At 42.8% G+C, this 42,639-nt stretch carries 30 protein-coding genes; 27 read left to right on the forward strand and 3 right to left on the reverse strand.

Annotated elements, in window-relative coordinates; translation table 11 throughout:
* Nucleotides 1–392 precede the first annotated feature (392 nt).
* The 6 genes from pyrE to AC58QT_RS34540 all read left to right on the forward strand — a co-directional run bounded on the left by pyrE (nucleotide 393) and on the right by AC58QT_RS34540 (nucleotide 8,278).
* The gene (pyrE, locus tag AC58QT_RS34515; RefSeq protein ID WP_497412885.1) at nucleotides 393–1,064 is read left to right on the forward strand and encodes an orotate phosphoribosyltransferase; all 672 of its coding nucleotides are present in this window, start codon (nucleotides 393–395) and stop codon (nucleotides 1,062–1,064) included.
* A 189-nt stretch (nucleotides 1,065–1,253) separates the two neighbouring features.
* Nucleotides 1,254–1,526 carry an HIT family protein gene (locus AC58QT_RS34520; protein WP_497412886.1) on the forward strand — a complete coding sequence of 91 codons (273 nt, stop codon included), beginning with the start codon at nucleotides 1,254–1,256 and terminating at the stop codon, nucleotides 1,524–1,526.
* A 558-nt stretch (nucleotides 1,527–2,084) separates the two neighbouring features.
* Entirely contained in the window at nucleotides 2,085–5,420 is a 3,336-nt protein-coding gene (locus AC58QT_RS34525) for an ATP-binding protein (RefSeq protein ID WP_497412887.1), read from the forward strand.
* A 121-nt stretch (nucleotides 5,421–5,541) separates the two neighbouring features.
* Entirely contained in the window at nucleotides 5,542–5,994 is a 453-nt protein-coding gene (locus AC58QT_RS34530) for an anthrone oxygenase family protein (RefSeq protein ID WP_497412888.1), read from the forward strand.
* A 35-nt stretch (nucleotides 5,995–6,029) separates the two neighbouring features.
* A complete protein-coding gene (locus AC58QT_RS34535) occupies nucleotides 6,030–6,599 on the forward strand; it encodes a hypothetical protein (protein ID WP_173120223.1) in 570 nt (189 codons plus the stop codon).
* Nucleotides 6,600–6,622: 23 nt separating this feature from the next.
* Entirely contained in the window at nucleotides 6,623–8,278 is a 1,656-nt protein-coding gene (locus tag AC58QT_RS34540) for an S-layer homology domain-containing protein (protein WP_497412889.1), read from the forward strand.
* A 455-nt stretch (nucleotides 8,279–8,733) separates the two neighbouring features.
* Here the strand turns inward: AC58QT_RS34540 and AC58QT_RS34545 are convergent, their stop codons facing one another.
* Nucleotides 8,734–9,597 (reverse strand): AraC family transcriptional regulator, encoded by an 864-nt coding sequence (locus AC58QT_RS34545; RefSeq protein WP_497412890.1) that lies wholly within the window; start codon nucleotides 9,595–9,597, stop codon nucleotides 8,734–8,736.
* A 190-nt stretch (nucleotides 9,598–9,787) separates the two neighbouring features.
* Here AC58QT_RS34545 and AC58QT_RS34550 point away from each other — a divergent pair, with 190 nt between their 5' ends.
* The 9 genes from AC58QT_RS34550 (at nucleotide 9,788) to AC58QT_RS34590 (ending at nucleotide 23,325) form a co-directional block, all read left to right on the forward strand.
* Entirely contained in the window at nucleotides 9,788–10,645 is an 858-nt protein-coding gene (locus AC58QT_RS34550; protein WP_497412891.1) for a sugar phosphate isomerase/epimerase family protein, read from the forward strand.
* Nucleotides 10,645–11,646 carry a hydroxyacid dehydrogenase gene (locus AC58QT_RS34555; RefSeq protein ID WP_497412892.1) on the forward strand — a complete coding sequence of 334 codons (1,002 nt, stop codon included), beginning with the start codon at nucleotides 10,645–10,647 and terminating at the stop codon, nucleotides 11,644–11,646. The genes AC58QT_RS34550 and AC58QT_RS34555 overlap by 1 nt, the downstream gene beginning before the upstream one ends.
* Before the next feature lie 22 nt (nucleotides 11,647–11,668).
* Nucleotides 11,669–12,799 carry a glycoside hydrolase family 88 protein gene (locus AC58QT_RS34560; protein ID WP_497412893.1) on the forward strand — a complete coding sequence of 377 codons (1,131 nt, stop codon included), beginning with the start codon at nucleotides 11,669–11,671 and terminating at the stop codon, nucleotides 12,797–12,799.
* Between the two features lie 292 nt (nucleotides 12,800–13,091).
* Nucleotides 13,092–16,133, forward strand: a complete 3,042-nt coding sequence (locus AC58QT_RS34565) for a fibronectin type III domain-containing protein (RefSeq protein ID WP_497412894.1) — start codon at nucleotides 13,092–13,094, stop codon at nucleotides 16,131–16,133.
* Nucleotides 16,134–16,230: 97 nt separating this feature from the next.
* Nucleotides 16,231–17,187, forward strand: coding sequence for an ABC transporter permease (locus AC58QT_RS34570; RefSeq protein ID WP_173120208.1), 957 nt, complete (start codon nucleotides 16,231–16,233; stop codon nucleotides 17,185–17,187).
* An 11-nt stretch (nucleotides 17,188–17,198) separates the two neighbouring features.
* Entirely contained in the window at nucleotides 17,199–18,089 is an 891-nt protein-coding gene (locus tag AC58QT_RS34575) for a carbohydrate ABC transporter permease (RefSeq protein WP_497412895.1), read from the forward strand.
* Nucleotides 18,090–18,115: 26 nt separating this feature from the next.
* Nucleotides 18,116–19,705, forward strand: a complete 1,590-nt coding sequence (locus AC58QT_RS34580; protein ID WP_497412896.1) for a type 2 periplasmic-binding domain-containing protein — start codon at nucleotides 18,116–18,118, stop codon at nucleotides 19,703–19,705.
* Nucleotides 19,706–19,868: 163 nt separating this feature from the next.
* Nucleotides 19,869–21,698, forward strand: a complete 1,830-nt coding sequence (locus AC58QT_RS34585; protein WP_497412897.1) for a cache domain-containing sensor histidine kinase — start codon at nucleotides 19,869–19,871, stop codon at nucleotides 21,696–21,698.
* Nucleotides 21,688–23,325 (forward strand): response regulator, encoded by a 1,638-nt coding sequence (locus tag AC58QT_RS34590; protein WP_497412898.1) that lies wholly within the window; start codon nucleotides 21,688–21,690, stop codon nucleotides 23,323–23,325. Before AC58QT_RS34585 ends, AC58QT_RS34590 begins: the two co-directional genes overlap by 11 nt.
* A gap of 70 nt (nucleotides 23,326–23,395) precedes the next feature.
* On the opposite strand, the gene AC58QT_RS34595 is transcribed toward AC58QT_RS34590, so the two are convergent.
* Nucleotides 23,396–24,232: a helix-turn-helix transcriptional regulator gene (locus AC58QT_RS34595; protein WP_497412899.1), complete on the reverse strand. Its 837-nt coding sequence runs from the start codon at nucleotides 24,230–24,232 to the stop codon at nucleotides 23,396–23,398.
* 133 nt (nucleotides 24,233–24,365) lie between these two features.
* Between AC58QT_RS34595 and AC58QT_RS34600 the strand changes: the two genes are divergently transcribed.
* On the forward strand, nucleotides 24,366–25,637 hold the full coding sequence (locus AC58QT_RS34600; protein WP_497412900.1) for an alpha-L-fucosidase: 1,272 nt from the start codon (nucleotides 24,366–24,368) through the stop codon (nucleotides 25,635–25,637).
* Nucleotides 25,638–25,650: 13 nt separating this feature from the next.
* Entirely contained in the window at nucleotides 25,651–26,670 is a 1,020-nt protein-coding gene (locus tag AC58QT_RS34605) for an SGNH/GDSL hydrolase family protein (RefSeq protein WP_497412901.1), read from the forward strand.
* Nucleotides 26,671–26,774: 104 nt separating this feature from the next.
* Here AC58QT_RS34605 and AC58QT_RS34610 read toward each other — a convergent pair whose 3' ends face one another.
* Complete coding sequence (locus AC58QT_RS34610) at nucleotides 26,775–28,040, reverse strand: TolB family protein (protein ID WP_497412902.1); 1,266 nt, start codon at nucleotides 28,038–28,040, stop codon at nucleotides 26,775–26,777.
* 151 nt (nucleotides 28,041–28,191) lie between these two features.
* Between AC58QT_RS34610 and AC58QT_RS34615 the strand changes: the two genes are divergently transcribed.
* The 10 genes from AC58QT_RS34615 (at nucleotide 28,192) to AC58QT_RS34660 (ending at nucleotide 42,012) form a co-directional block, all read left to right on the forward strand.
* Nucleotides 28,192–29,058 (forward strand): helix-turn-helix transcriptional regulator, encoded by an 867-nt coding sequence (locus AC58QT_RS34615; RefSeq protein WP_497412903.1) that lies wholly within the window; start codon nucleotides 28,192–28,194, stop codon nucleotides 29,056–29,058.
* A 776-nt stretch (nucleotides 29,059–29,834) separates the two neighbouring features.
* A complete protein-coding gene (locus AC58QT_RS34620) occupies nucleotides 29,835–30,215 on the forward strand; it encodes a MerR family transcriptional regulator (RefSeq protein WP_497412904.1) in 381 nt (126 codons plus the stop codon).
* Between the two features lie 2 nt (nucleotides 30,216–30,217).
* Nucleotides 30,218–31,189, forward strand: a complete 972-nt coding sequence (locus tag AC58QT_RS34625) for an oxidoreductase (protein WP_497412905.1) — start codon at nucleotides 30,218–30,220, stop codon at nucleotides 31,187–31,189.
* Nucleotides 31,190–32,230: 1,041 nt separating this feature from the next.
* Nucleotides 32,231–33,961: a sensor histidine kinase gene (locus AC58QT_RS34630; protein ID WP_497412906.1), complete on the forward strand. Its 1,731-nt coding sequence runs from the start codon at nucleotides 32,231–32,233 to the stop codon at nucleotides 33,959–33,961.
* A gap of 4 nt (nucleotides 33,962–33,965) precedes the next feature.
* Nucleotides 33,966–35,318 (forward strand): response regulator, encoded by a 1,353-nt coding sequence (locus AC58QT_RS34635; RefSeq protein WP_497412907.1) that lies wholly within the window; start codon nucleotides 33,966–33,968, stop codon nucleotides 35,316–35,318.
* A 163-nt stretch (nucleotides 35,319–35,481) separates the two neighbouring features.
* Nucleotides 35,482–37,155: an extracellular solute-binding protein gene (locus AC58QT_RS34640; RefSeq protein WP_497412908.1), complete on the forward strand. Its 1,674-nt coding sequence runs from the start codon at nucleotides 35,482–35,484 to the stop codon at nucleotides 37,153–37,155.
* A 65-nt stretch (nucleotides 37,156–37,220) separates the two neighbouring features.
* Nucleotides 37,221–38,111 (forward strand): ABC transporter permease, encoded by an 891-nt coding sequence (locus tag AC58QT_RS34645; protein WP_497412909.1) that lies wholly within the window; start codon nucleotides 37,221–37,223, stop codon nucleotides 38,109–38,111.
* An 18-nt stretch (nucleotides 38,112–38,129) separates the two neighbouring features.
* The gene (locus tag AC58QT_RS34650) at nucleotides 38,130–39,014 is read left to right on the forward strand and encodes a carbohydrate ABC transporter permease (RefSeq protein ID WP_497412912.1); all 885 of its coding nucleotides are present in this window, start codon (nucleotides 38,130–38,132) and stop codon (nucleotides 39,012–39,014) included.
* A gap of 659 nt (nucleotides 39,015–39,673) precedes the next feature.
* Nucleotides 39,674–40,297, forward strand: coding sequence for a hypothetical protein (locus tag AC58QT_RS34655; RefSeq protein WP_497412910.1), 624 nt, complete (start codon nucleotides 39,674–39,676; stop codon nucleotides 40,295–40,297).
* 1,154 nt (nucleotides 40,298–41,451) lie between these two features.
* Nucleotides 41,452–42,012, forward strand: a complete 561-nt coding sequence (locus tag AC58QT_RS34660) for a dihydrofolate reductase family protein (RefSeq protein WP_497412911.1) — start codon at nucleotides 41,452–41,454, stop codon at nucleotides 42,010–42,012.
* Nucleotides 42,013–42,639 lie beyond the last annotated feature (627 nt).

Consider the following 42,639-nt stretch of genomic DNA (forward strand, 5'->3'; position numbering starts at 1 on the left):
ATGAGCGCGAAGCAACTCCGGGCTATGGTTGCCAAACATCTGAAGCAGGACCCGAACTATCTGACCGACTATTAATATTCTTTGCAATATATCTAAATTTACTTGCTACAGACAATCGTGCATCTGCAACAGCGTTTGTAAAGGAGCTAATCCAAGATAAGATCGCACATTAAACTCTCAAACAAAAAACCATCATTCATAAATCGAATTATGCTGCGACTCTAATTAAAACATAAGACTATTGCGCTAACGGGTAACTATAATTCAATCGAACATTTTAAGAGAAGGCTGCCGATGATTTTTGTTCGGCAGCCTTCTCAACTATCGGGCAGATTACTTCCAATATGTGTTAACATAAAGAGGACTATTTAAATTTAGGGGGCTGCATTTTAATGAGTTTCAAAGGGGATTTTATTGAATTTCTATTCAAATCAAATGTTCTTATGTTTGGTGAATTTGTAGCTAAAAGCGGTAGAATGACACCTTACATGATAAATACAGGGAACTTTCGAACTGCCAAACAGCTTGCTATTCTAGGCGAATACTATGCTGATTGTATACAGACTCAAGTGGATAAATCAGTAAACGTTTTGTTCGGTCCAGCTTATAAGGGAATTCCACTAGCAGTGGCTGCATCGACTGCTCTATATAATAAATACAATAGAGACATATCGGTCACCTTTAACCGAAAGGAGAAGAAAGATCATGGTGAGGGAGGACAAATCATCGGTTATATTCCTCAAAGTAATGATCGCATATCAATTATCGAAGATGTAATTACGGCTGGTACTGCTGTAAGGGAAAGTTTGAATTTACTTGGTAGTATTTCGGAAGCTAAGATAACGAACTTAATTGTTTCTGTCGATCGTCTAGAAAGAGGACAGAGAAATAAAACTACAATTGAAGAGTTAAGCGATGATTACGGTATTCAAACCAGTGCTATCGTAACTATAGAAGATATTCTCACATTTCTACATAATCGTGAAATCGATGGGAAGATTGCAATTGATGGGCTAATGAAAAATAAAATAGAAGATTATCTCACTCTTCATGGAGTTAGTTGAACAAGACTATTGAACTACAGGATAAAAATAGTTAAATGAAGAAGAAGCACCCCGTCACAATCGATAGCTTATATTGAGGTAAAGAATAAAGAATAAAGAATAAAGAATAAAGAATAAAGGATCAAGATCAGCCTTTAATCTGTGAGGTGTGGAGTTTGCTTAATTGTCCATATTGCAATATTTTCAATAATGAGCAATGAAAGATGCATTTATACTTTACTTAAAGAACAAGAGATTAAAGGGGCTGGTATTATTGTCCCGAAAGAACATAGGGAAACTGTTTTTGACTTAACACAAGATGAATGGAATGAAACATTTCAGTTACTACAAGAAGTTAAGCTGTATTTGGATCATAATTACAAGCCAGATGGCTACAATGTTGAATGGAATTGTGGTCATGTGGGAGGACAGCATGTTTTTCATTCACATTACATGTTATTCCTCGATATTCTGACGAATTAATGGCGGGAAAAGGGATTCGGTATTTATTTAAAAAGAATCAGAAAATCGACTAAGCTAACGAAGAACGTTTATTCAATACACAGCAACAGGAGGCTGCCGGCTACATCGGCAGCCTTTCGCTCACCTAACGGGCAGAATAATCAAATTACAGCTTTACAAAAGTTTAATTACTTAGTAATAATTTCTATATAAAGCAATGAAGAGGGCAGTAGATAATGAAATGCTTTCATAGAGAACTCCGGTTGGTGAGAAGGAGTAAAGCGTTCTTTATTGAAAAAAGCCTCAGAGCTTCACATTCAACCTAGAGGCAACTAATAAATAAAAGTGTTGGTCATTGCGCTAATGCAGATAGATAGTTGAGGGCCAGTTCATCTAAATGACTTGTTTGACCATGTGATCGTCAATAATTCGGCGGCCATTTTGTGATCCGTAGATGAGGCTATGCGTTGCTACTCTGTAATGGTGATGGCTCGAAATAAGTCGATTTTTGACACGAGGGATTTGTGTACAAAAATAGAATAAATTGTATAGTGAAGTTTTGCGAAGGAGGGGGACGGTTTGGCAGGCTGCAGCATTCAACTATTAGGCGGTTTTAAAATCACCTTTGACAATGAAGATTTTACGACGACTACATCCGGTGCAAAGGCCCGGCTGCTGGCATACGTGGTTCTAGCTTTTGACATGCCGCAAACCAGGAAACAAATTGCCTTTGATTTCTGGCCGGACTCCACAGAGAAACAAGCCCTATCCAATTTACGGAAACTCCTTCACGATCTGCGGGAATGTCTTCCACAAACTGATCGTTATCTCAAAATTACTCCAGCATACATACAGTGGAATCTTGAATTACCCGTTTATTTGGATGTGCGTGAGTTTGAACAGGGGGCAGAAGGAAGTACCCTTTACGAGCTTCGCAAGGCGGAAGAATTGTACAGAGGAGATCTTCTACCCGGGCTTCAAGAGGAATGGCTTGGTGCGAAGCGGGAGCAGTTGGCGCAAACGTATTCGTCTGTACTCGACAAGCTCATTTCTATTATGGAAAATCAACGGGAGTACACGTCGGCCCTACTTTTCGCGAATAAGATGCTTGTACTGAATCAATTAAGGGAGGAAACTTACCGTACGCTGATGCGGCTTCATGCTTTGAATAATGACATGGCAGGCGTAGTTCTAATTTATCAGCAATTGCACAACATACTGCAAGACGAGCTAGGGATAGGTCCAGCGGAGGAAACCTTACAGCTTGTAGAAAGGCTCACGAAAATTGGCAACGAACAATTGATCTCTGAACAAAGCAAAACTCCGCTGGTCGGCAGAATCGGCGAATGGGAAAACATGGTTAGCAACTGGAAGCAGGCAACAATTGGGGGAAATTCCCTCCTGCTATTGAAGGGTGAGGCGGGAATCGGCAAAACTAGATTGACCTTGGAATTTAAAGCATGGGTAGAGAGACAAGGGTATCAAACGGCCTTTGCCGGATGCTACCCGTCAGTAAGATCGTTGTCCTACACACCGATCACATCATGGCTCAGGAGTGTTCCTTTACCGCAGGTCGGTCCAGTCTGGCTGTCGGAATTGACTCGTTTACTGCCAGAGTTATTTGAAAGATACCCGGAATTGCCGAAGCCGGATCCCATTCAGGACAACTGGCAATTGAACCAATGGTATGAAGCGATAGAGCGGATGCTTCTGGGTCAGCAACCGCTATTCCTCCTCCTTGATGATATTCAATGGAGCGATGAAGAGACACTGCAATTCCTCTCTTATCTACTACGCAAAGATTCCAAGTCAAAGCTGTTAGTTGTCGCGACAATGAGAACAGAGGAGTCTCCAGGCGATGCCGTCGGGCATTTTGTCTCCGTGCTTCGAAACGAACGGAAGTTGACGGAAATCGAGCTAGCACCGTTCGGTGAGGACGAAACGAAACGGCTAATGGCCGCTACTGTTGGCGATGAGTTGGCGGACTGCCATTCGTCCAGTTTATACGCGGAAATCGGCGGGAATCCATTGTATATAGTAGAAACGTTGAAAGAATGGCAAACGGGTAGCGACAAAATGGAATTCCGATTTTCGCCTTTGGTGAAATCCATCATTTTAAATCGATTAAAGAAGCTTTCGCCGGATAATCGACATCTTGTATCCATCTTCGCTGCTGTCGGCAGACCTGTATCATTATCGCTTATGGCGATGTTGACAGGCTCGTGTGAGGAAGAGATGCTTGAAAAAATGGAGCACTTAGTACAATCGAAAGTCATGCAAGAGACAGAGGACGAGAAGTACGACTTTACTCATGATATCCTAAGGGAATCTGCGTATACACTGAAAAATGAGAGCTTGCGCCGCCAATACCATCGAAAAATCGCAATTGGATTGATTGCTTTTCATCAAGAGCGGCTTGAAGCCGTTGCTGCGGAAATCGCTTTTCATTACGAACTTGCGGTTATGAAAAAAGAGGCTATTCTCTATTACGAAATGGCTGCATCTGCTGCCGAGAAAATATATGCCAATGAAACCAGGATAAAGTGTTATCGGAAGCTCATTTTCTTGCTGCCTCCCGAACAGATACTGCCAATACTAATGAAACTCGGCGATGCTTTGATCATTACGGGAAATTGGAACGAAGCGGAGAAGACTTACAGACAATGGCTTGAACAAGAAGGGAATTCAACTGAGCTGCAGGAACGATCTTTCTGCGACGTTGCGCTGGGCAATTGCCTGCGATTGCAGGGAAAATATGAGGAAGCAAGCTTTCATTTGGAACGGGCTCGACGCCATTTTGAGCTGATTGACGACCATTCCGGTCTTGGCTTTGCCTATGGAACGCTTGGTATGTTGCATTACTACAGGGGAAATAACGACAAGGCACTTCACTATTTGACAGTAAGAATGGAATTGCCTCCTTCAGGAGATCGAACGAGGGAGGATTGCCGTTTCTACGGCGTTATGGGGGGGCTGTTCTATCATCAATGTGAATTCGACCAAGCGATTCATGCATACAAGATGCAGCTCAAGCTAGCAACGGAAAATCGTGATAAGAACGCTGTTGCGAAAGCCTTGGGCGGATTGGCGCTTGTCTATCTCGACACCGATCAAATGGATCTGGCTTTCGACTGTATCGTTGATAAGATTGAAATCAGCCAAGTGATCGGTGACCGGATGGGTCTGACTATTGCAATGGGGATGCTCGGCAAATATTATGGATTTCTGGGATCACACACGATAGCGGCTGGGTGCATTGCCTTTTGTCTCGAAGAAGCAATAGCTGTCAAGGATTGGCGCTTTACTGCCAACTTGCTCGGATGGGAAGCCCATAACTTATTGTTGCAGTTTCGAGTTGAGGAAGCGAATCCGTTCATTGATCGCTCGCTTCGACTGAGCCGACAGCTGCGCTCTCCTTTTTTTGAATGTAATGCGCTCTATCTCATGAGTGTGAAGAGTTATCACCAGAATCAATACGATTATGCAGTGGAAATTGCGGAAGAAGCACTGAAGATCGCTAATAAGCTTAATCGTCGAGATATGCAACTCAAGCTTTTATTGCATTTAAATGCGGGGTTAAGACGAACAAACCCGATTGAGGCCTTGGAGCAACTTCATAAATTGCTGAAGCAGTATGTCGATCAGCAGGAACAGGCAGCCATTTACTATGCGATGTGGAAGTTGAATTCCGAATCCTCAGAATATCGGATCAATGCGCTATCTTTAAATGAAGAGCTTTACCGAAAGTCAGGTAAAGAAGAATATCGTGTACGTTGCAGCGAAATGAACGGTTTATGCGATGTCGCCGCTGTGGTGCGTCCAATGCCGCAGTTTGCTGCCGAAGTCACACAACACAAAAGCATCACCGAAACCATTTTGAAGGAAATAGATTGTTATTTGAAGTTAAAATCATAATCGCGAAAGTTAACCAAGAAGCGCTTTTGAAGCGCTTCTTTCTTTATGATGTAACTAGGATATCTTCTATCCCATCTGCCTTGGCAAATGCCGAGAGTCTATTTATTATGCAGGAGGAAAAATGATAAAAACAGTTATCTATACCGTTAATTTATTACTAGTGGCACTTGTGGTCGGGACTATGTTCGGGGTTTGGTTTGGTATAAATCCTAAGCAAATGCCATATCCCGCTTATCTGGAACATCATCAGAAGTTAATTCGATCTTTAAATGTTAAATTGCCGTTATTGGCAGCAGTGGGTATTGTACTCACTGTCATTTCAGCTGTTCTTTCCCGAGATGATCGTTATAGGATGTTGATGATGATTGCTTCGGCGATTTTTCTAATCATTGCCGGCATCATTACACGTTTCCTGAATCAACCCATTAATGCAAAGATAATGTCTTGGTTACTTGATAATCCTCCCGCAGATTGGATGAGATTGCGTGATGACTGGTGGAAGTGGCATATTGTACGGTTGATTGCTGGACTGATCGGGCTAAGCCTACTTATTATTGCACTGTTAATTCATTGATCTTTCAAATATTCCCTATAAAAAGAGGTGCAATTGTGAAACGGCAAACAGTTGCTTTAGGACTAATCATAATGACTTTAGGAACCCTGATCACAGGCTGTGGAGGCAATGATATCCAATCTGTATCGGAAGCTGTGGCGAGCCAAGTGCCAAAAACCGCAAACATTAGTTCATCTCATTCAAGTGAGGCCGGTAGATTAGACGACGCGGTACTTGGCGCGAAATTGAGCTATTTCGATTCCAAGTTTGGCACCGTTGTCAAAAAAGAGAACGAATCGACCATCGGTTATATGGATGGCAAGCTTCGGGTTCTTGAGAATTTTGGAATCGCTTATACGATTTACAATGCATACGTGGATCGCAAAGAAAAGGTGAGCGTAGAAGATGCGCTCACCTTTATCAAGCAATTCCTGCCCAAAGATGCCAAATTCATCAAAGACGAAGAAGACGCTACTACAAAGATGCATAAATACACCTATAAAAGCGAAGCTCTGAAAGCCCAAACGCAGTTGTCCGGACAATTAATAATCAACATCATTAAGGATCCGAATGACGAAGCCAACTGCAAGCAAGCGCAGATCAGCATTGATATTACGGCTATGTGAAATCGGTTGAGGGAGGAGAAACAATGGGTTCAGTAAAAAAGTCTCTTGCACTGGCCTTAGTCTATATGTTGTCTATGTGCACGATAGGACCGATTCCGCATACGTTTGCAACAGCGAATATTTACCAGCTTACTATCAATAACTCGAGCTCCTATTTAATCGCAGGCCAACCGCATTATGTTTCCTTCACTACCGATAGAGCTATTTCGACAGACATGGACGTTCAAACAGACTATTCCACCGATAACGGTTTTACATGGCATTTCCTAAAAAGCAGTAATTATAATTTATATGAAATTACTTTTCCAATCGATCCACAGTTGACTTCGGCCATTTTCCGCGTTGGTGCTTCCTTCTCGCCGGTTATCGGTTCCGACAGCTATTCTGAGGTGAAGATCGGCCCATATCAAATTTTGCAGCCTGGTTCAATCACGGATTTAACTTCAATGGCGAATACGGATGGTACAATCTTACTGGATTGGACCGATAATACGAATATGGAATCATATTACCAGATTACAAGGGATGGGCCTGATGGTTCAAAAATATTTTACGTAAAAGATACGATGGATCATAGGGGGCCTCTCAGATTTGTCGACAAAGATACAAGTAAGTATACAAGTACAATCTACGTTTACTCAGTGCTACCGGTCATTGATCAATTCAATATACTGGACAGCAATAGACCGGGAGTTGTCAGTGTGCTAGCAAAAACGATTGCGCAAAAAAAGCCTCTGGATACAATCGACGCCATAACCAATTTCCCTAGAATTACTGAACCTGACAATAATAAAGTGAAAATTGAGCTTGATTTTACGAAAAAATGGCGTATGTATATTTTGGATATTGATAAAGTGGCCGTCAGTAGCATCACGTTAAATAAAAAAGCAATCCATCTGAAGCAGGGGGAGAGTGAAGCGCTAATCGCGGCTATTATACCTTCGAATGCAGCCAATAAGAAGATGACGTGGAGCAGCGAAAATGAGGGAGTCGCTACTGTCGATAATGCTGGTAAAGTGACGGGCATATCACCCGGTTCGGCAAAAATTACAGTGAAGGCAGAAAGTGGGGAATTTACTGCTGTTTGCATCGTAACTGTAGCGGATATTCAGAAACCGACCACGGCTACACCTACGATCCAATTTAATGACATTGATAAACATTGGGCGAGTTCGGATATCATGATCGCAGTGAAGCTAGGAGCCGTGAGTGGTTATCCGGACGGTACTTTCCGGCCGGATGCGAGTGTGACACGTGCGGAGTTCACGAGTATGCTAATGAGAGGGCTAAAGCCAATGGGAGAAGGTACACGAATTTCCTTCAAGGATAATATTGATATTGAAGCTTGGGCGGTTCCATCGGTGGAACTAGCAGTGAAACTCGGAATCATCAGCGGTTATGCGGACGGTACATTCCAACCGAACGCGAATATTACCCATGCCGAAATGATCTCGATGGTCGTTCGCGCCTCAGGTCTCCCCACTGATAATGCACAGATAACCGGCTACGCTGACGATGCCATTATCCCGGAGTGGGCAAAAGCCTCCGTTTCCACGGCCGAGAAGAACGGCATCATTATCGTGAGTGGTATTACAGGCAATAAATTTGCGCCGCAAGTACTGTCCAACCGCGGGGAAGCCGCTTCGGCGATCGTTCGTATGCTAAAAGTTAAGAAGTAGAAGCGGTTGAGGAGTATGATCTTAAATTGATAACATGTAGAGGACGTAACCCAGCGTAGGCGAAGGAGCGTCCTCTTTTTTGAACGAATGGGCAGGATACAACCTTTCAAGTTGTGGAAGCGTAAAATAGATAAGGGGAAAATTGAGCTAATGGTTGGTTGAGGAGAGATATTATGAGTGGATACCCTGATAACCTGGCTTCTTTGGATTTATAAAAGAAATGCCTCTATTCTCCGATACATCCCCGAATTCCCTCCCTCCGCGCTGGGTGCCGCTTTCCGTAAACGGTCCATCATCGGTGGCTTCAGCATGAAACAGAAAAAGTTTCGTTTCATAATTATATGTTGAACAAAGAGAGACAATTAATCTGATGAATATGAATCAGTTTTATTGTGTCTCTTTTATTTTTTGAGGTAATTTTGTAAATATTTATTTTGAACAGCTTTTATTTTTGTTTAAGAAGGATGCTTTCGGAAATCACGTGGTGTTACACCCGTAAGCTTTTTGAACATGCGATTGAAATGGCTGATATGATTGTAGCCCACTCGTGAAGCAATCTCGGTTACATTCAGATTAGAGTCTCTTAAGAGTTCCATAGCTACTTGCATACGGATAGCAGATAAGAGCTCAATATAGGACTTCCCCTTTACAAGCCGCAACATGCTGCTGAAATATGAGGGAGACATATAGGCGATATTTGCAACATCTTCAAGATTAAGGTCCTCATGATATTGCGATTCCATATAGGCAATTGCCTTATGAAAAGCCTCACGATGAAACAAAACCTCTCTCTGTTCTTGTTGACCCTGAGTTTCTGAATAACGAGCATATTGTCTTCCAGTAATCACAAGTAGCTTTAAAAGTTCAGCTTTGATGGCCAGTTGGTATCCGTCTTCCATTTCATCCCACTCGTTCCTCATTACTTGGAGAACATTCTCAATCGATGATTGAATGTTCGGGGGAAGAGCCATTTTTGGAATAAGATCTTCCTGTGAGATTAGCGGTCTGATATAGGCGAAATCTACGAAGGTTTGCATACGGGTGAGATCTCGCAGACCTTCATTAATAGCATGGGGCATAAAATCAATCTGAAATAAGACAAAATCCATCGATTCGCGTAGTTCCAGACGATGTTCCTGATAAGGAGGTATGGAAAATATATCGCCTTTAGTTAAAACGTAGGACCGGCCATTCGTGACGTGTAAACAGCTGCCCGACATCATATAGCAAAGCTGCAAATGTTCATGAGCATGCTTGGTTTTATTCATATAAGCAGGTGTTCGTACTTCAACTTTGAACGGAAACTCTTCATCCAGCATTTCTTTGTACGCATAGACGGGGAAGTCTGACATTATATGCACCACACATTCATATTTCATCCTACTTGTCATGTTACATGGGGTCGTGGAAATGTGCAATAAATCCGTGGAAAAGGGAAAGTTTCTTCGCTATTGTGGGGCTACAATGGAAGTAATCAAAGTTGAAGGACACGTACAGGAGGAATGAAGCTTGAGAAACCTAGCCTATAGTACTCTGCCTTGTGAAGGTTGGAGCTTGGCAAAAATGATTGCGTTTGCAAAGGAATGCGGATTTTCAGCGATGGAATTACGGGAGGGTAAAGCGTGGATGGTATCCACCGAGATGACCTCAAATGAGCGCTTAGAGGCACTTCATTTATTTGAAGAAGCTGACATAAAGGTCACGGATGTTGGTTCGAATGTTTGCTTCAATGGAACGGATTGTGATCAGGCTATGTCGGAACATTTTGAAAAGGTTGCACAACTGGCACATGACTTGAAAGCACAAGGTATTCGAGTTTTCTTAGGATACTTCAACGGTCGCAGAGACAAGGAAGTACCTGTTATCCCATATGAAAATGTTGTCGCTCGTGTGAGGCAAGCCTGTGATTATGCCGCATCCTTGCAAGTGCAGGTATGGCTCGAAACGCATAATGAATTTGCGACGGGTAAAGTGCTTCGTAAGCTGCTGGATGATGTTGATCGGACGAATTGTGCGGTAATCTATGATATTATTCATCCGCTTGAAGAAGGTGAGTCTCCAGCTGATACCATTGCACTTTTGGGAGCACAATGCGCTCATGTTCATATGAAAGACGGTTTGCCCTTTGAAGATGAAATGGAAATAAATTGGAAGTATACGAAGCTTGGTGAAGGTATCATTCCTATTACCGAGATTGTCAGCTTGCTGAAACAAGCAGGTTACCAGGGTTACTACTCCTTAGAATGGGAAACGAAATGGCGCAAGGAGCTGCAGGTACCTGGTATGGAACCGGAACTGATTTTCCCCGCTTATGTAAGCTATATGAATCATTTGACTCAAACCATTAACGAAATGAGGACAATCTAGTGAAAACATTAGTTTCGATGAAGAATCCTGAACTTCGAGAGCTACTTTGGCAGGAAGCGACACTTCACAAGCTAAAGAGCTTTAGCGATGTTGATTTTATTGCGTTAAATGAGAAATTCACAAGTGAGGATTTGGTTGAAAGAATCAGTGAGTATGATGCATGCATCACATCATGGGGATCCCCAGTGTTTACCCCAGAGGTGCTGGCTCGAGCGACTAAATTGAAGTTTATCGGTCACGGTGCTGGAAGTGTAGCGGCTATTGTGAATGAAGATGTGTTTGAAACGAATATTGCCGTTGTTACCGCAAATAAAGTGCTGGCGCACTCGACTGCCGAATGTGCGTTCTCTATGATTTTCGCGGGTGCCTGGAATTTCTCCTCACTTAGTGCTGGCCTAAAACAAGGTAAATGGAGCAACAACAACCGTGATACAGTTCTCGGCGTAACCAGAAGAGTCATTGGCTTGGTGGGATATGGAGAAATATCCAAGCAAGTGATACGGATGCTGAAACCATTTCATGTAAAAATCTTGTTGTGTTCCAGTTATTGCTCGCAAGAGGAAGCGAACGCTCAAGGCGTCCAGCTTTGTGAACTGAACGACCTTTTCGAACAGAGCGATATTGTATCGGTTCACAATACACTGACGGACCAGACGCGTGGAATGATTGGGAGCGAACAGCTGAAAAGATTACGTGATGGAGCATTATTTGTGAATACGGCACGAGGACCTATCGTACAGGAGCAAGCGCTGCTTGAAGAGTTACGTACCGATCGTATAAAAGTAATGCTGGATGTATACGATTATGAGCCGCTTCCCATTGACCATGAACTCCTGAAACTGCCAAACGTCGTCTGTCTGCCGCATATTGGCGGATTCCACGGAATTCTTAAGCGGGAGCTTTGCGATTTTATTGTCGATGAATTAAAGCGTTTCTCTGAAGGAGAAGCTCTTCAAGGAAAAGTAACGATTGATCAATACCGCAGATTAACCCGTAAATAAACATGATTAAAGGGAGTACAACATGAACAATTTATCAACTATCGTTTCATTTATTACTGACAAAACGAGACGTAACGCTGCGAAATACGGAGATCTTCTACCTGCGCATACGAAAGATGGGGTATATGAGTTTTCTGAAAATGGGTTTTGGACAGGTGGCTTTTGGACAGGGTTGAATTGGTTGTCTTATGAATTGACTGGGGATGAAAGTTTTATTCGCACGGCTCGCGACTCGTATCCGCGTCTCTTGAAACGCTTATATGACACACCAGAAACATTGGATCACGATATTGGTTTTCTTTATTCGCTGTCTTTCGTGGCAGATTACAAAATTACAGGAAATCCTGAAGCGCTCAAGGTGGCATTGGATGCAGCAGATCGTTTGGCTGAACGATTTAATGAAAAAGGTCAATTCATCCAAGCATGGAATGTGTGGAAACAAGGTGATCCCTTTAGCGAAGAAAACAGAGGCCGTATTATTATTGATTGCATGTATAATTTACCGCTCCTATTCTGGGCTTCAGAGATAACAGGAAACCAAACATATCGTCAAATTGCAGAGGCGCATGCGAATACGTGCATGAATACGATTATTAGATCAGATTTTACTGCGTACCATACATTTGTAATTGATCCTGTTACAGGTGAGCCAAGGTTCGGTCAAACGCACCAAGGATATGCGGATGAATCCGTCTGGTCTCGTGGACAAACGTGGGCAATCGGTGGCTATACGCACGCTTATCGCTACACAGGCAATGAAGAGTATCTTAATGTTGCTCGTAATTGCGCGAAAGTATTTCTCGACTCTGTTGAAGCTGATCTGATTCCGATATGGGACTTCTCTGTTCCTGACCCAGAGACGGCTAAGCGTGATAGCTCTGCAGCTGCCATTGCTGCTGCAAGCTTATTGGAACTCGCTAAGTTTGTGGATGGCTCGGAACGAGCTGCTTACGAAACGTATGCCAATCAGGTTGTCCAGAATCTCTTTGAGATGTATTCGACAAATCATGATGAAACACATGAGGGGTTGCTTATTCATGGCTGTGGGCATCATCCCGCAGGCAAGAACATAGATTGCTCACTCATTTACGGAGATTATTACTTTGTGGAAGCTGTAGCCAGGTTACTTGGCAAGACGAAAGTATACTGGTAAGCATTAATAGGATAACTCAACAAATAGAACCTGGCCGTCGGCTGGGTTCTATTTTTTTGATATCAGACAACTCGCATCTAAAAGTAAAGAATTTTACACAATTTTGAAGATTATCGAGCTAGTATCATCTATCCTTGTCAACTACAATTCAAGTAAACAAGAAAAGGAGGGCAGTTATGATCTATAATTTATTTATTGAAAGCGCTTAAATAATTTTTAATTCTTTGCATAACACATTTGACGTGTATGTTTGTTAGAAAAATCTCCACCCATCTAAGGAGGATTGATTATTTTGAAGAAAGCTGGGTTTTTAGGTTTATTATTCCTATTTATTGCATGTTTGGCCGGACAGGGTAGAGCTGAAGCTGTCGTAACCACTGTTTCGTCAATTAGCGCATTACAGACGGCAGTGACGAATGCCTCGGCTGGCGAAGAGATCGTTCTGGCTAACGGAATCTATGATAATGATGGAAGCAACGCCATGATCATACTAAGCAATAACCAAGGAACTTCCACCCAACCTATCATTATTCGGGCAGCTACGCCGGGACAAAGTGTATTTACCGGCACAACTGCCATTAGATTGTCAGGTGCCTGGATGGAATTTAGAGATTTTAAATTTGATGTACAGTATGTGGCAGGCAATAGCAATCGGAATGTTATTTCGCTGATTGGAGCGAAAAATATGAAGGTGAAAAACAATTATTTTCTTAACAGTGGTGATACAACCGCTCCAGCCACCCATATTATTAAATTGTTAAACAGCTCCCACGACAATGTGATTGAGTCAAATACATTCGATGGCAACCGCTCAAGTGGTGTCGGTATCCAAATTGGAACGTCCACGCAAACGAATCACGATAATATAATCAGCACGAATTACTTCAGGAATATTCGTTATGTCGGGGATTTGTTTCCTGGCCAAACCAATGGTATGGAGCCTATCCAAATCGGGCAAGCCACCAATAATGATATAACTGGAACGATCGTTGAGCATAACCTGATGGAAAACGTGACTGCTGATGGAGGCGAGATCATCAGTGTCAAATCGAGCGGGAATACCGTCCGCTACAACACATTTCGCGATTCGCCATCTGGGGTCACCCTTCGGTTTGGCAACAGCAATACAGTGAATGGCAACTTTTTTATCCGCACCAAAGAAGGCATACGTGTTTATGGAAGCTCGCATTCCATATTCAATAATTACTTTAAAGATATTACCAATAACGCAATCAATCTGGATGGCGGCGATAATATAGCGAACGGGCATTATGCAGCCGACCAGGTGACAGTGAGTAACAATACGGTCGTTAATGCAGGAACTGGAATCAATATTAACAATAGCATGTATCCGATCACGCCAACGGGGATTACCATCCAGAACAATCTGATTCAAACGGATAGAGGCAAAGCTTTTAATGAATATGGTTCTAAGTTAAATAATCTTGCTATTCCGACGTATGCAAAAAATCTTTTTTTCTTAAGCGGGAGCGCTCTCCAAGGTGTTGGAAGAACAGGCATTAACGCTGCTAATCCGAGCCTTACTGGCACGGGTGAAGTGCGCCGGCCGCAATCCTATAGTGTTATAAGCAACTATGGGAATACAGTTACCGGACTGAGCACGGACATGGACGGGCAAACACGCAGCGGTAACCCGGATACAGGAGCAGATGAAATTTCGGGGAGCTCGGTTATATATGGGCCAAGAACCGCAGCAAATACGGGGGCATTATGGGCTAATGGGACGGATCTTCAGGCACCTACGGCTCCAGTAAATGTTACTGCGTCCAGTGTGACTGACACTAGTGCAGTCTTATCATGGACTGCTTCAACAGATAATACGAGTGTAACCGGCTATGATATCTACGTGAGTTCTGTACTCAAGGCAACATCAACAAGCCCCACATACACGATGACTGGTCTTGTAGCCAACAAAACCTACCAAATTACTGTGAAAGCTAAGGATGCTGCAGGCAACCGTTCCCCTGCATCCAATGTAGCGACGGTTGTCACTGCCGCATCGTCCATTGTGGACACGGTTGCTCCAAGTGCGCCTACCAATTTTAAAGCCTTTATGAGAGAGCCTGCCTATATCAGCTTTACATGGTCATCCTCGACTGACAATGTAGGGGTGAGCAGCTATGAAATGTACGATAACGGGGTGTTCGTCTCTTCAAGTGGCTCCTCCGCTAGTTCTATGCAATTAAGAAATGTTGATCCCGATACACACTACTATTCGATTAAAGCCAAGGATGCGGCAGGCAATTTGTCTGCAGAGAGCAACGTAGTATGGGTAACTTCATCCGGGCGTACCATCGCTCTGAATGGAAGCGCCGATCGCTATTTAGAGTCAGAATGGAATAGCTTTAAGACAGGTAACATTTCATTAGTCAGCGATTCCGCTACTTCCAGCGGGAGCTACATGAAGATCAATAACGGAAACGGGGATGAGAATACAAACGTTCGGATGGAATATAGCCTCAATGTCAGCAATGGGGGCACTTTTTATTTATGGCTGTTGGGCAAAGGTGTCGACGCTAGCAGCAATAAGGTTTATGTCCAGGTTGATGGAGATACGAGAATTGAACATACACTAACGACCGCAGCATGGGGATGGACAAAGTCAGCCTCACCAATTACATTACCGGATGGTTGGCACTCGTTGAAAATCATTAATAAATTGGACGGCACTCAGATTGATAAGCTGATGCTGACCAAAAGCAGTGTGACTGTACCTAGCGGAATAGCGGATACGCCACTGGCTGTCGTTAATGATGGCGTCGCACCAACGGCACCTGCCAGCTTGGCTGCCACCTCAATTACAAGCAACTCGGCCCAGCTGAATTGGACCAGCTCTACAGACAATGTAGCCGTAAAACGTTATCTTGTCTCTAACAATGGAACCGAACTCATAGCCTCTACGACAGTAAATTCCTTGGCTTTGACCGGGTTGACTGCTAATACAACTTACAGTCTGACTGTATTGGCAAATGATGCCGCAGGCTTCATCTCACCCAATAGCAATACCTTGACGTTTACTACGGCTGCAGATTCAACAGCACCAACCGTTCCAACCAATCTGGTGTCGGATTCCCAAACCTCTACGAGTGTACACATTCATTGGACGTCATCCATCGATGATACCGGAGTCAAAGAATACGACATATACCGTAACGGAGTTAAGGTGAGCACGACCTCAACACCATTGGTTTACAGTTCTACGTTCTCTGGACTGACACCGAACACCAGCTATACCTTCAAGGTAGTCGCCAGAGATTTTGCCGGGAACGTGTCCGCTGCTAGCACGACCATGACTGTTTCAACGTTGCCTTGATCTAAGATTATTACACATTTTTGAAGAATGCATGGCTAGTTCCTCCTGTAGTCCCATCTTATAATTGAGATAGAAGATGACAAACAGGAGGGACGAAATGCTTAGTGAACGCACAAGTACGATGAAAATATCGAGTGTCACCAAAATAAAAAGAACCTACTCTCGAAGCTTTATACAGAACAAATGGCTATACCTGATGATGGTTCCTGGTGTTGCGTTTTACATTATCTACAAGTACATCCCGATGATGGGATTATTGATTGCCTTCCAGGATTACAACATTATGAAGGGCATTATGGGCAGCCCTTGGGTAGGCTTTAAGCATTTTGAAACGATTTTTAACAGCCCGGATTTCTATGTTCTGCTTCGCAATACCATGGTGATCAGTCTTTATAAAATTGTGTTTGGCATGCTGCCGGATATTGCTATGGCACTTGCCTTGAACGAGATTCGCTCCCCTTGGTTCAAAAGAACGATTCAGACCATCACTTATGCACCGCATTTCTTATCCTGGGTAATTATATACGGCTTGGTGATGGCGTTCCTAGCTACAGATTCTGGTTTGGTCAATCAATGGATTCGCGGTTCTGGTGGGGAGTCCATCAATTTCTTGACCTCCAACAGCTGGTTCCGCCCCTTGCTGGTTTTAACGGAAATATGGAAGGATACTGGCTTTGGGGCTATCATCTATCTGGCTGCCTTGACGGGCATCGACCCGCAATTGTATGAAGCAGCGATTGTAGATGGAGCTGGGCGCTGGAAACAAATCTGGCATATTACGCTGCCGGGCATTCGCAATGTGATTGTCTTGCTGCTGCTGTTGAAAATCGGGCATATCCTCGATGCCGGCTTCGGCCAAATCTATATTTTCTTAAACACTCGAGTCTATGAGACAGGAGATATTATCGACACCTGGGTATTCCGCCGGGGACTGGAAAGTATGGAATTCAGCTTTGCCTCTGCAGTCGGTTTTTTCAAATCCTTCGTTGGTTTGGTGCTTGTACTTGGGGCTAATAAGCTAGCCAAAAAATATAGCGATTCGGGAATCTGGTAGGAGGAGTACGTATGTCATTAGTTGTCATTAAAACAAAAACGGATCGTGCTCTGGACATCCTGCTGTATACTGTCCTTACTTTAGCTGGTCTGGTAACGCTGTTTCCCTTTTATTATGTCATCATTATGTCCGTGACCCCGATTATTGAAGTGTTAAAAAATGGTGGTTTCGTGCTAATGCCTACAACGTTTACGCTGGTTGCTTACAAGGCCATATTTCAAAGTGCACTGGTTCCGCGAGCTTTACAAATAACGGCTATCATCACCATAGTCGGTACGGCCTGCAATTTGCTGGTGACCACACTGCTTGCGTATCCCTTGTCAAAGAAGTGGCTGCCAGGAAGAAATATCGTGCTAATGATGATTGTATTTACCCTAATATTCACCGGTGGCATGATTCCTACTTATCTGGTAGTCAAGCAGACGGGCTTGCTCAACAGCATATGGGCCTTAATCATTCCATCGGTTGTTTCTACCTTCAACCTGTTGATTATGAAATCTTTCTTCGAAAGTTTATCGGAAGAAATTCAGGATGCAGCCAAAATTGATGGCTGTAACGATATGCAAGCGCTCTATCACATCGTGCTGCCACTGTGCAAGCCGATCATGGCGACCTTGATGTTGTTCTATGGAGTAACACACTGGAATGAATTTTTTAATGGCATCATGTACATGAGTGATCCGAAGAATTATCCGCTTCAGGTGGTGCTGCGCAATATGCTGCAGCAGCCGCAGGTCAGTCAGGAATTGCTTGCCTTAAATCCGGAGGCGCGGGTGGAATTGCCACCGGAGACACTAAGAATGGCTTTGGTGGTCGTCTCGACATTGCCTATGCTGGTGATCTACCCCTTTATTCAAAAGCATTTTACCAAAGGTATGATGCTGGGTGCGATTAAAGGGTGACAAAATATATTGATGGGGGTTTTTAGATGAATCGAAAGTGGAAAACAGGTATGATTTCATTACTGATGCCGCTAGTTGTGATTGCAGGCTGCTCGACGAAGGAAGGAACAACAGAACCCGCAGCTACAGGGACCGGACCGACAGCAAAAGCCTCGAAAAAATATACGATTGAGGTGTTTCAGCAGAATGCCGGCTCGGTAACCCTTCCCCCTGCCGATCAGGATTTTGTCAAAAAAGCGATCGATGAGAAGCTGAACATTGATTTGAAAATAACATTTATGCCTGCTGGCCCCGACTATACGAACAAACTGAATGTGCGTTTCGCTTCTGGTGACGTACCGGATCTATTCACCATCGGAGGCCGGGAAATACAGACTTATGCCAACAATGGGTCTTTGACTCACTTATCAAGTTATTTAAATGATAAATATTTGCCGAATTATTTGAAATGGGCGGATGCCCCCTTACTGAAGGCGGAGCGGGACAAGAACAACCCAATGGGCTTTTGGGCCATGAGGCCGTATGCGAAGACCGAATATTCAACCTGGTATATCCGTAAGGATTGGCTAGACAAGCTTGGATTGAAGGTACCCAGCAACAATGATGAGCTGCTGAATGTCATGCGGGCCTTTACGTTTAAAGATCCAGATGGAAACGGCAAGCAGGATACTTATGGATTCACGGCTACTGGTAATGGTGAACAGGTCGGGCAGGAATGGCCGATGTGGGCCAAATACGGAATGATGGGTACGTTTACGAACGATGGCAAGCATGTGAAGGATAATCTGGTTGCACCTGAAACTGGAAAAGTATTAGCCGAGATTAAGGCTGTTATCGATGAGAAAATCGTGGATCCTGATTGGTTCCTGAACAAAGGCGAAGCTGTGTTTGAGAAATTTGCTCAAGGCAAGGTAGGGATTGTAAACTCGCGGGGCATTAACAATTTTCTAGAGGGCAATCCGAACAGCTTCTTAAACAAAGGTAGAAAAATTAACCCCAAATTTGATATCGTGGCTTTTAATCCATACCCCGACCAAGCGACATGGGTAGAAGCGACTGGCAATACAGGATGGGCGATTCCCAAGGCGGTTGCTGACAAGGATCCAGAGAAGGTACTGCGTATTCTTCAGCTAGTTGATTATTTGTGCAGTGAAGAAGGCTATCTGCTAACGCATTATGGCAAGCAGGATGTGCATTACAAGCGCGATGGCAACAAAATTTTACCTAATATGGTGGAGCTTGATAAAATAGCGAAAGAACAAGGCGATTTCTTGAAAATTTACGGAGCATTTTCCCCTACAGAGAGCGAAGCCAGACAAATTGGGCTTGACATTGTTAATCCCAATTTGACCGATCGTGACCGAGAACTTTATAAGCAGCTGGCCACTTATAAAAGGGCTCCGTATTCCAATGGTATTCAAGTGACGCCACCAGACGGCATCAATATTGCGGATTTCCGTAAGCAGCAGAATGTGTTTCACACCAAAATTGTGTTTGGCGAAATCCCGATCGAGAAATGGCCGCAATTGAGCGATGAGCTGATGAACAAATATCGTGGCAAAGAAATTTTTGCTAACTACGAGAAGCAAATGCGTGAGGCAGGCGTTTTAGAATAAATTTCCATAACAATATGGGGAGAGGGCTATTCATGCCTCTCCTTTTTCGAATAGGAAGATACCACAAACCAATTAGAAATGCATAGGTCATGCCCGATTTTTATGATACAATGTAAGGGTTTACATAGTAGGATACGGATGGCACGCTACAGGAGGTACAAGGATGCCCACAAGAGCAAATCGGCTTCATTTTTTATTTACGAGCATCGGAACGAAGCTCTTTTTGATAACCTTCTTTTCGTTTTTGCTGGGGCTTTTATTGGTAGGTGGCATCGCATTTTATAATAATTCGGCTATTATTAAGCAAAATCAGGAAGAGTCGTTACAGCTATTGATGGGGCAGGTAGAGGGGTATCTGCAAATACATATGACGGCGATCCAGGAAAATTTATTATTTTTGACAGATAAAGAAATTTTCGATTCGCTCAAGTTAACTGATTACCAGGTACTGATGGAAAATATGGTTAAGCTGCACCCGGATACGATCAAGAGCATTTATTTAATTGTTGACGGCCAATACAATATTAGTGCCCCACAGTCAATGAAATATTTCGTGAACAAGGAGCAAATGGCAGAGGTATATAATCAAGCGAGGTTATGGGGCTTCTGGTGGAGCCAGCCTTATATATCGTCCTTTTCCAAAAAAACGATTACTGCCGCAAAAACAATTGAGTCTGCGAAAGTTAAGGGAGTGATCGCCATTGACCTGAACGTAGACAATCTGGCCAGCTCTTTAACCGTGCCCACGCTCAAGAAAAAAATGGATTTGTACCTGCTGTCACGAACTGGAGAACTGATCTCCACCAATACGCCGATGACCTTTGAGGAGAAAACAAACGGAGACCATCCGATGGTTCATATGATCAAGGATAAGGTCAGAAACAATGATTTGGAATTCGACCATGTGGACCTGCCTGACGGGCGGTATAAGATATTAAAAAGCAACCGTAACCGGTGGGATTGGGTTGTATTTGCCGCCATTAATGAGATGGAGGTTTATGAGATTCTACAGGTAGTCAAGAAGCAATATGTGTTGATGCTGTCGCTCTGGATTTTGCTTTCCTTGGCTATTTCCTATTGGCTTGGCCGGTACTTCCGCGCCCCGATCAAAGAAATTTCCAGGCAAATGAACTATGGAGCTTTAGGGAATTTGGAGCACCGCATCGATATGAAACGGATGGATGAATTCAGTTATGTAGTCGGCGGCTACAATAAGTTGATGGATCGGATCGGTACCTTATTTAAAGATCTACAGCTCATGGAGGATCAAAAAAGGTACCATGAGTTAAAAGTGCTGCAATCACAGATTAATCCTCACTTTTTATATAATGCGCTGAATACGATATATTGCTTGGTTGAAACTGAAAGAGTCAAGGAAATCGGTTCTGTTATTCAATCATTGGTCAGCATTTTGCGTTTCTCTATTGATAAGATCGATGAGGTAGTACTTCTGAAATTTGAAGTGGAATGTGTATGGAAATACGTGGACCTGATGAAGCTGCGGTTCGGAGATATTTTTGATATGGACATCATTATTCCAGAGCCGTTCGAGCAGGCGTATATTCCGAAGCTTACGCTGCTTACTTTAATTGAAAATTCGATATTCTATGGCTTGAACAAGCCGGATGAACGCAATCATATTATTATAATGGCTTACCAGGAGCAGCCTGGAATCATTTGCTTTGAGGTGTCGGATACGGGCCCTGGCATTGAGGACGAAATGATTCGAAGATTGATTGTTAAGGAAGCTTCCAATGAATTCTTAAAGGATTCCTCACTGCTGGATCGTCCGGACAAGGAACGAAAGGGTTTAAATAATTTAGGCATACGCAACATCCATGAAAGGATTCAGCTGCATTTTGGCAAGCAGTTTGGCTTGGATATTGAAAGCAGCTTGGGTGAAGGGACGCGAGTGATGGTGCGTCTGCCCTTCAGATCCGCAGAGCGGAACAGCAGGCAAATAGAAATGGGGCAGAGACGGGATGCCAATTAAAGTACTCATTGTGGACGACGAACTACCAGTTCGTGAACGTTTCACCCAGCATATTCCTTGGGAGGAACATGGCTTTGCATGCATCGGTGCAGCCGGGCATGGACAAGAAGCGTTAACGATGATGGAAAAGGAGCTTCCGCATCTGTTATTGGTCGATATCACCATGCCTATCATGGATGGATTGGAGCTTGCGGAGCTAGTACGAAAACGTTGGCCGGAGATATCGATTATTTTTTTGACGGCTCATTCCGAGTTTCACTACGCACGCCAGGCACTGCTTCTGGGAGCCAAAAACTATCTGCTGAAAATCGCCTTATCGAAAGAACAAATTATTGCGGCCTGTCAGGCAGCTGTTGAAGATTTAAAGTTCATATTGAAGGACAAGGCAGGCAAGACGGTGACCATGGATAGGGAGGATGATTCGGAAAAGTCCGTATATCATTCATGGAAGAGACGTGAATCGCTAGTTGATCATTGGTTGGAGAGCAATGCGCATCAGAGAAAAGGTATTTGGAGTGAGATCAGTAAAGAGCTATCCACGGAGCTAAAGCGCCATGTGGCTGTGCTATGGGTAGGTATAGATGCATTCGAGGAGCTTTGGAATCAATCAACTTGCCCTCTTGGCGAGACTACCCATAAACAGCAAGAGCTGGCTGCGGGGATCGAGGCTCTAGCTACAGCTGACCAGCAAATGACTGCATTTCCAGTCGGAAAGACGAAGCTGCTTTGTGTTATAACCAGCGATGCTGATGCAAGCTCGAACAACTTTGAAGCTGCCCTCTACCAAACAGCACAGGTACTGTTGGCCAGGGAAGGCCACGTTAAGCTATATATATGGAATAGCGGCAGCTTGGTAGGTGAGACTGCCGAGATGCATGCACAAATTTCGGAGGGGCTAGAGAAGCTAAGCCGTTACTTTTATGAAAGGCAAGAATATACCTCCATGCATTCCCAGCTACTTCATGTGAATTTCCAAGAAATCAGTGTGATGGAGCAGGTGGAGTTACTGTCGAAGGCGACAAAGGCTTTTTATGGTGGTGGTGCGGTTATGTTACAAGAGGTTGTCCAACAGCTAACTACGCTTCCACTGGGGGCATCGCCGTATTCACCTGCCCAGCTTATTCGACTATCTGGGGATATCATGCTGAAATGCCCGTGGCTGGAACAGGATGCGAGCCTCATTCAATTTCACCAAATGCTACTGTTTATCGAGTGCTGGGACGACTTTATCCGTTGGTGGAACCGTGTGTTTGATTTGTTGACGAACCCAAAGCTTCATCCCGAAATGAATGTGACACGTTGGGAGGTCCAGCAGGTTTGCCAGTACATCCATGAAAATTATATGAAGGAGATTAGGCTGCCTGATTTATCTGAACGGGTTGGCCTCAACACCATTTATTTGGGACAATTGTTCAAACAGATTACAGGCGAATACTTTAATGACTACCTGCACCGCACCAGGATGCAGAAAGCCCAGCAGTTGCTGCGGCAAACTGGCATGAAGGTATATGAGGTTGCAGCAGAGGTTGGCGTTTCGGACTACCGTTATTTTTGCAAGCTGTTTAAAAAACATATAGGGATTTCCCCCTCTGAATTTAAACATAAATATGTTGGCAACATGCGATAGCTGGAATATGCATCAGTTAGCTTAAAGCATAAAAAAAGGGATAACGGTCTACGTTATCCCTTTTTTTTCTTTACTTCTTGGTGTGGTCATGCGCGAGCATTCGGCGAAACTCCCTAGGCGAAAAGCCGGTAGCGTTTTTGAACATTGTTGAAAAATTATGATGTTCAATGCCGACGGCTTGGGCAATGCTGCCGATGGTTTGGTCAGACGCCAGCATGGCACGTGCCTTTTCCATTCGCAAGCGATTAATATATTGAATGGGTGAGCAGCCAAGTACGGAATGAAAGCTGCGAATAAAGTAATTGGGGTGGTAATGAACCAGGTCGGCAAGCTGTTCGACACTAATCCTATCTTGCAGGTGCCCTTCAATATATTCAAGAACACGTCCCATTTTCTGGGTGGAGGCTGAAGGGGAGGCTGTCTCCTCAAAGCTTTGATCGACAACCATCCCCAAAAGATGCAGTAAAGAGGCTTTTATATCGAGAATCGTACCTAGTCCCGAACTGCTTATACCACGTACTATTCGCTCGAACCAAACTTCGACCTCAGATGATGAGGGGACGTCTATACAAACCGGGAACCGATACATCTCGAATAGATCACGATTTCCAACACGAGCTGTAAAGTGGCACCAATATTTATTAAAGGTATTGTCGTTAACCGTGGAATAGGACTGTAAAGTATGACAAGGCATTAGTACAAGTTGACCTGGCTTAGGATGATAGACAGCGCCATCAACTTCAATACGTCCTTCGCCACTCCGAATATAATATAAGCGGTTAAAACTGTGAACAAAATTGCGGCGCTGCCAGTCAGGGCCGACAGTTTGCAGATTGGCGATGGTGACGTCCACCTGGATGTTGGTTAACACATTACGAAGTGAATGGTAGGTTGGCAGATCTGACAAGTTCAGCACTCATTTCTTGATAATGAAGTTAGAATTCACTACAAATAGGTTAACAAATCGGAAGATTGCTGTAAATAGAAAAGGTACGATAGAAGGGAAGTCAGCAGTTATAACAACTAATAGGGGGATAAACATGTTGCCAAGATTTCATGATGCGCGAGACCGTTTTTTCGAACTAAGATTAGGCATGTTTGTCCATTGGGGCTTGTATGCTATCCCTGCATGGCACGAACAACTTCCATGGAGGGGCAATATTAGCAGACGCAAATATGAACAATTCATTCATGAATTCAATCCGCAGGATTTCGAACCGAACGCGTGGATTGATCTAGCCGAAGAGGCTGGCATGCAGTATTTATGCTTTACAACGAAGCATCATGACGGCTTCTGTATGTGGGACACTGCACATTCGGAATACAAGGTGTCGAATACACCCTACGGCAAAGATGTGTTAGCGATGCTAGCGGAGGCATGCCAGAAGCGGAACTTCCCACTAAGTCTTTATTACTCCTGTCCAGATTGGCATCATCCTAATTATCCTAACCTTGGTCGACATCATGAAATGTTCGGGCCCCGTCCTGGAGATGAACCGGATATTGAACGATATTACGAGTATGTGAAGAAACAGTTGCAGGAACTTCTCACACAATATGGTCCGATCTATCAGTTCTTCTGGGATGTCAATGTAGCTGAATACCACAATCCAGCGCTCAATGAATTTGTACGGTCGTTACAGCCGGACATTCTTATCAATAACCGTGGACCAGATAAAGGTGATTACAGCACACCCGAGAGGCATGTGCCTGATGGCGGATATTTCCGGACGCCGACAGAAGCTTGTCAATCTTTAGGACGAGAAAGCTGGGGGTACCGCAAGGATGAAGATTACTATTCCTCCAAGTTCCTTATGCAGAGTATGGATAAAATCATGGCTATGGGCGGCAATTATTTGCTGAATGTGGGTCCTACCGCGAATGGTGAGATCGTGCAGGATAATGTGGATACACTGAGACGTATTGGTCGTTGGTATAAGAAGGTGAAGGAAGCGTTAGTTGATGTAACTCCTGCTTCTTACTTAGGCGGGAAAGACGAGTTCATCGACGGGAATGAAGTAGCTAATCGTGTTCTCCGTGAAGAGGTGCTGCTGACTCGCAGAGGTAACACCATCTATGCTCACGCCTATCGTGATTTGCAAAGCTCAACCATCATCTTGAAGCCACTGAATATGCTACCCAAGCGTGCTGTCTTGCTAAATGATGGACGGGAGTTGGAGACAGCCGTAGAGCAACTGCCTTGGTATTGGCGGGAGAGGCCTTACCTAAGGATTCGCAATCTGCCAGTTAATGAGATCACGGATGAGGTGCTTGTGGTAAAGCTGGAGTTCGATGACGATGTAGCTGAATAGGAGGAGGATCACGATGCAGTTTGAATCTATTGAACTTCATAATGTTGCAGAGGCGGAGGAAAACAAGCTTATACATGGCTTGACACTACAACGTTATCCGAAGGCAGTTCGTGAAGCGATGAGCGAACGTGGAGGCTTCGTTTCACAACAGGCCAGCGGATGCGAAATGAGGTTTGTTACGGATTCCCAGAATGTTCGTATATCTTTAACAGCTGTTGAAGGTGATGGAGAGGTTATAGTCTACCAGGGTGACTTTTACCATTCTCTTCATACGCTGAGAAGCGGTGTACAGCACACCTTGCATCTCGTACAGCGGCTAGACACTAGCAAAGTAAATCTTGATGCCATCACAAAGAAGCGCTTTGCACCACAAGTATGGCGCGTCATCACGGGACGCTATGCAGTGAGGTTTCACGGAATTGAGGTATTCAACGATTCCGTTCGTCCGCCGTTGTCAGATGAGGTGCCCGCTGTTCGCTGGATCGCTTATGGTTCTTCGATAACTCACGGAAGTTCCGCCGTGCATAATTACAATGCTTATGTGCATAAGGCTGCACAACGATTAGGCATTGATGTTTTGAACATGGGGCTAAGTGGTGCCTGCATGTGCGAGCAGCAGGTAGCCGACTACTTAGCTTCGCGAACCGACTGGGATATTGCTACGCTGGAGATTGGTGTGAATATGAGGAACTCTTATTCGCCAGAGCAATTTCGGGAACGTGCGGAATATTTGATTCAAGCCATGTGTTCGAAGCATCCGAATAAGCCTGTTGTGGTCATAACTGTATTCCTAAACGCGTCTACATATGACACCAAAGGAACTACAGTTGGCCAGAATCAGGCAGCATTCAACGCCATTCTTCGTGAGATTGTCGCTAGTAGCAAGTACCCCAAACTTTATCTGCTGGAAGGCAATGAAATTTTGACCGACTTCGCGGGACTCACTTGTGATCTCATTCATCCCTCGGATTATGGGCATGAACTTATGGGGGGAAATCTAAGTAGAATGCTTGGTCCTATATTAGAAAAATAAAGATTACGACTTACAACATGAAGCATAATAATATGTCAAAATAGCTTGCCGATGAATCGGCAAGCTATTTCCTTTGTGCAGACTAGTGTTAGCGAGTACTTTAGTTACATCACATCGCCTAAATCAGCAATAAATACTCGCCGTGCTCCGTTAACATATCCATTAAACACAATATGGCGATGATCAGGAGCCCAAGCGGGATGAGCATCTACGCGAAGTGAGCCGTTGAGGTTCGAAGCGGGATGAGCGACATTTATCCTTACTAGCGTCTGCTCGGAGTGTGTCTGAAGATCAATCCAGCGCAGCGGTATGGTGCCGTCTCCAAATGAAGTTGACTCTCCGGCATACGTATCTGTTAGTATGTGACGGCCGTTCGGATGAACGGTCGGATGACCGGAACCAGGTATTTCATCGATGATCGTACACAAATTTGTTCCATCGTATCGGACACGGACAAGCTTCATCTGTTTGTCTCCATAAATGGCCAAGTTCATGGAGAGGTGCTCGCCATCTGGAAACCAGTTAATATGATGGCCGCCTTTTTCCCATTGCTCAGGGCCTACCGCAACACATACATCGGTTCCATCCGGCTTCATTGTCAGCACCCAAAAGTCAAGATGCTGCTTGATCTGATTCCAGGGCTGAGTTTCCTGGGAATGGTACCAGCGCATTGTAAAGATCAGCCGGTTCCCCTGAGGATTAAACTTACAATGGAACCCATAACATTCGCCATGCTCGTATTTTTCTTTGTCTATGTGGGGAACAGCACGTTCAAAAATCTCCCGGATTGAGATGACTAGCGTTCGCTTACCTGTCTTTGTATCGGTCATAAACAAACCGTCGTCAGCACGGAATCCGAAATTTCGCGCGACTCGTTCGTCAGGAATGACGACCCCGTATCCGTTCTGAGTCCGTCGCATGGTAACTGTATTGGCACAAATGATTTGATTTCCGTCTGGAGATATGCGGTAAATAGAGCCCTCCAATTTTCTTGTCACACCAGTAAGTGGGTCAATACAAACAATATAGGGTTCCCAGTTCGATATGTCTACGTTGTTAAAATAGAGGGAATGATCATCTGCGCCCCAATTAATATTGGCCCCTAATTGATACTCCCAACCGAAAGTCTGTGCAATAACCTTCTCTTCAGCGGTATGCAAATCAACAAGAACAACATCGGCGGCTTCGCCGGGCATATTGACACGGTCATTATCGGGCATACGGAGTACGGCTAGATACTGGCCAGATGGACTGACCGGAGAGGTGTCAAAGAAACGATGCAATCCGCCTCCGTCTCCAGGTGTTACGCACCAGACAGGCACGCTTGGATTGTACTCGGTGTATCGTGGGAATTTCTCGCTAATCCGCATATGGCTTGTTCTCCTTTTCGTAAATACGAAGTCAACTTTCCTTCCTAAAGTATATAAAATACGGCAGTGTTCTTCTTTGTCTGAGATTATGACATTTTTACCTCAGATTACGATATAATACCGATTACAGAGACATAAGGAGGGGGAAGGCATGAGTAACTTTGGGATTCATCTATTGTGGACGGCGCGTTATGATTACGAAAAAGGCGAAAATAGGAATCTGCATCAGCATGCCTTTCATCAAATTTTTTGGATTGCTAGCGGCAGCGGAGTATTTCAATGTGAAGACGTCATATTCGAGCTGGAGCCTGACACTATTTTCTTTATAAAACCGAATCAATTGCATGGATTGACAGCCATTGATCATGTGAAAACCTTGGACATCAAATTTCAGATTGTATCGGAAGAACTTGAAAGCGCTACAGGGCAAATACCTGCGCAGATGCGCATTCGCAATAAAGAGGTAGCGCGGCTTCTTGAACTTGTACGCAGCGAGGGGCTGCAAAGACAAAGTTATTTTCGAGAGTTGGCAGCTCTTCATCTGGCTGAGCTACTCTATGTATTGACACGGGCTGCTGAGCACTTGGAAAATGAAGCACAATCAAACGTTTTGGAGGCTCGTTCCTTGGCACCTCGAGTTTCCAATGCCAATGCCACAGCAGCGGAAAAAGCAGAGCAATGGATCTTGGAGCATTCGGATCAGGATTGGACGATTACGGAAATGTCCAAGAAGCTTGGATATAGCCCAAGTTATATGTGCCAGCTTTTCAAAGATTACAAAGGTCTTACAATCGCAGCTTTTCTGAAGGAAGTCCGGATTCAGCGGGCCAAGGAATGGATGGCATATTCAGACTGCAGTATTAAGCATATTGCGCAAACGGTAGGGTTCAAAACGGTGCATCATTTCACACGCGTATTTAAGGAAGTAGAAGGAATTACACCCGGGCAGTGGATTGCTCGGGAGATTTCAGGCATTCGGAATGGGATTTTTTTTGACGATACTAATAATTGTCTTTAAGTGACTTCTAAAGGCAGGTTATATCTGAATTAAATGTTGTAGTTTCATCATACAAGTTTCTGAATATTGACACTGATTTGTATGCTTGACAAACGTTGCCGCGAGAAATTGTTGCTAAAAGGATCCGACTATTTTTATTTAGACAAATGATGGGAAATCGATTGAAGCGGGGGTTACGGATTAAGTTTAATTTGTTATTCGTATTTTAAAACTAATTTGTAATTCAGACAATTTGCTCCAAAATCCATTTCAAAACTTTATTTGTCATAATAATTTTACGGAAAATCCAGCAAATCCGTGTGTTTGCTGGATTACTTCATCTCAAAACCAATTTGTCAGCCAACAAGAGAGTAGATAGGCTTATCTTATTGCCAAATAAGGATAGATATCAGGTAACAAATAAGTTTTGAAGTAACAAATAAAGTTCTAAAGTAACAAATAAGGTTTAGAAGTAGTGAATAAAAATTTGGTTAGTTCTTCTTAGCGTTCACTCACTTGGGTGGACGCTTTTTTTAAAATGAGATGACGAATACGAAGGGCAGAATAACTCAACTTCAGTCGGATAAACTATCCAGTAATAATGAGCTTTCCTTCTATTGTAATGATATTTGATATTTCATATTTCATTGTGATCTCCTGACGCATAACCGTTTTATCATCGTCGAGAAAAACGCTCTCATCCGAAAAATATGTTGACATGGAGTAAACTCCATATCTTAAGATACCGATACGGTTGAAAAAGAACAGCTTAAGGGGGATTAGAGAGGAGGCAGAAGTTGGAGCTTACATTTTCAATCGCAGAGATTTCGGAAAAGTCAGGACTCAGTTACGACACGATACGGTATTATGTAAAGATTGGCCTACTACCGCCGACGAAGCGAAAGGAAAACGGACAGAGGGAATATGGCACAATTCATCTCGAACGTCTAGTTTTTATTTCACATCTCAAACGAACCAGCATGCCGTTAAGCGAAATTAAACATTACATGTCCTTGGCAACTGTTCAAAATTATGAGAAATGCTATGACGTACTTTATAAGCATAAACTCGAAATTGAATCGCAAATGGTGGAAATAAAGGCAACGTTGGAATTAATGAATTATAAGCTTGATCATTTTAAGGACCTAATGAAGAAATCCAGACTAGGAGGAGAATGAACATGAAAGAAGATACCAACTATCAAATTACACCTCAAGAACCAATCCATTCGGGCTTTGGTTCCCAAACAACAGCACGGAAAGTACTTGAAGGCTATGATTTGAATGGGAAAATCGTCATCGTAACTGGCGGGTACTCAGGCGTTGGACTTGAAACAACCCGTGCCCTGGCTGAGGCTGGTGCAACAGTCATTGTACCCGCACGTACACCAGATAAAGCTCTGACATCGGTTGCAGGCATCCCAAGAGTTGAGCTAGAAGAGTTGGATCTGATCGATCCAGCTTCAATCGAGGCATTTGCGCAGAAGTTTCTGGACTCTGGACGGTCGCTGGATATCCTTATTAATAATGCCGGTATCATGGCTCCTCCCTTAGAACGTGACGCACGCGGTTGCGAATCCCAATTTGCAACCAATCATTTGGGTCACTTTCAGTTAACGTTACTACTATGGCCGGCCTTGAAAAAGGCAAAAAACGCGCGGGTAGTTTCTGTTTCGTCAACAGGTATCCGCTTCGGTGGCGTTGATTTTGAGGATCCAAATTTTGAACACAGGGAATACGATAAATGGAAGGCCTATGGCCAGTCCAAATCTGCTAACGCGCTTTTTGCCGTTGCACTGGACAAGCGCGGTCAAGCGCACGGTATCCGAGCGTTTTCTGTACATCCAGGAAGAATTATGACCGATTTAGTGCGTTTTATGTCAGAAGAGGAAAGGGCTGCAGCAACTGGAGAACTAAAGACAACTGCGCAGGGTGCTGCTACTAGCGTGTGGTGCGCAACCAGTCCTCAACTTGAGGGCAAAGGAGGCGTTTTCTGCTTAGATGTTGATATTGCCGAAGTCATTACGGCAGAAGCTCCACAAGGATTGAGTCAAAAGTTAACAGGTGTATTTCCTTGGGCGATTGATCCGGAATTTGCGGAACGACTTTGGCAAATTAGCGAGAAGTTGACCCGCATAAAATTTACGGATTAAGAAGTTATGTTTGAAGATTGAAAAATGTCCGAGATTTAATCAAACTAACGACGTAACAAGTGTTATTTCGCTAACGAATAACGTTTGTTAAGTAAGCTGATAGTGGCAGTTCTTTTTGATTTAAAAAAAAACGGGCAAACAGTTCAACTAGAACGGGTTTACTTTTGGAGTGGAACATCAAAAAAACAGTACAAATAACATTAAAAGCTTGCGGATAGCTTTCCAGCACTAGAGAAACGAAATCACTATGAAAGACTTGATTATTAAAGGAAATCTAATACAAATTACAGAAGATATGCTACACTTAGGTTATCTAATTTCACGATATAATTCTTGCTTCTTATTTTAATGAAATAACGTATGTGAAATTTTTAAACAGGGGGAGATAATATGTTGCTTTTAATAGCAGCCATCGTATCTATTGTTACATGGATTGCGGTATCCCGAGAACTTGTAAAATCTTCAGAAGAGAAAAACAAAGGAAAAATAATAACTTTAATGTCCGCATGTACCTTATCAACGATAGTTCTGACCATTTCATTTTTTTGAAATATCCAGTATTAAAAATCACCTATAAATAGTTAGATGTATTACTAAAGGATAGGTTAATATAATAAGCAAAGAAATAAAAATAGAACTTCCAATTTTATGGAAGTTCTATTTTTAACTAGTTCATAGACAGAAATTAAAAGAAATTTGTTGAAAGTGATGGTCATTTGTTTAAAGGCATTCAAGATACTCAATTTCCGTCGGATCTTGAAGAATTAGGTCGCTGAAAGACACCACTTCAAAACTTAAATTGCAAATCAATTTTATAAGAAAAGCCAGCAAACCCTTGAGCCCTTGAGTTTGCTGGCTTCTTGCGCTTCAAAACTATTTGTCATCGAACACAATCACCCATCATCATCCCGTGAACGCCTATTTATTTTCTTGTATGTATGGAGGAAGTCATTAGTCATAACACCACCTATTATATCGTTTAGTGGGTTCTAGTTAAAAATGGTGATCCATGGTAATATCTTTTTTGAACGGAGGAGACTCATGAATCTAAACTCAGTAGCAGCTCGCTTCAAACAGGTCACTTTTAAGAAAAGAATTATTTCCATTTTTCTCCTCAGTATTCTAATTCCTTTTATATGTCTTGGAGTTGTATCTCTCTACACGATTAATTCGATTATTACCAATAAAGTAGAAAGCTCCATCCAGAGCAGCTTAAAGCAGGAATTGTTGGCAATGGAAAACACATTGAATAACTTAAATCATGTTTCCCAACAGATCGCTTTTGGCGGTGGGACTAATAGGTTGTCTGAACAGCTGCAGCATGAGACCGACCCCTATGAGCTGATAAGACTTCGTAATGAGATTAAGAGTGAACTGAACGTGATTACTTTCTCCAATCCGAATGTAGGTTTAACGATGTATTACTACCCGGATCAGGGTTCGTACGATTTCGAGAATTTTGTAGTCAGGGATCAATTTAATCCGGAACAGCTTCCAGTTATGTCTAAATATCCGGAAATTACTTACTATGGTCCTCACAAAAGCTACAACAGGTCCATTAATCAGTTGGTATTTAGCACAATGAGGAAAGTAAATTTACCTGAACAAAATGTTTATTTATATATTGAGACAGGCTTTAACGCCACCAAAAGTTTATTTGCTTCTGAAAGCCAGCAAAATAAATCGCGGCGGCTAGTTATTCTGGATAATGACGGAAGAATTGCTTTTAGTCAAGATAACCAAAATTTCCATGAAAATAGTTTATTTCCCGATTTTAGCCCAGAGGACGAATCAGGTACTTATGGTCAATACGTTTGGTATAAAGAAACAAGTAATCAAGGTTGGAGCATCGTTTCGATTCTTCCCAAAAATGTATTGAATCAGGAGAAGAATCAATGGATATTCCAAATGACCAGTATCTTCTTGATTTTCGTTTTAGCAGCGGTACTGATGGCCTGGTTATTGTGGAAAATGTTATATAAACCTCTGGACAAGTTCAATACGGAAATTAAGTCCTTTATTCAGTCTAATTCCGAGGAACGCACAGATTTAACGTTTATACCGGAATTTGATTATTTGCTCTATCAAATTCGTAACATGAAAAAGAAAATATGGGAATTATATGGGGAAATTGAACAGAAAGAAAAGCGGAGAGCGGATTTAGAGGTTGAGAAGCTGCTCTATCAAATTAATCCGCATTTCCTTATGAATACGTTGGATACCGTCCATTGGCTGGCTATGATGAATGGGCAGGAAGAAATAGATAAACTAGTGCTCTCCTTAAATAAGCTATTGAATTATAATCTGGGTAAAATGGGTGAAGCAACGACCATCGGCGGTGAGATTCAAGCTTTAAAGGAGTATCTGCAGCTGCAAAAAATCCGATATGATTTCCAATTCGATGTCGACATTGATGTAGATGACGATGCGATGGCGTTATCAATCCCCCGATTTATTCTGCAGCCTTTGGTAGAGAATGCCCTTTATCATGGTGTTAGCGATGATGGATACATTCATGTAGCCATCCAATTAAACGATGAGCTTGAGATTACTATCCAAGATAATGGCGCTGGGATGTCGCAAGATAGGATCGATCAGCTGCTGCAAGATGATACGATGGAAAGTCAGAAAGTAGGCATGGGAATCGGCATGAAGTATGTGAAGCGTATCCTAGAAGCAAACTACGGGGAAAAGTCAAGATTCGACATTAAAAGCGAGATTGGAAAAGGGACGGTCGTTTCTCTGCGCGTTCCTGTTTCAGGAGGTAATTAAAACGATGATTCGCGTGCTGATTGTAGACGATGAGAAGATCGTTCGTAAAGGGCTGGTCTCCTTCATGCCCTGGCAGGATTTCGGAATGGTTGTTGCAGGTGAGGCCAATAATGGGGAGAATGCCCTGCAATTTATGGAATCCAACAGGGTTGATTTATTGCTTACAGACTTGTCTATGCCTGTTATGTCTGGAATCGAATTAATGAGAGAAGTACGGCAAAGACATCCGCATATTCAGACTGTGGTTTTGACGCTGCATCAGGATTTTGAATATGTGCAGGAGGCACTTCGACTGGGAGCCATTGATTATATTGCGAAAACCCAGTTGGAGAAAGAGCAGTTTGAAGATGTATTGCGTAGAATTGCTTCACTCATGGTTAAGAAGGATTCGTTAAATGTCCCCCCTAGCCAACTGTATGAAATTGGCCGCGTGGATGAGTTGTTTGTATTATACGCATTACATCAACAAAGCGATGATTTGAAGTCGGTTATTTCCCTGCCTAAAGAAGCGGTTGAGGCCGATGTTGGCGTATGGTATTGGACGGACATGATGTCGAATCCAGTCGAGCCCAATCCGAATTATGCGCTTATTTGCTTTAAGGATCTGAAAGATATGGACCGAAAATCGCTTCTACGGCTTCTTCGGGTCTATCGAAAGAACGATTTGTTTTATGATTATGATCCTTCCCTGCCCATTCAGTTCGTTAACAGCGGAATCCTACTGAGTAGGGGAAATGATGAAATGGGTTATGAAATGAATACGGTGAAGCAAAGATGGTTATCCTCAGAATGGATATTGGACGATCACTTTTTTGAACATAGGATGCAAGAGCTAAGATTAATGAAGCTTCAACCTATTCGATTGACTAGAATTTTCTTTAGCTTAACGGATGAATGGAACCGACTTTATTATCAAATTCTTTCTAACCCCATAGTAGTGGAAGATTTCTTCTCCAGTTGGGTTCAATTTGAAGCATGGTTAAGAGCTTCAAGGGAAACGATACGACAAGCAAATTCAAAGCCTCAATATTCTATTGAGATTCAGAACAGCATTGCGAAGGCGATGAATTTGGCACAACAAATGATGGATCAGCCTGTCAGCGCTGGAGAAATGGCGAAGATGGTCAATATGAGCAACAGCTATTTTAGCCAGTGTTTCAAACAGATCGCAGGACAAAACTACACCGATTATATTCGGTATATACGCATGGAGAGAGCAAAGGAATATTTGAAAAATACAACAAAAACGATACAATGGATTGCGGAACAGGTCGGTTACAATGATGAAAAATATTTCAGCCGTTTATTCCGAGATCAGGTTGGCGTGCTGCCAAGCGATTATAGACAAAAAAAATAATAATAGGGTAGACATTCGTCCGAAAAAGAGGTAGAAATTTTTCGGGCGTTTTTTCTATTTTTGTGTATTTGTCAACCTGATTAGAAATGGTCATCTAACTTGAGATGATGTGTTCAATGATAAAATGAGATTGTAAAGACGAATCGTTAGAGGGGGAAGAGCAATGAAAAAGATTTTAATGACAATAGTAGCTGGGCTGCTTGTAACCACAAGTTTAAGTGCTTGTGCCGATAAAAACGAAAGTACGAATCCAAGCAGCAGTCCAACAAGCAAAGATGCCGAGGTAAAAGTGGATCTCATGGCCAAATTCCCAGAGCCTGTGCAAGTTGCAATAGGTAGAGGAATTGACCCGAATTATAAGTATGGGGGCAGCGATACGGCAGAAAGCAACATTTACACACGATGGATGAAAGATACGTATAACATTGCTGTCACACATGCGTGGGAAGCATCAAATACAGATTACAGTCAAAAAGTAAGCTTGGCTATCGCCAGCAATGATCTGCCGGATGCCATGTTGGTTAATGAATCCCAATTAAGGCAAATGGTGAAGGCAGGACAATTGGCCGATTTATCGGAAGTGTATAAGAAGTATGGAACCGAAAGATTGAAAAAAATCTACGATTCAAACCCGGGACTACTGGATGGCGTGACCTTTGACGGCAAGTTGTATGCACTTCCAGAAACTACGCTGCCTTCGGCGCCGATGACCTGGATCCGGAAGGACTGGCTCGACAAGCTAGGGCTGCAGCCGCCTAAAACACTGAAAGATCTTGAGAACATTGCGAAAGCATTTATAGACAACAAAATGGGTGGAGACAACACGCTTGGCATCGTTGGTACACAACAGGGAGGGGCTCTGTATTCGAACTTCCTTACTTCCGGAGACCATTATTTAAATTTCTCGCCGTTGTTCTTTGCTAATAACGCTTACCCAGGTATCTGGGTCAAAAATAAAGACGGTAATGCGGTATACGGTTCCACCCTGCCTGAGACTAAACAATCGTTAGCCACAATGCGCGATTGGTATGCGAAAGGAATCCTGGATAAGGAAATGGGTCTCCGCAAAAGCACACAAGAGGTCATCTCAAGCGGGAAAACAGGAATTTTCTTCGGACCATGGTGGTCTCCATACAATTTGACGGATTCAATCAAGAACGATCCGAAAGCTAACTGGCGGCCATATGCGGCACCATTGGACGCATCGGGGAAATTTAACTCCAATCAAGCAACAGGCAGTTCGTTTATCGTTGTGAAAAAGGGATATAAACATCCTGAAGCTGTTATGAAAATGCTTAATATCCATGTAAATGAAAAAGATCCTAGTTATAAAACAGCTGTCGGTAAAGAAATGACTTCCCAAGAAATTCCTTTGTTCCTCATCATGGGTCATGGTGATCAATTGCAATATGCGGTCAATTCCAGCCAGAAGGTTCTGAAGGGCGAGATGAAGCTAGAGGAAGTTGATAAACTGAACTACGGGTTTGCTTTTGAACTTGCTTCTCGTGTCAAAGCTGTTAAGAAAGAGCCTTTTGACAACTATGACATTGCAAATTGGAACCAAAATGATGAGTTCTTCACACACCTGTATGCGCATTTGAACGGTGGATCTGCATTCGTTGATGCTCTTCCCAAAATCAATTGGGTGAAAAGCCTTGCAACTGCCCAAACGAAAACGATGCAATCTAGATGGGCAAACTTGAAGAAGATCGAAGACGAGACTTTCCTGAAAATCATTATGGGAAGCGCTCCAATCGATGAGTTTGATTCATTCGTGAAAAAATGGAATGAACAAGGCGGCGACCAGATCACGAAGGAAGTAAATGAGTTGAAATAAAAATAGATGAACAAGACGGGTGCCTTGCTCACTCGTCTTGTTCGATTTATGAAGGGGAGATTGACATGCTAAAACGAGGAGTGTACAAGCATTACTACCTCATGCTTCTGCCTGGATTGTTATGGCTTTTCTTTTGTAATCTACTCCCAATGTATGGAATACTGATTGCATTTAAAGATTTTAACCCAGGCATTGGCTTATGGAAATCATCTTGGATCGGATTGGAAAATTTCCGTTATATGTTCGAACTTGATGATAGTAAACAGATATTTCAGAATACGATTTTTATTGCTGTAATGAAAATGATTGGTAACTTGATCGTTCCCTTAGTATTTGCTCTTATGTTAAATGAAGTGAAAAACAGGTTATTCAGCCGTTCGGTTCAAACGATTGTGTATTTGCCTCACTTTTTATCGTGGGTCATCATTGCTGGCATCATGCTGGATATTTTCTCTCTGACGGGTCCAATCAATCAGATGTTGTCTGGTTTTGGTGTAGACCCCATTCTGTTCTTTGCAAATGCTAATATTTTCCCTGGTCTCGTAGTCGCAAGTGATATTTGGAAGGAATTTGGTTTTGCCGCCATTATTTTTTTCGCGGCACTGACGTCCATTAACCCTGAAATGTACGAAGCCGCAGCCATAGATGGGGCTTCCCAGTTTAAACGGCTGATCAGCATTACGCTTCCGAGTATATTACCGGTTGTTATTCTGCTTGGCACATTAAGCTTGGGAAACATTCTAAATGCCGGGTTCGATCAAATATTCAATCTCTATAATCCGACCGTATATTCGACAGGTGACATTATTGATACGTGGGTCTATCGGGCAGGCTTACTTGATATGCAATATGGATTGGCTACAGCAGTTGGACTTCTTAAATCCGTTGTCGGTCTAGTCTTGATATCCATCTCGTACGGATTGGCATACCGCTTTGCGAATTATCGAATTTTCTAATAGAAAGATGTGATGATGATGATTGAAGAACGCTCATTTCTTTCTAGGATAGGAAATGGTGTTAATGTACTGCTTCTTGTATTGATTACGCTCCTTTGTATTTTACCCGTTTGGTACACATTAGTGGTCTCCCTGAGCGATAAAGCGGCTGTAGCTGCAGGGCACGTGTTTCTTTGGCCTCAAGGTTTTACATTTGGCTCGTACTTAACCATTATAAATGACGAGCAATTTTTTAGATCGTTCTTTATTTCCGTTCAGCGTGTACTCTATGCAACCGTCATTACATTCTTCGTCGTTTTATTAATGGCCTATCCGCTGTCCAAAACATCGAAAGATTTTAAACCGCGAAATGTCATCATGTGGCTTCTAATTTTTTGCATGCTATTTAGCGGCGGGTTGATTCCGTGGTATATGACGATGAAAAGCCTCGGTATGATTAATAGTATTTGGGGTCTTGTGCTTGGAGGCGGCTTACCTGTTTTTAATGTCATACTGGTCATGAATTACTTCCGGAACTTGCCGAAGGAAATGGAAGAATCCGCTCTGATGGATGGCGCGGGGCCATGGCGCATTCTGTTCGGCATATTTTTACCTTTATCAACGCCTGTGCTGGCGACGATTCTGGTGTTTACCATTGTTGGACATTGGAATGAATTTTTTCAAGCTCTCGTATTAATGACGAAGAATGAGAATTACCCTCTGCAGTCTTATATTCGGCAAGTAGCGCTCGTTATTGACCCTTCCAAAATGGACGCGGAATCCGCCAAGAGAATGACAACCTTATCCAACCAGACGTTGAATGCGGCGAAAATTTTCATTTCCATGCTTCCACTATTGATGATTTATCCGTTTTTCCAAAAATACTTTGTTAAAGGAATAACGCTTGGTTCCGTCAAAGGCTAAAATGTTTAGTCTAAAATCGGTACAAACCAATGATTGGGGAATAGGTGAACGATAGCTAAACATCTGAAGGGCTGCCGACGTGGTAGCCCTTCACTCCGAACGGGCAGAATTCCGTAATTAATTGTCTGTTATATAAGTAATTTAAGGTAATTGGCACAAGGTATGAGGAAACAACAATTGTTGAGGTTCCCATTATAGGATCACAAGGCACTTAATGGTTGTTCGGATTTAATGTTGGAAGTTTTCGCCTGAAGAAGGTGGTTTCAGATTCTAAATATTAAGGAGTGTTAGAAAACTGAAAGATATAAAATTTATCTTGTTTGATTGTATGGAGACTTAACGAGTTGTTGATAAAAGAAACTGCCAAAATCTTAAATTGCTCTGAATCAAAGGTTAAAGTTGATTACCACAGGTCATTAGCATTACTTCAAAAAAGTCGCTTGACAAGAACATTGTCCGAATGAAGTCCGCATAAACCGCGGGCTTTTTTAGTTATCGTATCAAGTTATTGTCATTCTGAGCCCAGGGACATTGCCGAAGATTGTCGCATAACGATTACATTTTGATTCTTAATAAATATTCCATATTATGGTATTTATACATATAGTATTTCTTGTGATGCAGCGCTGCTACAATTTCCTAAATATGGAGGTAATGATTTGAAGAAATTTATATTCATTTTTATTTCTTTATTGCTACTTGTAACTCCAACAGCTATGGCATCAGACAATAAAATCGATAATGAAAAATTATCCGTTCTTGAACACAGCGTTCTTGTTGATGTAGTTGGACTAACAGAAGAAGAAATAAACTTCATGCCTGTGGATATTTTAAAACGATTAATAAAGGAAGATGCTAAAAAAATCGGTGGAAATGGACTAAAAACTTATAAATTTGATACCAATAATAAAGGAGTAGTTGGTACCCAATCTATATCTGATAGTGACCTTACAATGGGTGGAGTAGGTTTTACGGTAACAAGTGATATACCAGGTCAAAAGAAAATCTATCTTTGGACTCAATTCATTTGGAATATAAATCCATATAATAAATTCACTGATGGCCTAAGTATCGGCTATCCTGTGACTAATCAATTTTATCTTCCAACAAATGGAAGTGGCACAGTGAATCAACATTCAAGCAAATTTTATACGCGACCGACCACTTCAAGCACCTGGACTTTATATGACGAAGCCTATGTACCAGCTGACTTTAGTTTGGGGCTGGCGTTGGGGCTGAATTCGATTTACAAGCAGGGAACTATTACCACAAAGGTTATGTAGATCAGTATGTCTACACTGCCTCAAGCGGTGGCACATCAAATGTTTTGTTTAGGTATGGTCATACTACACTTGGTATTGGTGGGGTGGAGTTCGGGGTTGATTCTAGTGGAGCGGTAGGATTCGCTATTCAGCTTGAATGGGACGTAGAAACGAAAGATTATGTAATCGTACTTAACTGGTAATATTGAATGATAAATGATACGAGGAAGTTCTTTTAATTAATTGAACTTTCACGTATCATTATTTTTACTTGTGTAGGGGAGGGATTGTAATTGAATAACTCAAAAAGCAAGAAAGTAAAAGTTCACATGATTATTTTTTACTTTATTATCAATATCATATCCTCATTTATTCTCGGCATGCTATTAAGTGCAATAATGGACCCTGAACCTGATGAGTCTGTTATCCTTGGTATAATAATAATATTCCAAATTTCATTTCTTACCGCAATTGTTATATCAGAGAATAGCCGCCGCACATCATAACCCCCAACAAGGGTTTCTAAATTCTAAAACACATCCTAGTAAGTGTGCGGTGTGTTTTTTTAGTTTAAAAGAGGCTAAGCGCGGTAAATAGAATTTTTGTCATTTTTTAGAGAAAAGCGCTGATGCGCTTATAAACTTATTTTTTTATTGTGGACGAATAGAACATATATTGTTTAATCGAAGAGGCATTAAGAATGCGTTAAGTGTAGGAGGACAAGAACATATATGTATAAGAAGCCGCGGTTTACGCGGTTTTTTATTTTTATGGATACAACTACTTGTCCTTTTCGAAAGACAAGAAGTTGCACAGATTTCCGAAGGAGGACATGAAAATGATATGTTCTCCACAGTAGCAGAACAAAACATTTTTATGGTTTACTTTGTAGGACTCCATTCACTCTTATGTCCCGTAAAACGAGATGTGGTATAGGTTCTTGGATTGAAGTAGCGAACTCATTTTACTAATGACTATTGCTTAAGCACCGGGATTAGAACATACAATCATTATGAAGTAAATCTAACGAATGATTCGACTGACTTCATTACACTAACGGGCAGAATACTTCCAAAATGTGTTAATATAAAATAAAAGTGAATGTTTCTTTGTTCAAATTCAGAAGGGTACGCCTGGGTCTCGTATGAAACTGAAAATTGGAGGGATTTATTGAAATGGCTAAACTGATCTACGTTAATAACATATCTTTGGACTGGTACATTGAGGACGAGCATGGCAATTTCGATTGGGGGATATCCAATGACGAGACGTATGCGTTCTGGACTGGCTTCCTACGGTCGATCGGCACCTATCTATACGGGCGTCGACTCTACGAGAACATGGTGTACTGGGAGACTGCTGGCACGGGAAGCGATCAACCGGAGATAAAGCAGGAATTCGCGCAGACCTGGCGAGCGGCTGAGAAGATTGTATATTCCCGGACGCTTCAGTCGGTGTCAAGCGCCAGCACCAGGATAGAGCGCGAATTCGATGCTGATGTGATCCAAAGTCTTAAGGAGTCTTCTGCAGCCGACATTATGATTGGCGGCCCCGAGCTTGCCGGGCAGGCGATGAGCGCGGGACTAATTGACGAGTTTCATCTTCTTCTTAATCCGATAGTCTTGGGTGGAGGGAAGCGAGCATTGCCGGACAACCTCAGAATGAGGCTCGAGCTGCTCGGTGAGCGCCGCTTCCAAGGCGGTGTTATTCATCTTCACTACCGTGTGATCGTCTAACTGCGACGCTAGTGAGCCAGATGTTATGAGCGCCTTTCATTATTGAACTAACGGGACAGTACGACAAGTTCTGCTATAAGCACCAACAGTGTGAAAAGCAGGAGATTACATCAGTAATCTTAACTTTACAACCGAGGATGGGAACGACGGAACCATGTATCCCGAAACCATCCCGCCAATACTCCTGCGCGCGTCACGTTTAACAGAACATGAGGTGTGAAGTACAGGTAGATTCGACAGAACGAAGGCTAGAGCCATTTTGAAAAAAAAAAAAAGAAAAAAGGTATGCCAACGGATATGTCGCGCGGCTGAAAACTGAATATGGTGAGAATGCTCGCACAGAAGCGAACTGGCGAACTTCCGAATGTACAGGTCTAAAGTTAGAGCATGCGGAAACGTATGTACCATCAAACGATGGGGTGAGTGGCGTAAAGTAAAACTTTTCCCTATGAAATACGCTATGCCTAACAATGGTGGCATCAATCTCACAGGCTTAGAGGAAGCACCTAAGTTCAGAAAAAAAAAAAAAAAAAAAGCTAGGCTGTAAGGGACTTGGAAAGCAAGGGACGTTGCAAGAAGGGCTGTTACCCGAAACGGTTGCAATAAGGCATTTGCCGAAATGAATTT

It is taken from the genome of Paenibacillus sp. J31R109, from assembly GCF_059692055.1.

Bases quoted from the DNA above. Each gene is read 5' to 3' on its own strand.
- pyrE (WP_497412885.1), top strand. From the start codon at position 393: ATGAGTTTCAAAGGGGATTTTATTGAATTTCTATTCAAATCAAATGTT.
- AC58QT_RS34520 (WP_497412886.1), top strand. From the start codon at position 1,254: ATGAGCAATGAAAGATGCATTTATACTTTACTTAAAGAACAAGAGATT.
- AC58QT_RS34530 (WP_497412888.1), top strand. From the start codon at position 5,542: ATGATAAAAACAGTTATCTATACCGTTAATTTATTACTAGTGGCACTT.
- AC58QT_RS34540 (WP_497412889.1), top strand. From the start codon at position 6,623: ATGGGTTCAGTAAAAAAGTCTCTTGCACTGGCCTTAGTCTATATGTTG.
- AC58QT_RS34545 (WP_497412890.1), bottom strand. From the start codon at position 9,597: ATGCTGGATGAAGAGTTTCCGTTCAAAGTTGAAGTACGAACACCTGCT.
- AC58QT_RS34560 (WP_497412893.1), top strand. From the start codon at position 11,669: ATGAACAATTTATCAACTATCGTTTCATTTATTACTGACAAAACGAGA.
- AC58QT_RS34570 (WP_173120208.1), top strand. From the start codon at position 16,231: ATGCTTAGTGAACGCACAAGTACGATGAAAATATCGAGTGTCACCAAA.
- AC58QT_RS34575 (WP_497412895.1), top strand. From the start codon at position 17,199: ATGTCATTAGTTGTCATTAAAACAAAAACGGATCGTGCTCTGGACATC.
- AC58QT_RS34580 (WP_497412896.1), top strand. From the start codon at position 18,116: ATGAATCGAAAGTGGAAAACAGGTATGATTTCATTACTGATGCCGCTA.
- AC58QT_RS34585 (WP_497412897.1), top strand. From the start codon at position 19,869: ATGCCCACAAGAGCAAATCGGCTTCATTTTTTATTTACGAGCATCGGA.
- AC58QT_RS34590 (WP_497412898.1), top strand. From the start codon at position 21,688: ATGCCAATTAAAGTACTCATTGTGGACGACGAACTACCAGTTCGTGAA.
- AC58QT_RS34600 (WP_497412900.1), top strand. From the start codon at position 24,366: ATGTTGCCAAGATTTCATGATGCGCGAGACCGTTTTTTCGAACTAAGA.
- AC58QT_RS34605 (WP_497412901.1), top strand. From the start codon at position 25,651: ATGCAGTTTGAATCTATTGAACTTCATAATGTTGCAGAGGCGGAGGAA.
- AC58QT_RS34610 (WP_497412902.1), bottom strand. From the start codon at position 28,040: ATGCGGATTAGCGAGAAATTCCCACGATACACCGAGTACAATCCAAGC.
- AC58QT_RS34615 (WP_497412903.1), top strand. From the start codon at position 28,192: ATGAGTAACTTTGGGATTCATCTATTGTGGACGGCGCGTTATGATTAC.
- AC58QT_RS34625 (WP_497412905.1), top strand. From the start codon at position 30,218: ATGAAAGAAGATACCAACTATCAAATTACACCTCAAGAACCAATCCAT.
- AC58QT_RS34630 (WP_497412906.1), top strand. From the start codon at position 32,231: ATGAATCTAAACTCAGTAGCAGCTCGCTTCAAACAGGTCACTTTTAAG.
- AC58QT_RS34635 (WP_497412907.1), top strand. From the start codon at position 33,966: ATGATTCGCGTGCTGATTGTAGACGATGAGAAGATCGTTCGTAAAGGG.
- AC58QT_RS34640 (WP_497412908.1), top strand. From the start codon at position 35,482: ATGAAAAAGATTTTAATGACAATAGTAGCTGGGCTGCTTGTAACCACA.
- AC58QT_RS34645 (WP_497412909.1), top strand. From the start codon at position 37,221: ATGCTAAAACGAGGAGTGTACAAGCATTACTACCTCATGCTTCTGCCT.
- AC58QT_RS34650 (WP_497412912.1), top strand. From the start codon at position 38,130: ATGATTGAAGAACGCTCATTTCTTTCTAGGATAGGAAATGGTGTTAAT.
- AC58QT_RS34660 (WP_497412911.1), top strand. From the start codon at position 41,452: ATGGCTAAACTGATCTACGTTAATAACATATCTTTGGACTGGTACATT.